The sequence below is a fragment of the Vagococcus vulneris genome (assembly GCF_003950515.1).
Lineage (GTDB): Bacteria > Bacillota > Bacilli > Lactobacillales > Vagococcaceae > Vagococcus > Vagococcus vulneris.
Genome location: NZ_NGJS01000005.1, coordinates 57,672 through 115,342 on the forward strand (window position 1 = coordinate 57,672; position 57,671 = coordinate 115,342).

Annotated in this window: 49 protein-coding genes and 1 riboswitch (1 of these 50 only partly in view); of the genes, 9 read left to right on the plus strand and 40 right to left on the minus strand. The window is 33.9% G+C overall.

Annotation, left to right across the window (positions count from 1 at the left end):
* The 6 genes from CBF37_RS04925 to CBF37_RS04950 all read right to left on the minus strand — a co-directional run.
* A protein-coding gene (locus tag CBF37_RS04925; RefSeq protein WP_125983634.1) for an ABC-F family ATP-binding cassette domain-containing protein crosses the window boundary here: on the minus strand, positions 1-727 show its 5' portion. It extends 1,163 nt beyond the left edge of the window; the window shows 727 of its 1,890 coding nt (coding positions 1-727); it begins with the start codon at positions 725-727; its stop codon lies beyond the left edge, outside the window.
* 138 nt (positions 728-865) lie between these two features.
* Complete coding sequence (locus tag CBF37_RS04930; RefSeq protein ID WP_125983635.1) at positions 866-1,324, minus strand: hypothetical protein; 459 nt, start codon at positions 1,322-1,324, stop codon at positions 866-868.
* Between the two features lie 100 nt (positions 1,325-1,424).
* Complete coding sequence (locus CBF37_RS04935; RefSeq protein WP_125983636.1) at positions 1,425-1,784, minus strand: thioesterase family protein; 360 nt, start codon at positions 1,782-1,784, stop codon at positions 1,425-1,427.
* The gene (locus CBF37_RS04940) at positions 1,777-2,988 is read right to left on the minus strand and encodes a CCA tRNA nucleotidyltransferase (RefSeq protein WP_420824164.1); all 1,212 of its coding nucleotides are present in this window, start codon (positions 2,986-2,988) and stop codon (positions 1,777-1,779) included. Before CBF37_RS04940 ends, CBF37_RS04935 begins: the two co-directional genes overlap by 8 nt.
* Entirely contained in the window at positions 2,988-3,788 is an 801-nt protein-coding gene (gene dapB / locus CBF37_RS04945) for a 4-hydroxy-tetrahydrodipicolinate reductase (protein ID WP_125983638.1), read from the minus strand. The genes CBF37_RS04940 and dapB overlap by 1 nt, the downstream gene beginning before the upstream one ends.
* Positions 3,781-4,131 (minus strand): nucleotide pyrophosphohydrolase, encoded by a 351-nt coding sequence (locus tag CBF37_RS04950; RefSeq protein ID WP_125983639.1) that lies wholly within the window; start codon positions 4,129-4,131, stop codon positions 3,781-3,783. Before CBF37_RS04950 ends, dapB begins: the two co-directional genes overlap by 8 nt.
* A 132-nt stretch (positions 4,132-4,263) precedes the next feature.
* On the opposite strand from CBF37_RS04950, the gene CBF37_RS04955 reads away from it, so the two are divergent.
* Positions 4,264-5,148, plus strand: coding sequence for a YitT family protein (locus CBF37_RS04955; RefSeq protein ID WP_125983640.1), 885 nt, complete (start codon positions 4,264-4,266; stop codon positions 5,146-5,148).
* 93 nt (positions 5,149-5,241) lie between these two features.
* Here CBF37_RS04955 and CBF37_RS04960 read toward each other — a convergent pair whose 3' ends face one another.
* From CBF37_RS04960 to CBF37_RS04995, 8 genes are all read right to left on the minus strand, one after another.
* Positions 5,242-5,784, minus strand: coding sequence for a YpiB family protein (locus CBF37_RS04960; RefSeq protein ID WP_165866637.1), 543 nt, complete (start codon positions 5,782-5,784; stop codon positions 5,242-5,244).
* A gap of 1 nt (position 5,785) precedes the next feature.
* On the minus strand, positions 5,786-7,045 hold the full coding sequence (locus CBF37_RS04965) for a tetratricopeptide repeat protein (RefSeq protein WP_125983642.1): 1,260 nt from the start codon (positions 7,043-7,045) through the stop codon (positions 5,786-5,788).
* A 5-nt stretch (positions 7,046-7,050) separates the two neighbouring features.
* Entirely contained in the window at positions 7,051-8,088 is a 1,038-nt protein-coding gene (locus CBF37_RS04970) for a hypothetical protein (RefSeq protein WP_125983643.1), read from the minus strand.
* A gap of 52 nt (positions 8,089-8,140) precedes the next feature.
* Complete coding sequence (locus tag CBF37_RS04975) at positions 8,141-8,383, minus strand: GlsB/YeaQ/YmgE family stress response membrane protein (RefSeq protein ID WP_125983644.1); 243 nt, start codon at positions 8,381-8,383, stop codon at positions 8,141-8,143.
* Between the two features lie 153 nt (positions 8,384-8,536).
* Positions 8,537-8,812: an HU family DNA-binding protein gene (locus CBF37_RS04980; protein WP_125983645.1), complete on the minus strand. Its 276-nt coding sequence runs from the start codon at positions 8,810-8,812 to the stop codon at positions 8,537-8,539.
* Positions 8,813-9,049: 237 nt separating this feature from the next.
* Positions 9,050-10,360, minus strand: a complete 1,311-nt coding sequence (der, locus tag CBF37_RS04985) for a ribosome biogenesis GTPase Der (RefSeq protein WP_125983646.1) — start codon at positions 10,358-10,360, stop codon at positions 9,050-9,052.
* 297 nt (positions 10,361-10,657) lie between these two features.
* Positions 10,658-11,620: an asparaginase gene (locus tag CBF37_RS04990; RefSeq protein ID WP_125983647.1), complete on the minus strand. Its 963-nt coding sequence runs from the start codon at positions 11,618-11,620 to the stop codon at positions 10,658-10,660.
* A gap of 102 nt (positions 11,621-11,722) precedes the next feature.
* The gene (locus CBF37_RS04995) at positions 11,723-13,255 is read right to left on the minus strand and encodes an AMP-binding protein (RefSeq protein ID WP_125983648.1); all 1,533 of its coding nucleotides are present in this window, start codon (positions 13,253-13,255) and stop codon (positions 11,723-11,725) included.
* A 191-nt stretch (positions 13,256-13,446) separates the two neighbouring features.
* On the opposite strand from CBF37_RS04995, the gene CBF37_RS05000 reads away from it, so the two are divergent.
* On the plus strand, positions 13,447-14,649 hold the full coding sequence (locus CBF37_RS05000; protein ID WP_165866638.1) for an FtsW/RodA/SpoVE family cell cycle protein: 1,203 nt from the start codon (positions 13,447-13,449) through the stop codon (positions 14,647-14,649).
* A 62-nt stretch (positions 14,650-14,711) separates the two neighbouring features.
* Positions 14,712-15,284, plus strand: coding sequence for a TVP38/TMEM64 family protein (locus CBF37_RS05005; protein WP_125983650.1), 573 nt, complete (start codon positions 14,712-14,714; stop codon positions 15,282-15,284).
* A 35-nt stretch (positions 15,285-15,319) separates the two neighbouring features.
* Here the strand turns inward: CBF37_RS05005 and CBF37_RS05010 are convergent, their stop codons facing one another.
* The 9 genes from CBF37_RS05010 to thrS form a co-directional block, all read right to left on the minus strand.
* Positions 15,320-15,721: a phosphate-starvation-inducible PsiE family protein gene (locus CBF37_RS05010; protein WP_125983651.1), complete on the minus strand. Its 402-nt coding sequence runs from the start codon at positions 15,719-15,721 to the stop codon at positions 15,320-15,322.
* Between the two features lie 85 nt (positions 15,722-15,806).
* Positions 15,807-16,148, minus strand: a complete 342-nt coding sequence (locus CBF37_RS05015) for a cysteine desulfurase (RefSeq protein ID WP_125983652.1) — start codon at positions 16,146-16,148, stop codon at positions 15,807-15,809.
* A 66-nt stretch (positions 16,149-16,214) separates the two neighbouring features.
* Positions 16,215-17,357, minus strand: coding sequence for a cysteine desulfurase family protein (locus tag CBF37_RS05020; RefSeq protein ID WP_125983705.1), 1,143 nt, complete (start codon positions 17,355-17,357; stop codon positions 16,215-16,217).
* Positions 17,358-18,661: 1,304 nt separating this feature from the next.
* Positions 18,662-19,519, minus strand: coding sequence for a MurR/RpiR family transcriptional regulator (locus CBF37_RS05025; protein WP_125983653.1), 858 nt, complete (start codon positions 19,517-19,519; stop codon positions 18,662-18,664).
* A 59-nt stretch (positions 19,520-19,578) separates the two neighbouring features.
* Complete coding sequence (locus CBF37_RS05030; protein ID WP_165866639.1) at positions 19,579-20,217, minus strand: HAD family hydrolase; 639 nt, start codon at positions 20,215-20,217, stop codon at positions 19,579-19,581.
* Positions 20,217-21,650: a PTS transporter subunit EIIC gene (locus CBF37_RS05035; RefSeq protein WP_125983655.1), complete on the minus strand. Its 1,434-nt coding sequence runs from the start codon at positions 21,648-21,650 to the stop codon at positions 20,217-20,219. Before CBF37_RS05035 ends, CBF37_RS05030 begins: the two co-directional genes overlap by 1 nt.
* Position 21,651: 1 nt before the next feature.
* Positions 21,652-22,551, minus strand: a complete 900-nt coding sequence (gene murQ / locus CBF37_RS05040; RefSeq protein ID WP_206168038.1) for an N-acetylmuramic acid 6-phosphate etherase — start codon at positions 22,549-22,551, stop codon at positions 21,652-21,654.
* A 5-nt stretch (positions 22,552-22,556) separates the two neighbouring features.
* On the minus strand, positions 22,557-23,618 hold the full coding sequence (locus tag CBF37_RS05045) for a MupG family TIM beta-alpha barrel fold protein (protein WP_165866640.1): 1,062 nt from the start codon (positions 23,616-23,618) through the stop codon (positions 22,557-22,559).
* 478 nt (positions 23,619-24,096) lie between these two features.
* Positions 24,097-26,040: a threonine--tRNA ligase gene (gene thrS / locus CBF37_RS05050; protein WP_125983658.1), complete on the minus strand. Its 1,944-nt coding sequence runs from the start codon at positions 26,038-26,040 to the stop codon at positions 24,097-24,099.
* A gap of 464 nt (positions 26,041-26,504) precedes the next feature.
* Between thrS and proC the strand changes: the two genes are divergently transcribed.
* The gene (gene proC, locus CBF37_RS05055) at positions 26,505-27,290 is read left to right on the plus strand and encodes a pyrroline-5-carboxylate reductase (protein ID WP_125983659.1); all 786 of its coding nucleotides are present in this window, start codon (positions 26,505-26,507) and stop codon (positions 27,288-27,290) included.
* Between the two features lie 62 nt (positions 27,291-27,352).
* Here the strand turns inward: proC and CBF37_RS05060 are convergent, their stop codons facing one another.
* Positions 27,353-28,519, minus strand: a complete 1,167-nt coding sequence (locus CBF37_RS05060) for a cation:proton antiporter (protein ID WP_125983660.1) — start codon at positions 28,517-28,519, stop codon at positions 27,353-27,355.
* 451 nt (positions 28,520-28,970) lie between these two features.
* On the opposite strand from CBF37_RS05060, the gene CBF37_RS05065 reads away from it, so the two are divergent.
* Positions 28,971-31,088 (plus strand): cation:proton antiporter, encoded by a 2,118-nt coding sequence (locus tag CBF37_RS05065; protein ID WP_165866641.1) that lies wholly within the window; start codon positions 28,971-28,973, stop codon positions 31,086-31,088.
* 35 nt (positions 31,089-31,123) lie between these two features.
* On the opposite strand, the gene CBF37_RS05070 is transcribed toward CBF37_RS05065, so the two are convergent.
* The 10 genes from CBF37_RS05070 to CBF37_RS05110 form a co-directional block, all read right to left on the minus strand.
* Positions 31,124-33,448, minus strand: a complete 2,325-nt coding sequence (locus CBF37_RS05070) for a DNA translocase FtsK (RefSeq protein ID WP_125983662.1) — start codon at positions 33,446-33,448, stop codon at positions 31,124-31,126.
* Positions 33,449-33,499: 51 nt separating this feature from the next.
* Positions 33,500-34,876, minus strand: a complete 1,377-nt coding sequence (locus CBF37_RS05075) for an aldehyde dehydrogenase family protein (protein WP_125983663.1) — start codon at positions 34,874-34,876, stop codon at positions 33,500-33,502.
* A 67-nt stretch (positions 34,877-34,943) separates the two neighbouring features.
* Positions 34,944-37,031, minus strand: coding sequence for a DNA topoisomerase 3 (locus CBF37_RS05080; protein ID WP_125983664.1), 2,088 nt, complete (start codon positions 37,029-37,031; stop codon positions 34,944-34,946).
* The gene (locus CBF37_RS05085; RefSeq protein ID WP_125983665.1) at positions 36,979-37,338 is read right to left on the minus strand and encodes a DUF1033 family protein; all 360 of its coding nucleotides are present in this window, start codon (positions 37,336-37,338) and stop codon (positions 36,979-36,981) included. Before CBF37_RS05085 ends, CBF37_RS05080 begins: the two co-directional genes overlap by 53 nt.
* 128 nt (positions 37,339-37,466) lie before the next feature.
* Positions 37,467-40,106: a magnesium-translocating P-type ATPase gene (gene mgtA / locus CBF37_RS05090; RefSeq protein WP_125983666.1), complete on the minus strand. Its 2,640-nt coding sequence runs from the start codon at positions 40,104-40,106 to the stop codon at positions 37,467-37,469.
* A 264-nt stretch (positions 40,107-40,370) separates the two neighbouring features.
* Positions 40,371-40,540: riboswitch (M-box (ykoK) riboswitch) on the minus strand.
* A 52-nt stretch (positions 40,541-40,592) separates the two neighbouring features.
* A complete protein-coding gene (mnmA, locus tag CBF37_RS05095) occupies positions 40,593-41,717 on the minus strand; it encodes a tRNA 2-thiouridine(34) synthase MnmA (protein WP_125983667.1) in 1,125 nt (374 codons plus the stop codon).
* A 566-nt stretch (positions 41,718-42,283) separates the two neighbouring features.
* Entirely contained in the window at positions 42,284-43,570 is a 1,287-nt protein-coding gene (hisS, locus tag CBF37_RS05100; RefSeq protein ID WP_125983668.1) for a histidine--tRNA ligase, read from the minus strand.
* A gap of 74 nt (positions 43,571-43,644) precedes the next feature.
* Positions 43,645-43,770, minus strand: coding sequence for a formate--tetrahydrofolate ligase (locus CBF37_RS11850; RefSeq protein ID WP_165866642.1), 126 nt, complete (start codon positions 43,768-43,770; stop codon positions 43,645-43,647).
* Positions 43,771-45,099 (minus strand): APC family permease, encoded by a 1,329-nt coding sequence (locus CBF37_RS05105; RefSeq protein WP_165866643.1) that lies wholly within the window; start codon positions 45,097-45,099, stop codon positions 43,771-43,773.
* A gap of 231 nt (positions 45,100-45,330) precedes the next feature.
* Positions 45,331-48,021 carry a GH25 family lysozyme gene (locus CBF37_RS05110; protein WP_125983669.1) on the minus strand — a complete coding sequence of 897 codons (2,691 nt, stop codon included), beginning with the start codon at positions 48,019-48,021 and terminating at the stop codon, positions 45,331-45,333.
* A 225-nt stretch (positions 48,022-48,246) separates the two neighbouring features.
* Here CBF37_RS05110 and CBF37_RS05115 point away from each other — a divergent pair, with 225 nt between their 5' ends.
* A complete protein-coding gene (locus CBF37_RS05115) occupies positions 48,247-48,510 on the plus strand; it encodes a hypothetical protein (RefSeq protein ID WP_125983670.1) in 264 nt (87 codons plus the stop codon).
* A 28-nt stretch (positions 48,511-48,538) separates the two neighbouring features.
* Here the strand turns inward: CBF37_RS05115 and CBF37_RS05120 are convergent, their stop codons facing one another.
* Positions 48,539-49,426 carry a LysR family transcriptional regulator gene (locus CBF37_RS05120; protein WP_125983671.1) on the minus strand — a complete coding sequence of 296 codons (888 nt, stop codon included), beginning with the start codon at positions 49,424-49,426 and terminating at the stop codon, positions 48,539-48,541.
* A 119-nt stretch (positions 49,427-49,545) separates the two neighbouring features.
* On the opposite strand from CBF37_RS05120, the gene CBF37_RS05125 reads away from it, so the two are divergent.
* Positions 49,546-50,931, plus strand: coding sequence for a pyridoxal phosphate-dependent decarboxylase family protein (locus tag CBF37_RS05125; protein ID WP_165866644.1), 1,386 nt, complete (start codon positions 49,546-49,548; stop codon positions 50,929-50,931).
* A gap of 99 nt (positions 50,932-51,030) precedes the next feature.
* Here CBF37_RS05125 and CBF37_RS05130 read toward each other — a convergent pair whose 3' ends face one another.
* Entirely contained in the window at positions 51,031-53,139 is a 2,109-nt protein-coding gene (locus tag CBF37_RS05130; protein WP_125983673.1) for a heavy metal translocating P-type ATPase, read from the minus strand.
* A gap of 190 nt (positions 53,140-53,329) precedes the next feature.
* Here CBF37_RS05130 and CBF37_RS05135 point away from each other — a divergent pair, with 190 nt between their 5' ends.
* Positions 53,330-54,031: a DsbA family oxidoreductase gene (locus tag CBF37_RS05135; protein WP_125983674.1), complete on the plus strand. Its 702-nt coding sequence runs from the start codon at positions 53,330-53,332 to the stop codon at positions 54,029-54,031.
* A gap of 37 nt (positions 54,032-54,068) precedes the next feature.
* Here CBF37_RS05135 and CBF37_RS05140 read toward each other — a convergent pair whose 3' ends face one another.
* From CBF37_RS05140 to CBF37_RS05155, 4 genes are all read right to left on the minus strand, one after another.
* Positions 54,069-54,785: a YebC/PmpR family DNA-binding transcriptional regulator gene (locus CBF37_RS05140; RefSeq protein ID WP_125983675.1), complete on the minus strand. Its 717-nt coding sequence runs from the start codon at positions 54,783-54,785 to the stop codon at positions 54,069-54,071.
* 166 nt (positions 54,786-54,951) lie between these two features.
* A complete protein-coding gene (locus CBF37_RS05145; RefSeq protein WP_125983676.1) occupies positions 54,952-55,278 on the minus strand; it encodes a hypothetical protein in 327 nt (108 codons plus the stop codon).
* A 607-nt stretch (positions 55,279-55,885) separates the two neighbouring features.
* On the minus strand, positions 55,886-56,239 hold the full coding sequence (locus CBF37_RS05150) for a hypothetical protein (RefSeq protein ID WP_125983677.1): 354 nt from the start codon (positions 56,237-56,239) through the stop codon (positions 55,886-55,888).
* A 219-nt stretch (positions 56,240-56,458) separates the two neighbouring features.
* Positions 56,459-57,109, minus strand: coding sequence for a hypothetical protein (locus tag CBF37_RS05155; protein WP_125983678.1), 651 nt, complete (start codon positions 57,107-57,109; stop codon positions 56,459-56,461).
* Between the two features lie 391 nt (positions 57,110-57,500).
* Between CBF37_RS05155 and CBF37_RS05160 the strand changes: the two genes are divergently transcribed.
* Positions 57,501-57,668, plus strand: a complete 168-nt coding sequence (locus tag CBF37_RS05160; RefSeq protein WP_125983679.1) for a TM2 domain-containing protein — start codon at positions 57,501-57,503, stop codon at positions 57,666-57,668.
* Positions 57,669-57,671 lie beyond the last annotated feature (3 nt).

Genomic DNA, 57,671 nt, shown 5'->3' on the forward strand with positions numbered 1-57,671 from the left:
AAACTTCATAATTCCCTTGGTATTCGTATAAATTACCATGTGAAAGTTCAAGTATGCGATTAGTCACACGGTCTAAAAAGTAACGATCATGTGTTGTTACTACTAAAGCTCCTTTATATTGTTTCAGATAATTCTCTAACCACGCAATACTTTGATAATCTAAATGGTTAGTTGGTTCATCTAAAAGTAGCAAATCAGGCTCCTGTATTAAAACTTGTGCTAAACCTAAACGTTTTTTTTGCCCACCAGACAACTCAGAAACTCGCTTATCTAGAAAAAGAATGCCCAACTTGCTTAGAATAGTTTTTGCATTAGTATCCGCTATCCAAGCATCCTCTTGATTCATTCGTTCTTCAGCCTTAGTATAAGCTGCTTGAAATTGTGGATTTGCTCCATCCGATGCTAAATCAGCTAGTGCTTTTTCATATGATTTAACAGCTCGCATAATCGGTGACTGGCTGTCAAACACAACATCTATCACCGTAGCATCGTTATCTAATTCTGTTTGCTGTGACAAATAACCAATCTGATAATCATGCGGATGATCGATTTCACCGTTCTCAGCATTGTCTTTTTCAGCTAAAATAGACATAAGTGTCGACTTTCCGGTACCATTAATGCCGATTAAACCAATTCTATCTTTTTCTTTAATTAAAAAAGAAACATTATTTAACAGAATCTTTTCACCGTAAGATTTTGATAAATTATCAGCTCTCAATATTTTCATGATTTCACCTAATTTCAACTTAATCTTTTATATTCTAACAGATTTAGACCAACGCTTCAAACTGCAAAAAAAAAGCTGGCAATTAACCCACATTAAAAGTTAACTGCCAGCTTGTTAAATTATGATTGTAATTTATAATTAAAATTTATCTCCATAAAAATCAGTCACTGTTTTATTTTCATCAATGACAATGTATAACTTATTATCTCCAGAGATTTGAGTTGTTTGATAAGAATTATCCAATCCTTCTTGACCTGGTGTCCCTTTATCTTTATATGGGAAGTAAATCAAATCACTTGTACCATCATTAAAATGAATACCCATTTTTTCAATATCCTGATATTTTAAAGCACGACCAAACATGCCTGACTCTAACCCACCTTGATTAATATCATCAGTTTGTACATGATCTGCTTCTTCAAAAATTTCAATTTTAATTCCTTCGCATGGATTAATCTTTTGGAATTCACTACCGTTAATGCGTCCATAACTTGTCGTCACGTGACGAATCCATAAATCTCCAATATAATCACGGTCTATTGTCCATGTTTCACCGTTTCTAAAATAGAATTTAAAAAAAGTCATTTCTTTTGACATGCTAATCTCCTCTTTCTAAATAAGTTATCTTTATTACACTGATAGTATAACATGAAACGAACCCAAATTAAACGACTTTATTAATTATTTCACAAATTTTCTAATTTTCTAAGTTCTTCATGAATCTTTGACGATTGACGATTACTCTGATGTGCGTGCCTTCAGCGATTTTCGTTCTTTTATCTGCCACTTCAAAAATATATTCACTCTTTCTTTTTTCAAATTTTTTTTCAATAATTTTAACTACAAAAGATTGACCAATACCAGTTGGATGCAAATGCTGACAAGAAATGGATACACCAACTGATGTCTGTTCTTGAGATAATCGTTGTTTCATGAAGTCGCGACAGGTTTCTTCAACTGCTGCTATTAAACTTGGAGTCGCTAAAACAGGTAAATCACCAGATCCCATAACCTTCGCAGTCATAGTATCCATCACTAAAAATTCTTTCTCATACATTTTTTAACAACTCCTCTTTACAATGATTTAATAAGCATTTTTTTTCATTTGGTAGCTGATTAAATAAAACAGCATCTGCTAATTTACTTAATATATCACCTAACCACTTACCAGGTTTTAAATCAAATTCAATCAATAGATCATTACCAGAAATTGCTAAATCTTGCAAAGAATGGATTGGCAAATCCTGATAAGCATACTGATATTTACTGCAGTCTCCGGACTCACCTGTGTACTCTAATAATTGTTCGACGAGTGTCACGGTCTCAAAGCCTGCTTGGTAAAGTGCTTTAACCGACCAACTTTTACATTCTCTGCGCTTCTTAATGAACAACATAGCTGAAGAAACAGACTGGATTAATTTATTAGGTAGTTTCCAACTTTTCATCCACTTCGCAGTATTGGCTACATTGAGAGAATCCATCAACAAAGCCCAAGCCAACTCTTCAGTCTTGATTTGTCTGTGAATGCGATTTTGAAAGAGGTTGAGACCAAAAAGTTGTTCAGACATTCCCGGACAAAAATTATTGCATCCCGAAGCAATAAAAAGACCGACTCCGGTTGCAGCATCTCTCCCCAACATTAATTTTACCCACTCAATACAAATACGTTCGATTGATATTTTTTCCAATAAATAACTATTTTCGACAATTGCCGCAAAAGTTTCTTCTTCTATTATAAATCCCAATTGTGACGCAAAACGTAGCCCACGCATCATTCTTAAAGCATCTTCGCTGAAACGTTCATGAGGATTACCAACAGCTTTAATTTGTTTTTTCTCAATCGCCTCAATTCCATTAAACAAATCAATTATTTCTCCAGTCTCAGTCATTGCGAGTGCATTCATCGTAAAATCTCGACGTTTTAAATCTTCGATTAATGATCTGACAAACGTTACTTTATCCGGTCGTCTAAAATCTTGATACGTTGATTCTGTACGGAAAGTAGTCACTTCATATTGATTATCTTGCCACAACACAAGTACTGTCCCGTGCTCGATTCCGACATCAATGGTTCGATTGAAAATTGCTTTAATTTCTTGTGGATATGCACTGGTAGCAATATCAACATCATGAATTTTTTGACCTAAAATAATATCACGAACACTGCCACCAACAAAATAGGCTTCATAACCAGCATCTTTAATTTTTTGAATTATCGGAGCAGCTGCTTTAAATTCTTCGGGGAAATCATTCTTTTCTATCATAGTAAATGTTCCAATCCATAATATAATTTATTTACTTCCATAACTTGCTCACAAGCAAGCGCAACACCAGACATAAAAGATGAACGATTATAGCTGTCATGACGAATAATTAAACCTTCACCTTCACCACCAAATTGCACCTCTTGATGGGCAACTAAACCAGGTAATCTGATGCTATGAATCCTCATCCCATCATAATCTGCGCCTCTTGCTCCCTTAATCTGCTCCAATTCTTCCGGAGCTCCTTGTTTCACTGTAGAGCGAACTTCTGAAATTAGTTCAGCCGTTTTTATGGCAGTCCCACTAGGTGCATCTTTCTTTTCATCATGATGCAATTCAATAATTTCAATATTTGGAAAGTACTTTGCGGCTTTTTGTGAAAACTCCATCATTAATATTGCTCCAATTGCGAAGTTTGGTGCAATAAGTCCGCCTAGTTGATACTGATCAGCTACGTCTGCCAACTGTTCGAACTCCTCAGTTGAAATACCAGTTGTTCCAACTACCGGCCTTACTCCGGCTTCAATTGCTGTTTTTACATTTTCGAAAACAACATCGGGTGATGTAAAATCAATCCAAACATCTGCATTTTTCACGCTAGACAAAGCTTTTTTTGGTGAATTAAAAACTGGTATAGTAGAAATAACCGTTGAGTATACTGGTATTTCATTTAAGAATGTGACCTTCGAATGACGATCTATTACACCAACTAAATTTAAATTTTTGTGGTTCAAAACCATCGACGTACAAGCAGTTCCCATTTTCCCACTATAGCCTGCTATAAGTACATTAATCATGTTCGCGTTCATCCTTTCTTTCAAATCGGAATTTGTCTCGCGTGTTAAATTTTTCCATATTTCGATGGAAGGCATCTGATAAATCAATACTTAAGGAATTTGCCATAATAATCAAAACAATCAATACATCACCGATTTCCTCTTGCATTTTTTTAATCGGTTCATCTTTTTTCTTTTTTTTATCGCCATAAATATGATTGACTTCTCGTGCCAATTCACCTACTTCTTCGGTCAATCTTGCTAACTGTGATAATGGCGGAAAATATCCAGTTTTAAACTGCTGAATATACTTATCAACTTCTTGCTGCATCTCGTACAACGTCTGTTTCTCATCTTTATCCATACCACCACTCCAAATCTCTTCATTAATATACTAATCATATTAAAAAAACTTTAGATAATCAATCAACTATTCCTTGTTGTGTAATAATGTCGGTGCTATGATTGATAAAGGGTAGAAAAGGAGTTGCATCAAATGAAATTATCTAAACAAATTTTTAAAGATGGTATCATGATTTTTATCGGTACAAGTATTTTTAGTTTTGGTCTGGTTAATTTTAACATGGCCAATAATTTAGCTGAAGGTGGGTTAACTGGTATTACGTTAATTATTTATAATTTGTTTCATGTTAAACCAGCTATATCAACGTTCATACTAAACATACCTTTAATTTTAATTGGTATAAAACTATTAGGATTTCGCCCAATCTTTTATACATTTATCGGCACAATCTCATTAACTGTAAATCTATGGTTTTGGCAAGATAATCCAATTAGTATTTCAGTACATCACGATATGCTGATTGCAGCCTTATTAGCAGGTATATGTGGCGGAATCGGCAGCGGTATTGTTTATCGAGCAGGCGGGACCACTGGAGGAACCGATATTATTGCACGAGTTATTGAAAAAAAAATGGGCTTTACGATGGGAAAATCATTACTTTTACTTGATGTCGTTGTTCTTTTGCTCTCATTAACTTATTTAGATTTAAGAGAAATGGTTTATACATTGATTACTGTCTTTGTCTTTAGTCGTGTTGTGGATATGGTTCAAGAAGGTTCATATAATGCTAAAGGTATTCTAATTATTTCTGACCATAATCGAGAAATAGCCGAAACAATTATTAATGAATTAGCACGAGGAGTCACTTTTCTTAAATCAGAGGGAGCTTTTACGAGTAAAGAGCGAGACGTTATTTACTGTGTAACTAGCTTATCAGAAATTACCAAAATTAAAGAGATTTGCGCTGAAAAAGATCCCAATGCATTTATCACAATTATGGATGTTAAAGATGTTTTAGGTGAAGGCTTTTCATACGATTCTCTCTCAGAGGATAAAAAAGTATCATTAAAAAAATAAATAAAAGTGTCGGCAAATAAAAACTGCCGACACTTTTTACTTATTACTTTAACTTATCAAGAATTCATCAATTAATTCTTACTAAATAAAGATCTACTTCCCGATAGTTTCCATCAAATCATTATACTCTTTACTAAACTTAATAAACTGATCGTGATCGTTATATTCAAGTGATTGATTTATCTTATGCTCAAGAAATTTTTTTCGAAATTGATTATTTTCTTGATCGAATTCTCGTTCAAAACGATCATAAAATTTAGTTGCATCTAATATTTCAATGGAATATGGATTGTCTTCAATAATAGACTGATACAACATTAAACTTTCAGAATCAACGAAATCAATCTCCATATACAACGTCTGACGCCAATTCATACGAATTTCATGAAAAATCTGTTCGGGATCAGTAAATGTTTTTTGATCTTTATACAAAACTATTCCTTGACGCGTCGAGTGATTATCAGAGATAACCAATCCTCTAGGTGTTATATCAGCTTGCTTAACAAAATTTGTTTTAGTCAAAATAATTTCATGATTTAAAATATAATTTAGAATCCAGTATGCTTCTCTTTGTTTTAGAGGAACTGACTGTACAAGCCAATTCACAAATTTTTTCTTATTTTCTACTTGTACCATTCTAATCACCATCCATCATTTGTAATAGCTCAGCGACCTCTATATCATCAGGAATCATCTCTAGATAATGATTTAACCATCTTTTTGCATCATTTATTTTTCCTTCTTCTCTTAAAAACAAGCCGTAATCTCTTGAAAAATCAGCTTCTTCGGTAAGTTCTGCTTGTGCAGAATCATAAGCTTTAGCTGCATTATCAAATTCTTCTATACCATTATAAGCTTGGGCAAGATACCACTGAGCATACCCCTGACCCTGATTATCCAGCTGACCTATCAATTCAATCACTTCATCAAACGATTCCTCTTTCAATAATAATTCTGCTAATTTTAATTTTGAAAAGTCACTATCTTCTTCTAAGGCTATTGCTTGATTCAAATAATTTTTCGACTGTACCACATCACCCAACTGATAAGAAATAAGCGAGGCAAGATGATATAAATTGATATCATACGGGTTTTTATCAATTCCTGCTATTACAACTTCCTCAGACTCCGCATAACGCCCTTCATCAACCAAGACTTGTGCTAACGGATAGTATGCTTGCATAAAGTCTTCATCAGACTCCTTGATCCCCTGTAACAATTCAATAGTTCGTTCTATTTCTTCCAATTGATAATATGTCAAAGCTAACTGAAACTGGTTCTCTGAAGTCTTTTGTTCTGCTACAGCTTCTTCCAAATAGGTAATAGCTTCTTCAAAATTTCCACTTCTTGATAGGCTCACCCCTAAACGCTCAGCGGGATTGATTGTTAAGGGTACATCAGATAAATCTGTTTGATACAGACGTTCATAGAATGTTATTGCCCGACTATAATCTTCAATTGAAAAATATAATTCTGCAAGTGCCGCATCAATAATCGGTTCTTCCGGTAAAATAGCTTTAGCTTCTGATAATTTTTGCTCACTCACTTCTGGAATTTCTAACTGCTGGTACAAATCTGCTTGAGTTAATAAACTCTGGACATATACATCGCTGGTAGAATCAATTTGACTTAACCAGTCACTTGCTTGGGCAGTTTCACCATTCTCTATAGCAATTTCTGCCAACGAAATTTTTATGCTATCCTCTTCTGGTTCCTTCGTCAGTAAATCTAAATATAGTTTTTCTGACTCATCTAAAAACCCAAGTTCAAATAAATAAGCTGCTAACTGATACTTTTCTTCTGGTAAATCATGAAGCAGTGCCATATCGAATTGCTCCTCTGCTGCAATTAAATTTCCCTCAGAAAGTGCTTCTAGCATTTTTTTTGAATATGACATATGAACTACCCCTCGATTTTTATTTGATAACGCAACTTCTCAACTACTCTTAACAACCCGTCTTCAGTCGGATGTCTTATCTGTTTACCTTCTGTTGTTTCTACTAATAATTGACTGATATCAGTATAGCGACGACTCTCTTTACAAATACTCTGACATAAATCAGTTGACAAAACATTCTCAGGAATTACCAATGACTCTTGACTCAGCCACTGAAACCAACGTATCAGTTCTTTATCCTTCATTTTAACACCTAACTGCTCATTACACCAAAAGAATTGCAATAATAGACCTAACCATTTTTTCTGCATAAAGTTCAAGTAATGTGATCCCTCAGCTTTACATATCCCCGTAGTGAAAACATTTCCAAAAACAAGCGATTTAATAGGGGTTTTTTCATAATCTATTAATAATCTATCACAATAGCTAGTAAAACGTGTTCTATCATAATAACTTACTTGATAGATTGTTTTCAACAATTGTCTATTATTGACAATGGCATGCTGAATCAAATAAAAAAAACTCAAAACCGCTTGATCTTTATGCTCAGTTTCAGCAGCATAGATCAACAGCTCCGCGTCATATTTTGTCTGAACAATAGAAACCAAGCGATCGTTTATTAATCTAAAGTTGCCTTGAAGTACCCTTATAAATCCAGAAAACTCAGTTGCAATAAAATATAATTCTTCTGTAAACTGATTCATTACTGTCACGTTTCCACATAAATCAGCAATTGCTGCATTACCGATGCCCAGTATACCCGTTTTTTTTGGAAGTGAGACTTCTTCTATAAAATCAAAGATACGATTCATTGTAGTAACATTTTCAATAATGTAATCATTCGTGCAGATAAACCATTGAAAGCTATCGGCTGATAAACAATGCTTGGTTATCCGATTATACCATCGCTCATAATCTTCTGCGGTGGATATAATGAGTAGCGAAGGCTTTTTTAAAATGCTGTTCAAATCTCCTGATTGAAGCAAACGATTCAAAGATTCTGCATAAATAACATTAGTTTTATCTCGTAATATTTTCCTCACAATCTGAACCTCCAAAAAAACTGTCAACAAATAAATCATTGACAGTAGTTCTCTATTTATTATTCATAAAAAGTGATACGACAGCCACAACAATAACGGCTCCTAAAATAGATGGAATAACTGCCATGCCACCTAAACGAAACCCCCAATCGCCAAAAAGTTTTTGACCGACAGTTGAACCTAATAAACCAGCAATAATATTAAAAATACATCCTTTAGAGTCTCCCTTATTAGCAATCGCACCCGCAACTGCGCCAATAACAGCTCCAACAATTAACACCCATAACCAATACATAATAACATTTCCTCCTCAAAATTAGTTCTTTTATATATTTTAAATTGAATTGACTAAAAATGCAATGAAACAAAAAAACTCAACCTAATTAAAGGTTGAGTTTTTAATCAGTGAAACCAACATACATTACTATATGATTACATCAAAATTCAATTATTTTACAGCATCTTTTAATGCTTTACCTGGTTTAAATGCAGGTACTTTGCTAGCTGCGATTTGGATTTCTTCTCCTGTTTGCGGGTTGCGACCTTTACGGGCAGCGCGTTCGCGAACTTCAAAGTTACCAAAACCGATTAATTGAACTTTTTCTCCTTCTGCTAAGAAGTCTTGAATAGAAGTAAATACTGCATCAACAGATGCAGTGGCATCTTTCTTAGTTAAACCAGTTGCTTCAGCAACTTTTTCGATTAATTCTGCTTTGTTAGCCATGTCTAGTTTCACCTCCTCAAAAGGAAATTGATGTACCCATTGAACATCATTTTTATAGGCGATCATTTTTGAGTGGTCCAAAAATGATAATTGGAAATATTGCCTTTCAATATTTCTGTAACCAAGATACCACATGAAACAAGTGATATCAAGGACTTTACAAGTTTTCACGCTTATTTTTTGATATATTTTAAACTCAATTGAATTTTCATTTTAACTATGGTAAAATGCACGTTTTTATTTTCGACGTCTTGCTATTATCCGAATTGGAGTGCCCTCAAACTCAAATGCACGACGAATTTGATTCTCTAAAAAACGTGCATATGAAAAGTGCATTAACTCTTCTTCATTAACAAAAATAACAAAGGTTGGTGGCTTTACCGCCACTTGAGTTGCATAGAAAATCTTCAAACGTTTTCCTTTATCCGTTGGTGTAGGATTAATGGCCACTGCATCCATAATTACATCATTCAAAACAGAAGACGGAATCCGTAAGGTTTGATTTTGACTTACCATTTCAATCATTTCCGGTAAAAGATGAAGTCTCTGTTTCGTTTTAGCAGATACGTAGACAATCGGTGCGTAATCTAAATAACGAAACTCAGAGCGGATATCTTCTTCAAATTCTTTCATTGTATGGTTATCTTTATCAAGTGTATCCCACTTGTTTACGACAATAATAATCCCTTTACCAGCTTCGTGTGCAAAACCGGCAATCCGCTTATCATACTCTCTAATTCCCTCTTCTGCATTTAAAACAACCAAGACCACATCTGAACGGTCAATTGCACGCATTGAACGCATGGCACTATACTTTTCAGTATTCTCGTAAACTTTACCCTTCTTGCGCATACCTGCCGTATCAATCATTAAAAATTCTTGTCCACTTCCTGATGTAAACGATGTATCGATTGCATCTCGTGTTGTTCCAGCAATATCAGAAACAATAACCCGGTTTTCGCCAAGCATAGCATTTATTAAGGATGATTTTCCTACATTTGGTCGTCCAATTAAACTAAATCGAATTATGTCATCGTCGTCGTCAACGGGTTCATCTGTGAAATATTTACATGCTTCATCTAGAACATCACCTAAACCAATCCCATGAGTTCCAGAAACCGGGAATGGATCGCCTAAACCTAAAGAATAAAATTCATATATATCACTTCGCATTTCAGGATTATCAACTTTATTTACGGTCAAAATAACCGGTTTATTACTTTTATACAATAAACGAGAAACATATTCATCAGCATCCGTAATACCTTCTCGCCCACTTACAATTAATAAAATGACATCTGCTTCTTCAATCGCTATTTCAGCTTGATGTTTAATTTGATGCATAAAGGGTTGATCGCTCATTTCAATACCACCAGTATCAATAATACTGAATTCATGGCCTAACCAATCACCATGAGCATAGATACGATCACGAGTGACACCTGGTTCATCTTCAACTATTGAAATTCTTTCTCCAGCAATACGATTGAATAAAGTCGATTTTCCTACATTTGGTCGTCCGACTATTGCTAATGTTGGTTTTGTCATTTTATCCACCTCCCAAATTTTTGACTGCTGTGTCTGCCCTTATGTAGTTTATAGTATGCTTTCCATTGTTGCAAGTAAAAGTATGCGAAAAGACTGGTTTGATTTAAAGATACACATTTATTTTTAGATAAGGAAAGAAATTTAAATTAATTAAGTAACACACATTAGAAACAAGCACTTTTTTTGTTCTTAAATATGCAGCATCATAGGAAATATTCTACTCCTATCAGTGGGGAACCAATTGTTTTAATAAGTAACATGTCACAATAAAAACATATATTTTCACAAAGGAGTAACTTAAATAGTTAAAAAGTCATTTAGTGCTGAACCCTTTAGACCTGCATTTAAACCCACTAGCAATCTTAAGCGTGCCTTAGGTCCAGATAATCCTTTGACAAAGTTGACTCCCATCTGTTTTAGTTGAACACCGCCACCAGGATAATCATATATGTCTTGTGCAATACCATTCGAACAGCGTGATACTAATGCAATAGGAATTTTTTTATCAATAATTTCTTTTAATTTCGGTAATACAAAAGGTGGTAAATTGCCTGCACCAAGTGCTTCAATAACAAGCCCATCAACATTTGAATCAATGACCATATCAAACAAACAGGTATCCATGCCTGCGTAGGCCTTCAATAACACAACCTTCCCATCAACTCGGTTAATATCTAAAATTCCATGTTCAACAACTTCTTTAATAAAATAAACTTCATGCTTTGAAAGAATACCTATCGGACCAAAAGTAGGTGTTCTAAACGTATCGACACTAGTTGTATGAGTTTTCGTCACAAATCGAGCCGCATGAATCTCATCATTCATGACAACTAATACACACTGTTCTTTAGACTTAGCATCAGCCGCAGTAATAATTGCTTGCATATAATTATATAATCCATCTGATCCGATTTCATTACTTGAACGCATAGCACCAGTCAGAACAATACCCATCCGTTCATTTACTGTTAAATCTAAAAAATAAGCAGTTTCTTCCAACGTATCCGTTCCATGTGTAATAACAACGCCATCATATCCTTCAGCAGCACCTTTTTGAATTCGTTCCTTTAAGAAAAGCATTTCTTTAGGAGTTATATGCGGTGAGGGTAAATTAAAAATTTCCTCCGTATGAATACTGATATCGTCGGGAATAATATTAACTGATTCAGATAAAGGGTGATGTTTGGTCAGCGTTACACCCGAATCTTCTTGAACCATCGATATTGTGCCACCTGTGTGTAAAACTAAAACTTTTTTCACAATTGCTCGCCTCGCTATTTTCGATTCTCTCTCAATTATAACTGAAAAATAAGAACAGTTAAATACCCCCAGAGGCTTCAACCTTCATAAGCTTAAATATATTTAAAATGTTCTATCGTTCAACTCACGTTCAATTTGTAGACGTTGCACTTTCATTGTTGCTGTATGAGGAATTTCATCAAATGCTTTTATGATCGGTTCGTTTAGATGAGGCAAGTCTTCAACTACCATCCACCAAGCATCCCAATCCATTTCTAATCCAGGTATTACGGCAGCAATCGGTTGTGGGTGGCCTTCACTATCTCTAACTATGACAACTTCCTCTAAAAATGGTAAATTATCAAGCAATACATCTTCAATAGCCAAGTTACTATCAATTTTATGTATCAAATCAACTTGTCGATCTTTCAAGTATAAATGTCTATTTTTATCCATACAGCCGTAATCACCGCTATCCCACCAAGAACCAAACACATTTTCTTGAAATCTTTCATCTTCACCATAATAAGTTAATGCTCTGCCTTTTGAAAGGAAATGAATATTCCCATTAGTTCCGACAGGAAGAATATTTCCTACCGCATCAACAATTCTTGCTTCCGTTAATCCCATTAAACCAACACCCATATCACGAGCATTTGACTGTCTTAGTGACTGCAGTGTATGACTTTTTAAAACCATTGGACCGCACTCGCTTTGACCATAAACTTGTAGAAAAATTGGCTGATTTTTTTCAGATGCCCTTAAAAAACGTGCCATTGTTTCGTTATTAATCGCATCAAAGGTTGAGTGGTAGTAGCTGATTGAAGCAAATACATCCGGTTGTTTTTGAGCTAGTGATGACCACTGCACAAAATTATTTGGATGTGTTTCCAAGGCTATCGGTTGGTATTTTGTCAGCATGCGACTAACAGTTTCTTTATCTGATTTAGCAATCGGCATCAGCGGAAATCCCATAGTCATTAATGAGGATACCCCGATATTGAATCTTGAGTGGACAGGTGAAATATGAAAACCCGCTAAGCCGCGTTCTTTCATCATTGATAAAATTGTTTTCTGCCATTTTGTCCGCCAGCCCATTGATTGTTGAGAATGACAAATTAATTTTGGTATTCCTGTTGTTCCAGAAGTGTGTGTCATATAAGCTATCTCATCTACTGATAAATACTGCTGTGACACAATCGTATAATTCTGCTCAAGTATTTTATCAACACTCAACTTATGATCTGTTGTACTATTAAAAACTTGCTTTACTCTTTCGGCGGTTTCATCATCATAGATAATAAACGGTTGTTTAAGACGATCAACGAAAACTTCAATAGTCTTACTGGGTAAATGATAAGATACCATAACAGGAATTGCACCTAAAAACGAAACTGCGACAGCTAATAAATATGTATCGAATTTAGGACTTTTATATAAAATTACCTTATCATTTTTTTGAATGCCTAATTCTGCGAGCTGGTAAGCTCTCTTTAAAATATTGTCATGTGTTTCACTATAAGTTGTTTCTAGGGGTAACTCAGGAAACGATGACATCTTTTCATCTAAAATTATTTCTTTATTTGGATACTGTTCAGATGCCTCTTTATAATTACTGTATAAATTAAGCGTTTGATAAGTTAATTCGTCCCTCATAAAAGTCCTCCATATTTGTGTTTTTATTAACAATAACCACTATAATATCGCATAATAAATTATTATACAGTTAAATGATAATAAAAATTAAAAAAATTTTAAATTATATTTTTTTCATATATTTAACGAAGTTTTTTTGTATGATAATTATAGTAACTAAATTATGTGTATTTCTTTGGAGGTTTATAAATTTGTTAAAAAAAATTAAATTTATCGATTTTAAAATATTGATCCCATATTTTATTTTAAGCAGTATCGGAATTATTATGATTTTAAGTGCGAGTTCCTATAATTTAGATCAATTAGGAAAGCGCTCTTCAGCAAATGGTCTAAAACAATTGATGTTTTTCTTGATATCCTTGGCCATAATTACTATTATCTATAAATCAAAAAACTCTCTTTATACATCTGTTCGCTTTCAAAAAATTATCATGACATGCTCTTTTATGCTACTTATTGCTACAACCATTTTAGGATTAGGGACTGTAACAGGAGGAGCACAACGATGGATACAAATCGGTCCTATCAGCTTACAACCTTCGGAGTTTATTATGCTGACTGTTATCCTCTATTCGTCATTTATTTTTTCTAAACGTGAGAAAACTATTCAAGGGCATTTTAAGGATACTATTTTAGGACCGACTCTCATTGTTTCTAGCTTAATTCTGCTGGTCTTTACTCAACCTAACGTCGGTGGTGCTGCTATTTTAACATTAATTTTTCTAGTTATTCTCTTTGCCAGCGGTATTCCGTATCCGTATATGATTGGCGGTTTTGGCATCATGTTTTTCTTCAGCTTTATTATGACACAACTAATTTTATTTCAAGGAGGACTATTACTGCCTCAAAAATATCACTACATTTATGATCGTTTTTCAGTCGTTAAAAATCCTTTTGACTACCAACTGGATAATGGATATCAGTTAGTCAATTCTTATTTTGCTATCTATAATGGTGGTTGGTTTGGCAAAGGTTTAGGTCAGAGTATACAAAAAAAAGGGTTCTTACCTGTTGCTGAAACAGACTTTATTTTTTCTATCATTACAGAAGAATTAGGTGTTGTTGCAGCAATTCTGATTCTAGCATTACTCCTTTTTCTGATTTTGCGGATTATCGCCATTGGCATGAAGGCAACCTCAACATTTAATTCACTAATCTGTATCGGTATTAGTGCTGCTTTGTTAATTCAAGTATTTGTTAATTTAGGCGGAATTTTAGGTTTTATTCCTCTAACTGGTGTCCCTTTTCCTTTTATGAGTTACGGCGGGTCAAATCTTTTGACCTTATCCATCATGATTGGGCTCATCTTAAATATCAGTGCGGATGAAAAGAAAAAAGCCCTAAATAAACAAATGAGAAGCACTCACACATTACAATTAGAAAACAGCTTTTAATCTTCTTACTTTGTGTCATAATATAATTAACGCTAATTAATCGTTGGAGGTTTTCTGTTATTATGACTAAACGAATAATGAATTTATTACTATTAATCGGAACAATTTTTACTATTCTATTTTTCATCTACGCTTTTAAACATCATGTTTTTCAAGATCCAAAAGTCTTTCGACAATTCATTAAAAGTTTTGGTCCATTCGGTGTGGTTGTATTTATTTTACTTCAAACCATCCAACCGATAATTCCAATCATTCCAGGCGGATTAAGTGATGTTTTTGGAATTATAATGTTTGGCAATATTCTTGGTTTATTTTATGTTTGCTTCGGACTTGTTATCGGTGAGAGTATAGTTTTTTTATTGATTCGAAAATATGGAAGGCCATTTATTCAAAAAATACTGTCTGATAATAATCAAAAAAAATTAGATAAACTGATTTTAAAGAGTAATAAGCATATTCAACGACTGATTATCATCGTTTTTTTAATGCCATTTGGCCCTGATGATTTGATTTGCTACGCAGCAGGGCTATCAAACTTATCGTTCAGACGATACTTTTGGACAATCGCCATCCTCAAACCCATTTCAGTCGGAGTCCATTGTTTTATCATGATTCATTTTTTTAAAATAATTTAAAAGAACTGCATGCCACTATACGACATGCAGTTCTTTTAGTCTTCGGATGTTCCTTTAAGTTGAATTAATTTTAAAATATATAAAACTCCTGTTAATATTAAAATACTCACAGTTAAAAGTAAAGTTTGCCAGCCATTATTATGGACAACCAACAACTGCCGTAAAATTGCCGTCATGCTGATTAGTATCAAATATTTTGTCGGTATATGATGTGAGTCTTCAATATATTTAATCAACATCATAATAAACTCAAATAACATAAAAAAAGCAAGAATATGCTCTGAAATAACTTCAATACTGTCGCGTTCCGCCGGTATTATAATCATTTTTGTTAACATCCATAGATCTTGTGCCATATAGATAATAATCAATACAGCCAGCAAGCCTAAAAATAACGCCATTAGTTTAGTTAGTAGGCTTTGAAATTTATCTAGCAATCAAACTATCTCCTTTAAATTTATTTAAAAAATACTCCCTGTTTTTCTAAAAATTGTTAACCTTAACAACAAAAAAAGCTTATGACTAAGCTTTTTCTAAACACCCATGTTCAATTAAATCCGCAATAATATTTGCAAATTGCTGTTGTTTTTCTTCTTGGTTATTCCCTTTAAAAATATTCATTGCCTTTAAACCGTTTGCTGTCGTAATCGACATTTTTAACGTCTTCAAATCTTGTGCAACCGTTATTTTTAGTTTTGGACTTTGCTTATTTTGGGGATTTAAATCCAACGGTCTAACTAATTGAAAGTTTCTGGTACTCGTTTCTTTAAACCCGTAATCCTTAAAACTATAGGGACGTGCATTAGTGCTGATTTTATAAAACTCTTGACTACCTTCGACTGTTGCCTTATCTAAAAATGACATATTTTCTACCTCCACTAATATTTTGCATTAATTATACGAAAATTATTAAAAAAATGCTATAAGCAATTAATGCAATTTACTAATAATTTCAGCTAATTCTTGCGAGAATGTCGCAACTTCTTCAGCTGTATTTCCATAACCGAAACTAATTCGAATTGATTCTCCGGCCGCAGCAGGTTCTTGCGGTCGTATTTGTTGAATAATACGCGAAGGTTTAACATTACCCGCGGTGCATGCAGAACCAGTTGAAATAGCAAATCCTTTTAAATCAAGATTTGACAGGATCAAGTTATTAGGTATTCCTTTAAGCCATATATTCAAAATATGCGGCAATGAATTTTCTAAATCACCATTAATCTCAAAATCAATCGAATTATCAAGCAGGTTATTCATAATAATTTGTTTAAACTCACGATATTGTTTGTTTTTTTGTTCTCGTGCTTCGTCAGTTATCAAAGTAACAGCTTTTGCCATACCAACAATCCCCAGAACATTTTCCGTTCCCGCACGCTTCTTTTCTTCTTGATCTCCGCCGTAAAGCATGACCGGCACAAATGCTCCCTCTTTAATATACAGAAAACCTGTTCCTTTCGGTCCATTAATCTTATGTCCTGAAACACTCAGGTAATCTACTTGCAGATCTTTCACATCAATCAATTGTGTACCAAATGCTTGGACAGCATCCGTATGAAACAATGCCTGATGCGTAGACAATAACTCACCAATTTCTTTAATTGGATTAATCGTGCCAATTTCATTATTTCCATACATAATACTAACTAATATCGTATCATCACGCAGTGCTGACGCAACTTGTTCCATTGATATCTTTCCAGTACTATCAACCGGAAGATAGGTTACTTGAAATCCATGTTCTTCTAAATAAGCCATTGATTTTGCCACTGCACTATGTTCAATAGATGTTGTGATTATGTGCTTCCCATTTTGTTGTCGATTTAAGGCTGTTTGTATAAGAACTGTATTATCAGCCTCTGTACCCCCACTATTAAATATTATTTCATCTGACTTAGCATTAATTGCTTCAGCAACTGTATCTCTAGCTAAGACCAATTCAAATTCAGCTTGACGCCCAAACTGATGAATACTTGAAGGATTCCCATAAATTGTTGTCATTATTCGTGTCATCTCGTCAATCACAGCAGGATGCATCGGTGTTGTTGCTGCATGATCTAAATAAACAGCTCCCATACCATCACTCTCTCTCATTCCATTTAATTATCATAATATATTCTACATAGTTTAACGCTTTTTTTAATATATGACAATTTTATCGTCTGTATTCCGACATTATTTTCTTATGATTTTAAAAATAATTAAAAGAAGACTAATGTCAATTCTCTTGATGTCTTGTTTATTCTTCACCTCTACTATCCAAAATTTATCTTAATAATCTTTATTCCAGCTAGATTATGTACACTGGTATGTTAAAAAGTGGCAAGTAAGACTTGTTTTGAAATAACAGATAAAAACATAGTGAAAACATTTAATGAACAAAAAGGCTTATATTCTTTAATTTTATTTTATGGAGCAAATCCATATGTCAAAAGGATAAATGGATAATACAAGATAATTCCGATACAAATAATAAAAATATTAACCAATATTTTTACTATAATCTTAGAAGTATTTTGGTTTAACTTCTGATTAACTATCAAAATAAAGGGAAGGCAACCTAATAGGTAGCATACTGTTAATCCGTATGCAAAAAAATCATAATTTGAATAACTCATATTTGCTAAACGAAATGCTGTAGAAAAATAAAATATTAAGAAAAGAGTTTGTAATATTATTGAATAATATCTTAATATATTTACATATTTATTATCTTTAGAAATTCTGTATATCAAAAAATAATATACTAATGATAAAATAGGCAAATACCACCTATTAATAATTATGAGCTTTATAAAATCCAAAGTACTCAACTCCTTTTACATCTATAATATATAATTTTCAAATTATTCACTACCTATATTAGTGATTAAATTAACAACGATTTTTGTGCAAATTTTTAAAGTTCTTTATTACTCTAAAAAAATTAATTTACCTTTTGTTAGATAGCTTGTTCTCTTTTCCCATTCAGGCAATAACCTACAAGAAATAAATAGCCGCAATCTCAGATTTGTTTTCTTTAAAATATTTTTCATCAGTAATTCTTTGTTTAACTTACGCCATACACGCAATTATCCTTTTAAAGAATTAATTAACTTATTTTTCTCTCTAAACGAAGCTAATTCATTGAAATACCACTATTTATTTCTTAAAAATTTACTTACTCGTGTGTTTTTTTGGCTATATTACTTTTTGTTCAGTATAACCATATTACTCTTTTGGTCATCTATATCTTATTATTTACCCTATAAAATACTTTAGAGACATCTACTTAGTAGTTAGTTTTCAAGATATAAAAAGCGACTATTTTCTCAATAAATTATTGAAAAAAATAATCGCTAAAATTAGTTTTATTAAAATATCAGAATTAGTTTTAAAATTTATTCTTTATAAAAATCACTAATCGCCTTTTTTGATATATTTAGATTATTAACAACACTTTCATAATGTTTAGATGCGTACGATGAAAATAAAGTATCGATAACAAACAATTGAACCATCAACGAATTTGTTGCTGAGCTCCGAATAGGTGCCTCAATACCACTTGCTGTTAACAAGATTATATCCGACAAATTAGCTACCGTTGATTTAACCTCACTCGTAACACATATAACACATACATTAAACTTTTTAGCTGCTTTTATTAAATCAATAACTTCCTTCTTTTCTCCGGAATTAGAAATTGCTACTAGGACTTTACTTTGTGTATTACTAGCAATTGCAGTCGTTAACAAATGGTTGTCTCTTGAATATAAAATTGATTTACCTACACGAGTCAATTTTTGATATAAATCTTCAGCTGCTAAACCTGAGGCTCCTATACCATAACTATAAATTGATTTTGATTTTGCTAATAAATCTACAGCTTTTTGCACCTCATTATCGTCTAACAGTGTAACAGTTTCTTCAAAAGCATTGTTCAGTGTATACTTTAACTTTCTCTGTACAATTGAAATAGCTTCATTAGGTACAATATCTGTATATAAAGCTTGATCCAATGTTTTATTATCTTCTTTTAAAACTCGTAATTTTAAATCTGTAAATCCCTCTAATCCCAGTGAATAGCATAACCTAACAACAGTTGCTGGACTAGTTAAACTTTCTTCAGATAATTCCTTAACTGTCATCTTCGGAACTTTTTTTGGATTACGGACTATCCATTTTGCTAATTTTTTTTCCGCTTTTGGCAACTCGTCAATTCGTTCTCTTATTTTATAAATAATACTTTGATTGTCCATTTAATTCACCTTCAAACATACCATTACTCTCAACATCATCATATCATACTTTTATTAAATTAATTCAACCAATCAAAAATATCATTAAGTGATAAAATAATCTCATCTGCTTCTGTTTGATTAATATTTAAAGCATCAGACTGTTGCAAAGCCAGACAGTCTATACCAGCTGTTTTTGCTGATTTTATACCATACTCCGAGTCCTCAACTACGATGCAATCATTAGCTAAACAATCCATTCTGTTTAATAATTCCAGATAAATATCAGGAGCTGGTTTCGTTTTTGCTACTTCTTCACCACTAATAAAGTAATCCACACTATCATAAAGTGATAATTCTTGCAATATATATATAATTTGTTGAAGTGTACCAGCTGAAGCAATTGCTATTCTCATACCATACTGATTTTTTAAACGGTCAATAACATGATAAATATCAGGATTGATGATTTTTTTATAATTTATATAATATGTTTTAATAAATCTTATATACTTAGTTAGCATGTCTGACTGCTTCTTTTCATCATTGGGAAATAGATTTTCCATCATTGCTTCTGGATTAGAACCAACAAGAGTGTTTTGAAAATTCTCAGTTATATTAACTCCATTCAGTTTAAAAAAGGTTTCCCGCCGTTCACGGTAAATAAACTCTGAGTTAATGATAACACCATCAATGTCAAAAATCACAGTATTCTTCACTATATTTGTCCTTTACGCATTGCTTCTGTCGTACCGAAAAAGTAAGTTATCACAAAACCACCTAAATAACCTGCCAACAACCCAATAACATATTGCAGCATATGTCCATTATTAATCAAAGGAATTAAAGCAACGCCACTTGGTCCTATGGATGTTGCTCCAACATGTCCAAATAATCCAATAACTGCACCGCCAATACCACCGCCAAGACAAGCAGTTACAAACGGACGGCCTAATGGTAAGGTAACGCCATAAATTAAAGGTTCTCCGATACCTAATACACCAACTGGCAAAGCTCCTTTGATTAATTCTGTCAATGTTTCATTTTTTCTACAGCGGACCCATAATGCAACAGCTGCTCCAACTTGTCCTGCTCCGGCCATTGCCAGAATCGGTAATAATTCTGTCACACCTGTATTTGTAATCATATCTAAATGAATAGGCGTTAAAATTTGATGCAAACCAAACATAACCATTGGTAAAAATAATGATCCAAGTAAGAAGCCTGAAAAAGCACCGCCGACATCTAAAATCCAATTGATGAAGCCCACTAAACCGCTAGATATTGCTCCAGCCACAGGCATGATTAGAAAAATCGTCAACAAACTCATTATTAATAAAGTCAATGTCGGAGTTACTATGATATCAATTGATTCAGGAGTTATTTTACGAAGTTTTTTTTCAATCAATGACATTAAAAACACTGCAAATATAACACCTATAATACCACCTTGATTGGCGCTCAAAGTTCCACCTGTAATAATATTAGGTAAAGGCGCTTCAGGTGTTACGCCTGTAAGCATAATTATTCCACCTATAACACCACCTAAGCTTGGAGAAGCTCCAAATTCATTTGCACTATTGATACCAACATAGATGTTTAGATACGCGAACACACCATTTTGAACGATTTTCATAACCATGATTATCGTTGCCCAGTGTTCGCCAGTTAATTGACCTGCCGTCATCATGTTCCCGAGAACTGAAGCTATCCCCCCAATAATACCTGCCCCAACAAAAGCTGGTATTAGTGGAACAAATATATTAGAAATTGATTTTAAAATCTTTGACCATGGTTTTTGATTTTTTTTCTTAACTGCTGCTTTCGTAGCGGCAGCTTTTTCATCAACCTTTGTCTTATTATTTTTATCAGATGTTTCTGGCATTGCGTCTCCTAATTTGACACCTGCCATTTCAACCATTTTTTGAGCTACTTTATTCACTGTCCCAGGACCAATGACTACTTGAAGAGTATCATCCTCCACAACACCCATTACACCTTTAACTTTTTTTAAATTATCAATATTAACTTTTGAATAATCTCTAATTTCCATGCGTACACGAGTCATACAGTGAACTATTTTTCCTACGTTATCCATGCCACCAACATTTTCATAGATGCCATTCGCAATTTCAGTAATTTTATCTGTCATTTTAGACTCCTCCATTTAATGTATTTCGTACAAACCCTTTATTTTTTGCCAATTTCCTTATCGCATCTTCTTTTGTTAATCCTGTCAACAACATTATAATTGCGGTTTTCACACTCCCATCGGCCTCAGATAACGCAGCCTCAGCCTCATGATATCCACAATCAGTTGCTTCCATGATAATTTTTTTTGAACGTTCTACAAGTTTTAAATTGGTGGCGAGAACATCGACCATCAAATTTTTATAGACCTTTCCAATGCCTATCATTGAAGCAGTAGAAATCATGTTTAGAACAAGCTTTTGGGCAGTTCCGGCTTTTAATCGTGTAGAACCAGTTAATACTTCAGGGCCTACTTCAATTTCAATTTTTACATCAGCCTCTTTACCAATCAATGAATTTTGATTGCAAGCGATGGCTACTGTACTGGCACCTATCTGGTTTGCAAACGACAAGGCGCTAATAACATAAGGTGTCCTTCCGCTAGCAGCAATACCAATTACAGTGTCCTTATCTGATAAGTGTATCTTTTTCAAATCAACTATTGCTAGTTCTTCTGAATCTTCTGCACCTTCAACGGCCTTAATAAAAGCTTGTTCACCGCCAGCTATTATACCCTGTACTTGTTCCGGAGGTGTTCCAAATGTTGGTACACATTCAACAGCGTCTAACACCCCCAGACGACCGCTTGTACCGGCTCCAATATAAATTAATCTGCCACCCTGATTAAAACTTGATATTACACTTGAAACGGCTTTTTCAATTACATCCAATTTCGCTGAAATTATTTCAGGAACTTTTGCATCCTCTTCATTCATTATTCTTAATATCTCTGTTATTGACATCTTATCTAAATTCATCGTTTTTTCACTACGTTTTTCAGTTGCTAATACTTCCAGATTCACTTCAATCATTTCCTTTCGATTAATTTATAATTTACTCCTGAGTCAATAAAACTGAGTAATGGAAGATCAGTACAACAAATTTTACCCATAACATTTACTCTAGGTGATGCTGTTAAATCCTTTTTAACTAATTGAAATTCACCCTGGTATCGACCATATAAATAATTATCTAATGTAACAGACCCAATCGAACGCTCAATATTATTTAATTGTGGAATATGTGGAATCTTTTTAAATCGAGCGGACTGACTTCTGATTACATCACGTGAGCTATCAAAACGATTCGTGTGAGAACCTAAAACTAAATCAGAGTAACTTGACGTTAACAAATCTACTTCTAGAAGAACTCGCTGATGATAGTAATAATCTTCAAATTGTTCTATTGTCTTACTTGATAATCCCGAATCACCAACGTACACCTTATCAACATGACACTCTTTTTGTAATTCCAGACAACTAGCTAAAGGATGATTGTTTCGATGTTTTTCTAAAGTGGGTAACCCTTCATATAATGGTCCGCGTCTATGATTATCGCCTGCAACAAAAGCTACTATTTCTCCATTTAAACTTTTTAGCCAAGTATTTTTTTTTATAAAATCATGCTTGCCTAAGCCTGTTTCTGGTCTCGGATAGTAATTATGCCAATATTCAATATTATCAAAATCAGCATTATTCTCTAATAAATATTTATAGTCAGCCTCAGTCATCGTACTTGCATTTAAACCAACTGTAAAAATATGGGATAATTCTGAGATTAAATTTGGTGCGATGCCATAATCTATACGCAACCCTGTTAAACCTAATTCTTGTAACGACTGATAATCTTCAATTGTTTTTAAGTTTAACAAATCAATAGTTGTACTTGAAATATCAGCCATAAGAGTTAAATTTTCTTTTTTAGTAATATTACCCAATTTTTTCAAACGACTTTTTAAAAATTGAGGGTTATCTTCGGGTATATGTAAAGACGTAAATACACCAGAAAAACCACTTTTTTTCATACGATGAATGTACTGTTCCACTGAAACATCAATATCGCTACTTAAAAATATAGAAAACCCGTTCAAAATTATCTACCTCCTAACAATGAATTCGATTTCATTATACAATAATTGAAATATATTTCAAGTTTTATTATTAAAAAATTAAAATAGGAAATTTATTTCAATGGAATTTAATTAATAAAATGAAGAAATTTTCAAACTTTCTTGCGTACTAAGTCGACTTTAAATATTGGACTATGAGGAAAAAATCCGATCAGAAGTATACCTTAAAAAAGGACATCTGCAGATAACGCTCGACTAGAATCATTTCACCCCAACATCTGAAACGTTCGCATCATATCCATCTAGAGCTTGACAGCTCAATTGAAACTGTCAAAATTTCATCAACACCTCAATTATTATAATAAAGAGATAATTCAACAAAAATACGATTACACATCTCCAATTGGCCATCAGAGATAAGTAATCGCATAGGTGTTTTTATATTTGTCTATTTAAAGGGTTCAATCTTAGTACTTCTTATCCTATTTTTTTTATAGTCTTATTGGCGGCTAAAATTAGCAACATCAGCAACAACTGCATCAACAAACATGTCGATGCCCATTGTTTCAGTCTCTTTACTACCGTAACGGCGGACATTTACTTCGCCGCTTTCCATTTCTTTGTCACCGACGACAACTTGATATGGAATTTTTTGAGTTTGAGATTCACGAATCTTGTAACCCATTTTTTCATTACGAACATCGACTTCAAAACGAAGTCCTTTCGCATCCAACTTTTCTTTCAATTCATACGCATAATCGCTATGTAAATCTAAATTAACCGGAATAATTGTTCCTTGAACAGGTGCCAACCAAGTTGGGAATGCACCCTTATGTACTTCTGTTAAGTAAGCAACAAAGCGTTCCATTGTTGAGACAATACCACGGTGAATAACAACTGGACGATGTGTATTTTCACCGTCTTCACCAACGTAAGTCAATTCAAAACGTTCTGGTAATAAGAAGTCTAATTGAATAGTTGAAAGTGTTTCTTCAAGTCCCATAGCAGTTTTTACTTGAACGTCTAATTTAGGTCCGTAAAAGGCTGCTTCACCTTCAGCTTCAAAGTAATCTAAGTCTAATTCATCCATTGCAGCTTTCAGCATCACTTGTGCTTTTTCCCACATTTCGTCATTATCAAAGTATTTCTTAGTATTGTTTGGGTCGCGATAGCTTAAACGGAAACGATAGTCTGTGACGTTAAAGTCTTTATAAACAGCCACCATTAATTCTAAAGTACGTTTAAATTCATCTTTAATTTGGTCAGGGCGAACAAATGTGTGACCATCATTTAATGTCATTTCACGGACACGTTGTAAGCCTGATAAAGCGCCGCTTTTTTCATAACGGTGCATCATACCTAATTCAGCAATCCGAATCGGTAATTCACGATAACTGTGAATATCATTTTTATAAACCATCATGTGATGCGGACAGTTCATCGGACGTAATACTAACATTTCACCGTCACCCATATCCATTGGCGGGAACATGTCATCATGGTAGTGATCCCAATGTCCAGAAGTCTTATACAATTCAACGTCTGCCATAATCGGTGTGTAAACGTGCAAGTAGCCTAAACTAATTTCCTTATCAACGATGTAACGCTCCACAATACGACGAATTGTCGCACCTTTTGGCAACCAGAAAGGCAAGCCTGACCCAACCTCTGGGCTGACCATGAATAAATCAAGTTCTTTACCTAATTTACGGTGATCACGTTCTTTGGCTTCTTCACGCATTTTCAAATAGTTTTTTAAATCTTTTTTATCAAAAAATGCTGTTCCATAAACACGCTGCATCATGTGATTATTTGAATCTCCGCGCCAGTATGCACCTGCAACAGATAAAAGTTTAAAAATTTGAATACGGCCTGTTGAAGGAACGTGAACACCGCGGCATAAATCAATAAAATCACCCTGATCATAAACTGTGATGACTTCACCTTCTGGTAATTCATTGATTAATTCAACTTTATAGGGATCTTCTTTAAATAATTCCAACGCTTCAGCACGTGATACTTCACGACGCACAATCGGATTATTTTCTTTAACAATTTTCATCATTTCCTCTTCAATTTTAGGAAGGTCTTCTTCAGTAATTGGGTGTTCACCATTATCAGTATCATAGTAAAAACCATTTTCAATTGCTGGACCGACACCAAAATGAATGTGTGGGTATAAGCGACGCATAGCATTAGCCATTAAATGTGCAGATGAGTGACGTAAAATTTGTAATGCATCTTCATGATCTGGTGTGACGATTTCTAAACTTCCATCTTCGACAATCGGTTGATTTAGATCAATTAATTCACCATTTAATTTACCTGCTAAAGCTTTTTTAGCTAGACTATTGCTGATACTTGCAGCAATTTCGTTTGTTGTCGTATTAGCAGAAAACTCCTTGACTGCGCCATCTGGAAAAGTAATTTTAATTTCTGACATGTTTCATATCCTCCTAAAATATTTTTAAGCAATAAAAAAAGCCTAGCAAGTCATTGACTTACTAGGACGAATTTATCGTGGTTCCACCTAATTTTTAAAGCCTGCGAACTCGCAAACTTTCTCTTGCGTTATAACGTGACGATCGGTTTAATTTCAATTAAACATTCAAAAGCGGTAACTGATTAGTCAAATATAAGAAACTCTCAATCTAGGTTTCTCTCCCTGTTAAATTGATTGTAATCAATCATGTCTTTTTCATAAATTTAATATATTATTCTATGCTATTATTTAATCACTATATCTTAAATAAATCAAGGTTATTTTACATTTTAATTTTTTAATAGATCAGTAAACTTCATAGATTCATGATCAAATCAGAAAAAAGATGTTCCCTCTCTCATGTGACTTTTACATTAAATAGCGATACAATCATAATAACTAAATTGAAAGCAGGGATATTAATTATGAAAATTGGTATTTTTGGTGCCGGTCACATGGGCGGCGCAATGATTAAAGGATGGATTAACTCAAAACAATTTGACCCAAGTGATATTGTCGTGAAAGGCGGCAGCCATAAAACGGCAAATGAACTTCAGAAAAAATTAGGATTTACATTGACGGATAGTATTAAAGACTTTTTGCGCTGCGATATTATTTATATTGCAGTCAACCCTTCAATTGTCATGACAGTTATTACCGATTTATTACCGATTGTTAAAGAAAAACAAATCCCAATAGTTTCGATATCTGCTGGTGTAACTCTTGCAGAAATGTCCGTTGTCCTCGGTCCAGATTATCCCTTGGCTCATGCAATACCGAATACACCAGTGCAAATCAACAAAGGAACAATCGGTATCTCTTATCAAAATCAACTAGTTGATAATGCAAGAAACCTTATCGATATGAGTTTTAATTATCTAGGAAAAACGATTGAAACTAACGAAGATCTACTGGGTATTTTTGGTACGTTAGCTGGCTGTGGACCCGCTTTTGTAGATGTTTTTATGGAAGCCCTCGCTGACGGTGCTGTTCTTCATGGAATGGATCGCAAGACGGCTTATGAAGTTACAGCAAGAATGGTCAGCAGTACCGCAGAATTAATGATAGCTACTAGTAAACATCCTGGTGAACTAAAAGATCAAGTCACTTCGCCTGGAGGAACTACAATTAAAGGTGTGACAGCTTTAGAAAAAAACGGCTTCCGTTTTGCAGCAATTGATGCTATCGATACTATAATGAAAACTGATTAAACAATTTTATACATAAATAGGCAGACAGCAAATAAATTGCTGCCTGCCTATATTATGAATGGTTATTCTTGTATACTATCTTTTTTTAATTGGTGTTTTGATATTGCATGTTTCAACAAAATCGGGGCAATAATAGTTGTAAGAATAATAACTAAAACTAACGCAGCATACATAGTTTGGTCAATAAATTTATCCTCCAAACCTAAAGCAATTAAAATCAGTGCCATTTCACCTCGAGAAACAAGACTAGCCCCAATAATCGAACTGCTGCTGTTATCAAAATCATCTAATTTTCCGCCAATAAACCCACCGATATACTTTGATAAAACGGCTAATATACTAAAGACAATAATCAGTAATATACTTGATTCAAGACCATCTAAGATTAAATTTAATCCAATGCTAACAAAAAAGACAGGCGCAAACATCGCTAATGTGATACTCGTCACCTTGCGTTCAACATACTCTGCAAAAGGTGTCTGTGATATTAAAATACCCGCAAAGAATGCACCTATAATATCAGACATACCAATAAACTGGGCAAAATAACTTAAGAAGAAAACAAGAATCAATGAAAATGCCACATTTTTTTCAGGTACACTTACATAATTTAAAAGTTTAACCAGTCTCGGCATAAGAAACTTACCGAATAAAATGATAAGTACGAAAAACACAACATTTTTAAGCAAGAACGGAATGATGTCGGCTGTTGTTGTTTCAGGATTAACCAAGTTTAAAATCATATTTAATAAGATGACAACAATGATGTCATCTAAAATAGCAGCACCTATAATTACCGATCCTTCTTTAGTCTGCATAAAATTTAATTCTTTTAATACTTGTATAGTGATACTTAATGACGTTGCCCCAAAAATCAGACCAATAAACAACGAGGTCTCCGTCGCGTAACCAAAGAAATGAGACGTAATAAAAAAAGTAATAAAGGGCACTAATACGCCCAATAATCCAGTAATCAAAGAAGGTTTAAAGTGTTTTTTTAAAATAGTTAGATCACTTTCGACACCGGCAATAAACATCAACAATATCACGCCCAAATGTGATAATAATTCAATTGAAAAATCATTTTGAATAATATTTAAAACAGAGGGACCGATAATAATACCCATAATCAAGCTACCGACAACTGATGGCAAACCCAATTTTAAAGCAACACTATCGGCGACCTTTGTAAATAAAATAATCAAAGCTAAAGTTAATAAAATATCCATAAAAACGTCCCTTCATATATTCGGTTATCTATAACTACATACAACATTTCGATTAGATAACGAAAACACCCCCCCTTACTTAGATTTCCTACACTTCTACCTTTTATTTTATATGATATTTATTATAATTACAATTTTCAATTAACCTATTTTTTTATATATAACAAACTATATAAGTAAAGGATTTTAAACATTATTTTAAATTTTTCAAAAAATAATAATCATTGTTATTTTTATGTTTTTAATGTTATTTAAAGTATATTTATAACTCATTTTTTATAAATAAGACTATCAAACTACAAAACACGTTTTTTTTTAATTATCTAAACTAGTCGAACATAGATAATTAAAAAACAAAAAAAAAAATTCAATTTTCACGAAAAATGAACTAATTTTATGAATTAAAACTGTTTTCACGTTATAATAAAGAAGAAAAGAAATGGAGGTATTTATGGCACTATTAGAATCTATAATCTTGCTAATTATTTTAGTCGTTGTCTCTAACATAATTAGTCACTATCTTGTCGTCATCCCAACAGCTATTATCCAAATTGCTTTAGGTATTGTAGCTGCTATTTTCCTAGATGTTAATATTCATTTAGAAACTGATTGGTTTATGTTGCTTTTTATCGCACCACTTTTATACAGTGATGCTAAACATTTCCCGAAAAAAGATTTATGGGAATTGCGAGCACCGATTTTTGCCAACGCTATTTGGCTAGTCCTGCTTACCACACTACTTGGAGGAGTGCTTATCCACTTATTAATCCCACCGGTTTCTTTATCACTGGCATTTGCCCTTGCAGCTGTTTTATCACCGACGGACCCTGTAGCTGTACAAGGGATAGCAGAACAAGTTAAATTACCAAAACGGTTGTTAAACTTAGTTAATGGTGAAAGTCTAATTAATGATGCCAGTGGTCTGATTGTTTTCAAATACGCATTAGCAGCATTTTTGACCGGTCAGTTTTCTTTACGAACTGCGACAACCGATTTTCTTTATCTTTGTATTGCTGCAGTTATTGTCGGTATAGTTGGCTCAAAAATAATGTACGTTATCGAAGGCACTCTACTACGTCAAGGAATTCAAGACACAATCCTGCACACGTCACTCCAAATTTTGACACCTTTTATCATTTTTATCGCGGCAGAATCAGTTCATGCTTCTGGTGTTATTGCTGTCGTTGTTTCAGGTGTGATGTCAATTCAACAAGAGCCACTTTATCGCAGCCAGTTATCTGAAATTCAACTAGTTACATCCAACTTGTGGGATATAATTATCTACTTATTAAATGGCGTCATTTTCTTAATTTTAGGATCAACATTACCCAAAGCCATGCACTCTGCAATTATTAATCCCGCTGTTAATAACTACAATTTAATTTTATACGTCATTATTATTTGGTTGATTTTACTGCTGATTCGGACTTTCTGGTCTTATGGATACATGTGGTACAACTATATTAAGGTCAGAAAACATGATTTATCAAAACCTAAATTTAAAACAGCTCTGTTAACTGGATTAACAGGTGTAAGAGGTGCTATCACTATGGTAATGGTCTTATCTATTCCATTTTATTTACCAAATGGCGACTTATTCAAAGAAAGATATTTAATTATCTTTCTCGCTGGAGGTGTTATTGTAACCAGTTTGTTAGGTGCAATGATTACCCTTCCTATTATGACAAAAGGAAAAAAACGCCTGATTCTAGCACATGTTGATAATAACTCTACTGATGATAATACCGTCCAATCTGTCCTGGATGTCGCTGAAAATCAATTAGAAAACTTAACTGAAATTGAAGCAAAAACACTCATGACTAAACGAGCTATCAAAGTTCTTGAAAGTGAAAGAAATGATGACAATCATTTTGTGGTAACCGAACTTTTAGATGATTTAGATAAACAATTAAAATATCTCTATTTAACGAATGAGAAAACATCGAATGACTATTATCATGATATTGAAGTAAATTATTTAAAAATTGCTGTTAACGCCGAATTTCAAGCTGTTCTTGAGTTAGACAAGATGAACGCTGTCAGTAATCAACTAATTAAAAATTACTTAAAAATGCTGACATATAAGAAAAAATCCCATTCTACAAATATAAGAATTGTTTTCAAGCAAGCTGTATATAGGACAAAACGAATTACTAAACGTATTATTTTCCACAACATTCTTAAACAAAAATTTTCTGAAAAGGACCGAAAACAGGAAATTTTTCTATTAGAAAAAACAAGCGCTGAACGGGCTGTAGCAGCATTACAGGATGAGTGCGATAATATTCCGCTTAGTGACGAAAACTACCAATTGAAGATGAGTATTATTAATCAAATCTCATTAGAGTATCAATATAAAATTGAACGAATTAACTATGTTCAAAGTGACAATCACAGTGATTATCAGCTGCTCCATCGTGAATTTTATCTAAAAACATTAGATGCAGAACGAGCAGTTATTCAAAAATTACTAGAAAAAGGACGTATTTCTACCGTTTTAGCTAGCCAATTACGACAAACAGTTAATTATAATGAAACAACATTTTTACAAGGAAACTTGGAAGACTAAAAAAAAAGATATTCCCAAAACGGAATATCTCTTTTTTAGTCTTCCTGATTTTCATCATAGGCAGGAATTAATTCTTCTTGAGATTGAACAAGTACTTTCCTTGGCTTACTTCCTTCTGATGGCCCTACAATACCATTCGCCTCAAGTTCGTCAACTAGACGAGCGGCTCGATTGTAACCTATCTTAAATCGACGCTGTAACAATGAGACACTAGCTGTTTGCATATCAATGACTAATGCCTTAGCATCCTTGTAGTAATCATCTTCAGATTCACTACCCTTAGTCCCAGAAGTACTTTCTTCTGACGGCATCATGCTCTCGACATAGTTAGCACCTTGTTGTGTTTGAACAAAATCCACGATATTCTCAACTTCACCATCTGAGATAAACGCACCTTGAACACGAATTGGTTTATTTTCACCCATCGGTACAAACAACATATCTCCGCGACCTAAAAGCTTCTCTGCACCATTACTATCAATAATCGTTCTTGAATCTGTTCCGCTGGATACCGCAAAAGCAATTCTCGACGGAACATTAGCTTTGATAATTCCAGTAATAACATCCACACTTGGGCGTTGTGTTGCGAGTATCATATGAATGCCCGCTGCTCGAGCCATTTGTGCCAAACGAATAATAGCATCTTCTACTTCATTGCTGGCAACCATCATTAAATCAGCTAATTCATCGACAATTACGACGATATATGGCAGGAAAGTTTTGATTTCACCAGTTTCTTGATTATGCTTTTGAACCATTTCGTTATATCCATTAATATTTCGAACACCGTAACCAGCAAACAGCTCATACCTCTTCTCCATCTCTTCAACAACCTTCTGCAGTGCTTGAGCTGCTTTCCTTGGATTAGTAACTACGGGTGTTAATAAATGCGGAATCCCATTATACACATTCAATTCAACCATCTTTGGGTCAATCATCATTAATTTAACTTGATTTGGTTTTGCTTTCATTAAAATACTGGAAATAATTCCATTAATACAAACTGACTTTCCACTACCAGTCGATCCGGCAATTAACAAATGAGGCATTTTCGTCAAATCAGCAGAAACGATATCGCCCGAGATACTTCTTCCGAGCGGGACTTCTAATAGTTTATCCGGATGTAATGGAGAAGACTCCATCACTTCTCTGAAAGAAACCATACTGGTTGTTTGATTTGGCACTTCAATACCAATAACTGATTTACCAGGAATTGGTGCTTCCATTCGAATATCTTTAGCAGCTAAAGCTAACGCAATATCATCAGTTAAACCAACAATCTTGCTTACTTTGACGCCAATAGCAGGTTGTACCTCAAACTTCGTCACTGAGGGACCCAAGCTGTAATTAGTCACTTTTGCATCAACTCCAAAACTGTCAAAAGTTCGCTCTAAGACTTGTGTGTTATGCTTCACGACTTGTAACTCATGACTCTGGTCCGTTGCTGCAACTTTTGTCAACAGCGAGATAGTCGGTAAACGGTAGTCCGGGTTGTCACCTTCGGCTAATGGCACATCCCAATCTAAGGGACTACTATCATCTGGTTCTTCTTTGGATTGTACAGGTGCTGGCGTCGGTTTCGCAAACAACTCGGTTTGCTCCGGCTGTACTAGAATATCAGATTTTTCTTGTATCGTTTGAGCTTCTGGTTTTTTATCAACGACACTATTTTTTGATTTCTCTAAAAGTTTCCTTTTTTTTTTCTCTTCACTCAGTTTTTTTTTTTCTTCCACAAATTTGTCTGACTTTTCTTTGATATTCCCTGCTGATTTTCCACCAAATTCACGAACTTTATTTGCCACATCGTTGATTCCGATATTTAAAAATAAGAGTACCCCTATTATCATCGCCCCGATGGAAATAATATATGAACCCAATTTTGAAACTAAAAAATATGTGACAGAGTAAATACCCGCACCAATTACTCCGCCGCCGACTGATTGCGTAATATCGTTAACACGTAAATCAGCATAAATCTTACTCCATGTTTGTGTAAAAATTGGTGTGTCATGATTTATTTGTTTAAACAAACCGATTTCTAAAAACAATAATATACCTAAATAAAAAATCAGGCCTCCTATCCAGACAGATGCTCGCTTAAACTTAGGGTCTTTCCCCAAAAACATCAGCAATGCTCCATAAAAGATTAGAAATATAGCCATAACCATGTAACTATTACCAACTAATAAGCGAAAAACATTAGCCATTAAGACACCCAAAAATCCTAATTTGAATGAACCGAGAAGTCCAAACAAGATAAAAACAATGCCAATAATAAAATATGTGGTCCGATCTTTTTGTGCTTTTTGTTTTGCTGTTGGTTTTTTAACAGTTTTCTTTGTTTGCTTTTTTTTAACCATTTCATTACTCCTTGACGTGATTTGCTATCATTATACAATAAAAAGGATCCATCATCGTAAAAATAAACGAATTAATTTATTTTTACTTTCTGTATAGGGTGGAAAATTAAGTGGCAGATTAACTAGCTGCGACCGACGCAATACAGATTTTTTATGACTAAATGCTTCGACGCTGTCATAACCGTGATATGTTCCCATACCAGAATGACCAATACCTCCAAAAGGCAAATTGTCATTCGCTAGATGCAGGATTGTGTCATTGACAGTAATTCCTCCACAACTTATCTGTTTTATCAACCAGTTGATTTCTTTTTTATTATTAGAAAACGGATAAAAAGCTAGAGGCTGCGGTTTTTTTCGCACAAAATTGACTGCCTCTGCTAATTTATCATATCCTAGCACAGGTAATATCGGGCCGAACAATTCCTCACTCATACATTGCAGCTCATCAGCACTATCGCCAATAATAACAGTGGGTTCTAGAAATCGGTCAGCCAAGCCGTATTGCCCACCCAACCATATATAATCTTGATCTGCCTCCAATATTTTCACTAACCTTTTAAGGGACGCTTCTGATACTAATCGACCAAAATCCCGACTACTCTCAGGAGTCTCACCAAATTGTTTTACAATTACGTTTCTAATTTCTTCTAAAAACTGACCTTTGACTTGATTATCTACTAAACAATAATCCGGAGCAACACACGTTTGTCCGGCATTTAAAAATTTACCCCATACTAATCGTTGTGCAGCAAGTTCAATATCTGAATATTTTGTTACAATTGCCGGACTTTTTCCACCTAGTTCCAACGTAATTGGAGTCATGTTCTCCGCTGCCTGTTTAGCAAATATTTTGCCTACTTTTTCACTCCCTGTAAAAAATATTTTATCAAAAACTTCATTCAATATTTGTTCATTAGATACTTTATCAGAAATATAGGAAACAACATATTTCTTTTCAAATGTCTCACCCAACATTTCTTGAATCACACGATTTGTATGAGGAACCGATGACGACAAGCCAATAACTGCAGTGTTACCAGTTGCAATTGCCCCAATCAGAGGATCAAAAACAAGTAAAACCGGATAATTAAACGGACCGATAATTAAGCTGACTCCGTATGGCTCCCGCAGTATTTCACTTTTAGCAGGTTGTAAAAAAAAGGGAGTACCTACTTTTTTAGGAGATGTCCATTTTTTAAGGTTTTTAATCATTTGATCCAAATGCCTATACAAAATTCCAATTTCACTTAAATATGCTTCTGTTTCAGATTTATGCAGATCTTTTTTTAAGGCAATTAACAACTCAGCCTCATAATTTTGAAGCTGTCTCTTCAATTTTATTAATTGATTTTTTCGAAAAACCAATGACAATGTTTGTCCCGTTCGAAAATAATCTCTCTGATGTCTAACGATTGATTTGTACATATCACTTAATTCCTCCCGAGCAACATAACAAGAGCTATGAATTTTATTTCATAGCTCTAGTTTACCATTATTTTTCTTTCATCGCTTGTTTTAGTGCCAAAGCTAATGGGCTTTCAATCGCAGATTCAGCATCTTGATTATATTTCTTCATTAATTTTCTTTCTTCATGTTTTGTCATTTTCTTATTTTTTCCAGATGTACGCGTCATTTTTTCAGTAATATTGCACGATTTGCACTTAAAGTATGAGCCATTTTTATTTTCTAATATTTCCATTTTTTTCTTACACTGTGGACAGCGATGGTTAGATACTTTAGGATCTTTGCGTCGTTTATAGTGACACGTTTCATTTGAACAAACATAAATTTTTCCGTCCCTAGTATTTTTTTCCTTTAAGAAACTACCACATTCGGGACATTTTTTAGCAGTTATAGCGTGATCCACATATTTCGTATCACTTCGTTTAATTTCTTTAACCAGTCGATCTGCCTCTTGCTCGATACTTCTTATAAAAGTCTGTTCTGTTAATTTGCCGTCTGCGATTTTTTCAAGCGATTTTTCCCATTCAGCTGTCAATTTAGGTGTCACCAATGACGGGTTAACTAATTGAAGTAGCTGCTTGCCTTTAGGGGTGACACTTAAACTATTTTTTGAGCGCTCCATCAAACCGGAATTTATCAACTTCTCAATCATCTCTGCACGGGTTGCCGGTGTACCCAATCCATGCTTCTCCATACCGCCTAAAAGCGACGCTTCATTTAAAGGACTCGGTGGTGTTGTCATTTCTTGATTAATCAGAAACTGCCCTTTTATTGTTTGTCCAATTTTAAAAACTACTGATTCAGCTGATTCAGCTTGATTTTTTTTCCAACCAGTTTGCAAGATTTTTACTTGTTTAAAAATAAACTCGCTCTTTTGTTTTTCAGCTATTACTTTTATCATTTGATTACTTGAAATAAACGGCTTCTCAAATAATCCTAAAAAACGTTCAACAATTAAACGATAAATTTTTACCTCATCATTATCCAATTTTTCTAATTTTGGTGTTTGTTCAGTTGGAATCAACCCATGATGATCAGTTACTTTAGTATTCTGAAAGACTTTGGTCTGTAAAACATGTCCACCATCTTTTAAAATGGCTTTCACTCTAGCATTATCCATTCCGACTACAGCATGTAGCCTATCTTTCATGGTCGCTTTCATATCAGTTGTTAAATATTTTGAATCCGTTCGTGGATAAGTAACAATTTTATGATACTCATAGAGACGTTGGATAATTGATAATGTTTTTTTTGCTGAAAATTGATACCGTTGATTTGCTTCCCGTTGCATCTCAGTCAAATCGTAAGGTAGTGGAGCAAACTCTTTTTTTTCTTTAACATGTACGCCGCTTACCCTTAAAATATCATCAGATAACTGACCCACTAATTTTTCTAATACATCTCGCTGTTTAAACTCGCGTGGGTTTTTTAAATTTAACCGTGCCTTTAATTGATGATACATTAAATCTAATGTGTAATATTTTTCTGGTTTAAAAGTTTCTATTTTTTTTTCTTGTTCTCTAACCATTGCCAAAGTTGGAGTTTGTACCCGACCAGCTGATAAATTATCTTGATATTTAACCGTTAACGCACGGGTAACATTTAGACCAATTAACCAATCAGCCTCTGCTCTTGCTAATGCCGAATAGTATAAATCATCATATTCTTTACTGGACTTTAAGGAATTAAAGCCCTGCTTAATAGCCTTGTTTGTTTGAGAAGATATCCATAATCTCTTAACGGGTTTCCTGAACTTGACGTATTCTAAAATCCACCGAGCGACCAATTCACCTTCTCGTCCAGCATCAGTAGCAATGACAGCCTCTTTAATATCTTTGCGGTTCGCAAGTTGACTAATTGCTTTCAATTGATGTCTTGTCTTAGGCAATGGTTTGATGCCAACACGTTTAGGGATCATCGGTAATGTTTTATCGGACCATTCTGCCCAATCTTTATTGTAATCTTCGGGCATTTTCAACGTCAATAAATGTCCCAATGCCCACGTCACAATGACATCTTTTCCTTCAATGTAACTTTTTGTAGATTTATTAGCGCCTAAAACTTTAGCTATGTCTTTGGCAACACTTGGCTTTTCTGCGATAATTAGCTGTTTCATTCTCTTTATTTTCTCCAGTACTAATTTTTTGGTAGTTTTCAACGAGCATTACTCCATGAAATGCCTGCAAATCTTCATCGCAGTCCTCACAATAAATGAGTTCGTTTTCGTTCCAATACGCCATCAGATAATCAGTTTTCCCACGATAATGAGAGTACTTCTGAGTATAGACTTCGCAAACTTCATCAAAATATGCATAGGCTTCTGATAATGTATCAAATGTCTGTTCACTTTTTATATCTTGTTGCCAATCTTCAAAAAACCACCATGGCTCATTTTCACTAAAAGTAGTTAATACTTGATACATAAAAAAACATCCTTTTCATATTCATTTAATGCTTATAGCGTATTAAAATAGTTGCCTTCTGACAACTATTTTGTCTCATCTATCTTAAAACATAAAAAAGAAACAAGCAAATGCCTGTTTCTGTATTTTTATAATAATTCACCAAATTTACGGACGTAAATCTTTTTAACAAACATAACTAGTATTAAATAAGCCACGATTGTAACAGCTAGCCAAATCCAATAATCACTAGGCAGCCCGACTAAATCTAAGTCACGTCCAAACTGTGTGAACGGCAGAACGGTTCCAACGGCAATTCCTAAAGATGTAATTGTAGCTAAAATAAATGACGGATTACTTTGAATAAACGGCAATTTAGGTGTTCGCAATGCATAAATTACAATAGTCTGCGTCCACAATGATTCTACAAACCAGCCTGCATGAAATACCGCTATAAATAAAATCTGCTGTTCTGCATTAAGTGTATGGTACGCTCCACCTGCTACGGCTGGACAAATGATAAAATACATCACTGCGTATGTGGTAATATCGAATACCGAGCTTGTTGGACCAAACCACTTCATGAAAGAACCAATGCTGGAAGCTTTCCATTCTTTTGGTGTTTTCAAATACTCTTCGTCCATCTTATCCCAAGGAATCGACATACAAGAAATATCATATATCAGATTCAGAAAGAGCAATTGTATAGGGAACATTGGAATAAATGGTAAGAATATACTCGCAATTACAACAGAGAACATATTACCGAAGTTTGAACTTGCAGTCATTTTAACATATTTCATGATATTTCCAAATGTTGTCCGTCCGGCTAAAATTCCTCGTTCTAAAATCATCAAATCTTTATCCAATAAGATAACATCAGCCGATTCTTTTGCAATATCAACAGCCGTATCTACTGAAATACCAACATCAGCTTCTTTCATTGCTGGTGCATCATTAATGCCATCACCTAGAAATCCAACTGTATGTCCTGCCTCACGCAACACCCTAACTAAACGAGTTTTTTGTGATGGGTTAAGCTTTACAAACACATTATGTTCTTTAGCAATTAGCTGCAATTCAGCATCGGTGATATGATCAAGTGTACTTCCAACGATCAAGTCTTCATTTTCTAAACCGACTTGTTTGCAGACCGATTTTGTAACAAGCGCATTGTCACCAGTCAAAACTTTTACACTCACACCATGCTGTTTAAGTGCTTCAAGTGCTTCCTTGGTTGTTTCTTTTGGTGGATCTAAAAATGCCAAATACCCAATCAACACCATATTACTCTCATCTTTAGTCGAAAACTCATCAACAACGGATGGATTTGTCTTTTGAGAAACTGCAATAACTCGTAAACCATCTTCATTTAGATCATCAACTGTTTTTAAAATCATTTGGCGTAATTTTTCAGTTAATTCAATTACTTCACCTTGGTAATCAACATAAGTTGATATTTCCAACATTTCTTCAACTGCACCCTTAGTTATCATTTGACGTTTGCCTGTTCTATCTTCGATAACAACACTCATCCGACGTCTTTGAAAATCAAAAGGTATTTCATCAACCTTAGTATAATCTTCAGAATTAATATTTAGTTCTTTTTCAGCAGCATCAATAATTGCCACGTCCATCAGATTTTTTAGACCTGTTTGAAAATAACTATTAAAGAAAGCATGTCGAAGAACACGAGTATCCTCCTTACCATTAACATCTAAATGATATTCCAAAATAATCTTATCTTGTGTCAGCGTGCCTGTTTTATCAGTACAAAGAATGTCAATTGCACCAAAATTTTGAATGGAATTTAAATTTTTAATAATTGTTCCTTTTTTAGCCATCGCTGAAGCACCTTTGACTAAATTGGTGGTTACTATCATTGGCAGCATTTCTGGTGTCAAACCTACTGCAACTGACAACCCAAAGAGGAACGCTTCTAACCAATCGCCCTTTGTTAAACCATTGATTAGAAAAACAGTTGGAGCCATAACCAACATAAAACGAATCAACAACCAAGAAGTTTTGCTGATGCCAATATCAAAACTCGTAATAGTCTTTTTTTCTGATACATCTTTAGCAATTTGACCGAATAATGTTTTATTGCCCGTTGCAATAATGACACCTTCAGCACTACCACTGATAACGTTGCTTCCCATATAAGCAATATTTTCCAAATCAGTATCTGCTGTATTCGGTTCTACTTGATAATTCGCCTTTTTCTCAACCGGATAGCTTTCGCCAGTCATCGCAGCTTGGGAAATAAATAAATCTTTTGTTTGATATAAACGTATATCGGCAGGAATCATGTCCCCAGCGGCTAATTTAATAACATCTCCGCAAACCAGATTTTCAATTGGCATTTCTTGTGCTTTTCCATTTCTAAGTACATTAGCTGTAATTTTCACTAGATTTTCAAGCTTTTCTGTTGCTTTATTGGAACGAACTGATTGAATCAATGTCATTGTTCCACTAAGCACAACCATCGTAACAATAATAATAACACCTGTTAAATCACGATCTGCAACAGGAACCAATAAATAATCCGTAAAAAACGAAATAATAGCAAGTGTAATCAAAACAACCGTAAATGGTGTAAAATATGCTTTTAATACTTCAACAATTAAAGGAGTCCTCTTTCCATGTGAAATGCGGTTATCTCCAAATTTTTCACGAAGTGTTTCTGCTTCTTCTGTTGTTAAACCTTGATTAGAGCTTGAATAATTTTCAAATATTTCTTGAGTACCAGCTGATGCAAAATACTCGTACGTTTTTTTGTTATTAGTCATTTCTGTTTTCTCCTATTTACCTTTTTTTTATGGATGAAACAGTCAATAAAACAGAATGAGCGATAGCTTTTTATATGAGCTAAATAGTTAGATATCTGCATACCACACATAACGTTATTGACTTACATATCTGCGGTTCACTATCTTCCATCAAATCGCCTCCCATGACTTTTCTTCGTTTTAAATCGTTAAAAATGCGAAAAACCCTCCGCCATAAAACTCGACGAAGGGTTAAAAACATGACTAAATAAGTACATACGGTTATGTTTTGATTTATTCGTTGAGTTTTAGCACTATACAACGTAAAAGCTGATGCTTTAGCTACCTTATGAAAAGCCTTATTCCGACAATTCCTGTTATACCCATTGGCGTCTCTCGACATTTTTGGGCAGTAGCCTATGTTTGTATAGGAGCCTCACCTAACAATCTATTTAATTACATATTTAACTATAACGTAGTTTTAAAAAAAGTCAACCTTTTTAAAAATTATACATATTGTAGTTCCTCAGCATGTTTAAACGCGCGATCAATCATTCCACCGCCAAGACACTCTTCACCATTGTAAAAGACAACAGCTTGACCTGGTGTAATTGCACGTACTGGTTCATCAAAAATAACTTGTGCTTGATTTTGACCAATCAATTTTACAGTAACACCCGTGTCCTTTTGACGATATCTAAATTTTGCTGTACACTTGAACTCTTTCGGCATTTCTTGATGAGTTGTAAAATGAATGTCGCTTGCTTCCAAGTAGTCAGAGTATAAATGTTCATGGTGAAATCCTTGACCGACGTAAAGAGTGTTTGTTACTAAATCTTTACCAACAACAAACCAAGGCAAAGCCTCTTCACCCTTTCCACCACCGATACCTAATCCTTGACGTTGTCCAATAGTATAATACATTAATCCGCTGTGTTCACCTTTAACAACCCCATCTAAAGTAACCATTTTGCCTGGTTGGGCTGGCAAATACTTACCTAAGAACTCTTTAAAATTTTTTTCACCGATAAAGCAGACACCTGTTGAATCTTTTTTCTTTGCTGTTGCTAAACCGGCACGTTCAGCAATCGCACGTACTTCTTTCTTTTCTAAATGTCCCAAAGGAAACATCGTTTTTGCAAGCTGTTCTTGCGATAATTGGCTTAAAAAATACGTTTGGTCTTTATTATTATCAAAACCTCTAAGCATATGTGACACACCATTTTCATCTCTAGTTACACGAGCATAATGGCCAGTGGCAACGTAATTCGCACCTAATTGCAGTGCATAATCCAAAAAGGCTTTAAATTTAATTTCTTTATTACACATCACATCAGGATTAGGTGTACGTCCTCTAGTATATTCATCTAAAAAATATTGAAATACTCTATCCCAATACTCCTTTTCAAAATTCACTGAATAATACGGTATTCCAATTTGATTGGCGACCTTTGCTACATCTTTGTAATCTTCAGTCGCTGTACAAACACCGTTTTCATCTGTGTCATCCCAATTCTTCATAAAAACACCAACAACATCATATCCCTGTTCTTTTAAAAGCAAGGCCGTTACAGAAGAATCTACACCGCCGCTCATTCCGACAACAACACGAGTTTTACTATTGTTTGTCATTTACTTCACCATCATTTCTTATAGATTTTGACATATCTTTTACGATTTGAAGGTCGTAATTTTTCAGTCTCGCATATTATAGTATGTTTAAACAAAAAATGCATGCTTTTTAACTAAGAAAAATAAATTTAACAAAAGATTCCAAATGACATTTTTGAAAGAAAGCAATTGTTGATATCAAAATATTAATTATCAATTTCACATAGTTTTAAATTTAAAACATATACTTTGAATTTTAAAGAGATTGTTTATATAAAAATTCTTTTGAACGTTTTCAATAAAAACACTTAAATACGTAATCAGAAAACTGATTATATCGACACTTATTTAATAAATACATAAAAAGTGTTGTATAATTGCAGAGAGATTGTTATAATATCTTTAGACGAACTACAAATGTAGTGGGCATCCCCTTCCCCAAAAAGCCCCTTATTTCTAGTTCGTTCTTTTATTTTATGAACAGTAAACAACAACACTGTAATAGTAAAAATATTTTTCTTATTTAAAAGAATGCAACTAATAAAAACAGTAGCAACTACCAAGATAGTTACTACTGTTTTTTTATATTATTTATTTAATTCTTTATTGAAATCTTGATATATATCCGTCAATGGAACTAATCGTTCGACGCCGGTCGCCATTGTTTTAATTTTAACTGATTTTTCGGCAAGTTCATTGTCACCCATAATTAAAACCCATTTTGCATTCAACTTATCTGCTGTTTTAAATTGAGTTTTAACTTTACGATTCATATAGTCTCGTTCTGATACAAAGCCAGCCGCTCTAGCTGCTTGAACCAGTTTTAATGATTCTGCTGACACTTCATCACCTAAACCAACCACATAAACATCTACAGAAGGAGTTGTATCAATTGTGATTCCCTCAGCCTCCATAGTAATCAGCGCTCGTTCAAGCCCTAATGCAAATCCAAAGCCAGCATCATGGCTATCAGGACCATTAAATTCTTTGACCAGTCCATCATATCGTCCGCCGGCACAAATAGTTGTAATTGCACCATTAAATCCTGGTGCTTCACTCATAATTTCAAAAACTGTATGATTATAATAGTCTAAACCACGAACCATACGATGATCAATAACATAATCAACGTTTGTATCGTCTAATAATTTTTTGACAGAATTAAAAAATTGTGCAGAATCTTCATCAAGAAAATCTAATATAGAGGGTGCTTTTGCTACAATTTCTTTATCCTTTTCATCCTTACTGTCTAAGACACGCAATGGATTATTATGTAAACGATTTTTAGAGTCTTCACTTAATTGGTCGCTTAATGGTTCAAGATAATCAATTAACGCTTGACGATATACCATGCGCGATTCGCGATTGCCCAAGGAATTTATTACTAACTTGGTATGAGTGACACCTAATCTTTTATAGAAATCTAATGCCAAAAGAATACACTCAACATCAGTTGCTGGATTTCGACTACCTAAAACTTCCATACCGATTTGATGAAACTGACGCATTCTTCCCGACTGAGGACGTTCATATCTAAACATTGGGCCTATATAAAACGCCTTAAATGGATTTTGATGTTCCGGACCAAATAGTTTATTTTCCACATATGAACGTACTAAAGGTGCTGTTCCCTCAGGTCGTAACGTGATATGACGATCTCCTTTATCATGAAAATCATACATTTCCTTAGTAACGATGTCTGTAGTGTCGCCCACTGCCCTAGAAATAACTTCAATGTGTTCAAACATCGGAGTTCTTAATTCATGAAAATCATACAACCTGAATACCTCACGTGCTGTATTTTCAACATACTGCCATTTTTCTACATTACCTGGTAGTATGTCATTTGTTCCTTTTGGCTTTTGATATTTCATTTTCCACACTCCTTAAAATTGCATTCTTTTTCTAATTATATCACACTATATTAGCAATCAGATGATACAAATAATTAAAATAATTTTTGAATGCTACCAGTAACATCAATATCAATTTTTTCTTTATACCTACCGTATGGAATAATAGCTTTATTTAACAAATTACTATATTCTGTACTAATAAAAAAAGAGAACGACACTTAGTCGCTCCCTTTTGAAAAATATGTTGTTAAATAAAAAATTGGGATACCGATTAATGTTAGAATTATTCCAGTAATCGCTAAAGAAAATTGGGTTAAAACAGTCGTTACTAAGATAAACAAACCGCCCAAAATAGCAATTAATGGAATCCAAGGATATAAGGGTACACGGTACGGTCTCTTCAACTCAGGCTCACGCTTTCTCAAGACGAAAACAGCAACAAAAATCAAAATACTAAAAAGCCACATAACAAATACCAACATATCAGTTAGTAAATCAAACGTACCTAAAAACATCATTAAAATTGAAATAACTAATTGTAGCAATGCTGAGACATAGGGTATCTTAGCATTTTTAGATAATCTTTTTAAATATTTGCTGCCAGGCAGTTGTCCTTCCTCAGCTAAAGCGAACGGAACTCTGATACCAGTCATCGTATAACCATTTAGTGCTCCGTACACAGAAATAAGAATACCGATTGTTACAAGTTTACCACCAACACCACCAAACAAAACTTTAGCAACATCAGAGGCAGCATTTTTATTACCAACAATTGCTTCAAAAGGTAGCACATGTAAAAATGCTGCGTTTATCAATACGTACACAAGAGTAATAAAACTCAAGCCTAAAAAAATAGCTTTTGGTAGCATTTTATCAGGTCGTTGCATTTCACCTGCCATGGCACCAACACCTAACCAACCATCATAAGCAAAAAGTGTCGCAAAAAGTGCCGGTGCTAAAAGTGACAAAAAATTAGATGAATCATTTCTAACAGAATGTGACACTGACAAAATATCATTTGTTCCATTGACAAGTCCAAAAATAATGATAAGACCGATTGGCACCAACTTCATGACTAAAGAAATAGACTGAAATTTTGATGCCACTTTTGCACCAAGTAAATTAATCACAGTCACTGATGTTCCAACCAAAACAGCAATTGGAATCAATAAATTTTCATCTAATTGAAATAAATGAATAAATTGTAAACTAAAAATAATAGATAAAGCTGCAATATTTGCCGGAAAATAAATAACTGTTTGTGCCCAACCGAGTAAAAATCCTGGTAACTTCCCATAAGTGTACTCAATATATTTAATTGCTCCACCTGTTTTAGGGATTGCCGTCGCTAATTCTGCACTTGTTAATCCTGCACAAATGGTTAGTATACCGCCAATTAGCCATGCTAAAAGTGAAATTTTCGGAGAACCTGCAACTTCAGTTACAGTCGCTGCCTTAAAAAATACGCCTGCTCCGATGACAGTACCCATTACTGTTGAAAAAGCGCCAAACATTGTAATATCCCTTTTCAATTGTTTTTCTTCCAATATATCTCCACCTTTTTAGTTCAGTATACTTTATCTTTCAGAAAATAAAAATACTTTTGAAAATACATACAAACTTAAATTTCTTATTAAACGAAATCACGGTAATAACAATATTTTCAAAAACCAAATAAATTATTTACAAGAAATTAATCAAAAGATAAATCTGTACTTGTTCATAACTCTTCTAAAATGTATGTTAATAATGAATCAGAAAAAAATATAATTCTTTTATCAACTTAGTCTGAGATCAACTGACTTAATCCATAGATTTTGCATTTTATCAGAATTACCTAATCTACCTTCAAAACGGTACCATGTACCATAAGCAGTCGTAACTTGTTCCAGCAGAGTAATTTCTTCTTTGTAAAAAGGTTTCGTACGACCTATTTGTTTCGTTTGACGTGGTCCTACATATGCATCGTTATAAAGAATCCCATATTCTTGTGTTACTTGGGCTTTTTGATTTAAAGTTCTTTGATTTGTTTTTTCATCTATTAAATCTATCGACTTCACCCAACCGATAGTCCGTTTGCTATTATTATTAATTATCGCACGATACCAAGTTCCGTATGATGTTTCTGCTGAAGCATCAATGTCGATTATATGATCTTTCTTACCATTTAAATTATTAATTAACTGCGTTTGATCACCGTCATACGGACGATCATAAACAGCTCCATAATTTTTGTTAATAGCACGTTTAGTTTCTAAAGACTGATAATTATAAAAATGAGACACATCATTAGCACTAGCCCAAACCTTTTTTTCAACACCGTTAATAGCTATACGGGTATGATACCATAATCCAGCTGGTGTTTTAGCCTCTTCAGTAACTGTAATCGTATTACCTTGGCGACCATTTAATCTGCCAACTTCTTTTGTTTTGCTGTCATTTACATAAGGCGAATCGTAAACAATACCGTAATTTTTATTAAACGATGCCTTGAAATTATTTTTTCTAATAGTAAGATTTTTATTAAGATCAACTGATTTTATCCAGCCTATTACATCTTGATTTGCAGCATTTTTAAATGATATCTTATACCATTCACCATAATCTGTGGTCACTTTAACAGTTGCTTGGAAAAATTGGTTCAGTTTGCCATTTAAATTACCGATAGCTTGAACTTTATTGCTTGTATATGGCGACTCATAAATTAAACCATAATCTTTATTAACATAAAATTCTTCATTTACTTTTTGGTAACCGCGGTAGTCATCAGTATCTGTTGATTTAATCCAACCAGATACTTGACGCCCGTTTTGTGTAAACGATGTCTTATACCATAAACCATAGCTTGTTTGTTGCTCTTCCGTTACTTTAATTTCTTTGCCAAGCATACCTGATGTATTACCGACAATACGAGTTAAATCTCCACGATATGCTTCATTATAGATTAATCCATTATTACGATTAACTGTAATATTCTTATTAATAGGTTTTGCAGGTAATGTGTCAGTAAAATCAGTTGACTTCATCCAACCTGACTGATTCATCCCATTTAGTGTATAAGAAACTTTATACCATTCACCGTAACCAGTCCTTGCTTTTTCGGAGATTGATACTTGCATACCCCGTTGATTTCTTATGTCCAACAAGCTTTTAACTCCAGGATAGTAAGGCTGATCATAGAGAACAGCAAAATTTTTATCTAAAACTTTTCGATTGTTGTATTTTTCTTTTTTTAAAATATCTTTAAACTCACGAGCTTGTATCCAGCCAGTGCGATTTTGACCATTTTTTGTATAAGTAAATTGCTGCCATGTTCCATGACCATTTACAACTTCCTTTGTCACTGTTACGTCTGTATTCAGCAAACCAGATGTGTAATCAACAGCTCCGTCACCTTTTTGATATGGTCGTGAATAAATAGCGCCACCGTTAGTATTTACGTATCTAATTTGGCTCATATTTCTTTGACTGATGACATTATCCTTATAATCCATTTCCTGTCCGTTTCCATTGCTAGGATTACTATAAGTACCAGTATAATCACTTGACATATCAAATGTACCACTAATTCCTGGGAAGGTCATTGACGATGTCCATTGCCAAGCTCCATATTGTGTATACATTTGGCCTGAAGGGTTATACGGATATGCCGCAACCCAGATATTCTTATTTTGTAAAGCGCTTGTATTAATTCGACCTTCATTAATCCAATGTAATCCGACATAATGAGTCACATTGCGATAACCCCGCTGATTTAATTCTTGTGTAAAGGCTTGTGAATTTTGAGTATGATATTTACTATCTTTAATTTGCTGTTCTTCAATATCATTAACCATAACCGTATCTTTAGATAAACCTAATTTTTCAACAAATGATGCGAAGTATCTAGCTTCCTCTCTTGCTTGCGCTGCTGTCGTAAACCAGCTATAGTGATATGCCGACACTTTCATGCCCGCTGCCTTAGCGTTGTTAATTTGGTTTGCAGCATACGGATTTGTATAATTTGTCGCTTCAGATATTTTAACTACGACACCTGTTACGCCATAACTACTCATTTTTTGATAATCGGCAACACTTATATTTCCATTATGAGAAGAAATATCAATGAAGTTGGCGGCAGGATGGTTTTTATCATTAATTGAAATTCGTGATAATCCTCGTGTATCTGAAAATAGCATTGCTCCAGAAACCAGATTGCTTCTGCCAGATGGCAAGCCAAAATCATATTCTGGTTCTTTAGTTTCCTCAGTTGACTCCGATGTATCTGTTTCACTATTTGATGTTTGCAAATTGTCTTGTAAATCAGTGGCGTTGGATGAATCTTGAATTCGTATATCAGCAGATGTCGTTGTCATCGTATTTTTTTCTGAAATACCTTGTTCAGATCCTTCAGCAAATGCAGACTGTCCAACTAAAAGCACTCCTAAAATAGCACTATATAGATACAATTTTTTCCCATTACTTTTCACTCAATCAAACTCTCCTTACTTTAATTTATTAATTTCATAACAACCGTTTAAAATATTAGTGTTTATTAAACATAACTAATATTTTATCATATTTATTAATCATAATATAGTTTTTTTATTGTTATTGTCTCAATTGATAATATTTTGTTTTAATATCAAAAAAAAGCTTAACTTATTACAGTAAAAAAATAATATGGTAAACTAAATATATAAGGAGATGATATAATGGCAAAAAAAAGCTTAACTGTAAAAGATATTACTGGAAATTTACTAACCACTAATCTGTATATAGAAAACGGAACGTTAATCGTAGTTTACAATAATACTGAACGGAAAATTTATACAGATATTGCATTTTTTGAGATAGTTACAGACGGCGAAACGCTGTTATTAAACTTTTCAATAAACGGCACAGACCATAACTACAATGAAAGTATAGACTTATCTACCGTTCATAATATAAATGGTGTACTTGTCAGACCTGTATAGTAATTACAGAAAAAATGGACTCTTCTATTTAGAGTCCATTTTTTTCTTTAATTAATTCAAAAAAAACTTTCATTACTTGTGAGACTTGTTTGTTCAAATGATAAAACAATTGCATTTGAATCAAACTATCCGGTACTGGATAATCAATTATCTGAATAGTGTCTTGTTTTAAATGATCCTGAATGATAAATTCCGGTAAAAATGATAAGCCATAACCACGAGTTAACAGATTTAAAATAATCTCCGTGTTAGCAATTTCTAATTTAGGTTGAAGCGTTAACTTTTCACTTGATAGCATCGACTCCAGTTCACGACGATAGCTAGCACCACGCTGTGTCAAAATAAAAGGTTGCTCAATAAGTTCTTTTAATGTAACTTCATTGTTTAACGTGTGGGCGATTTCTTTTGAACCGACAAAAACACTCCGTTCATGCTTTTCAAATACCTTAATCCACTCCTCACCATACACAGGAAAATCTAAAGTATAAATACAATCAATTTCATGGTTTTTTAACCGTTGAATCAATTCCTCTGTCGTACCAGTTATAACAAGAACAGTTATACTTGGATATCTTCTAGATAATTCGAGTAAAATATTAGGTAAAATTACTACTGATAGTGACTCAATTGTCCCTAAACGCAGCTCTCCTTTTGGTTCGGAAATTAGTTCGACACTTTGTTTAGCAATATCAACTTGAGTCAAAATTGCAAATGCATTCGGCAAGAAAATATTCCCTGCTTCGGATAAATACACTTTGCGGCCAATACGTTCAAACAACTTAACATCCATTTCCTTCTCAAGCTGTTGGATATGGACGGTCACAGCTGACTGTGAATACCCCAAAAATTCTGCTGCCTGTGAGAAACTCAATAACTGTGCTACTTTTATAAAAGATTCAAGTTGTGTTAATTCCATAAAGTTCACCTATTTTTTTATTAATTTTTTTAATCGATTGTATAAATAAATTGATTTTTTTTAATTCATAACTAATGCTACAATATTTTATGGCAAGAAACAATATGGAGGAAAACGTAATGAAGACAAAAAATTACATGAAACAATTTATTGACACTTATTATGATAGACACCAAAATTTAGATAAACAGCCTGTTATTGAGTTAATTAATGACCAAACATTTAATGAATTATCTGATACAGTAATTTTAGAAGAAGGACGATCACTACCTGAGTTACTTTCAATCATTGAAGAAAAGGTATATGCGAACCGCTTAATTTTAGAACATCCGCGCAACTTTGCGTTTATACCTGCACCTGTTGAAGACGTTTCTCGATTAGGTGATATGATCAATACTTTTTATAACCCAAATGCATGCGGCTGGTACGCAAGCTCCGGAACAGCCTGTATCGAACATGCTTTAATTAACTGGTTATGCGAACAAGCAGGTTACACCAAAAATGCTAGCGGAATTATTGTTTCAGGCGGATCGATGGCAAACTTAACAGCTGCAATTACTGCCAGAGATACTAAAATACAACCAGATCAAATTGCCAAAGGTGTTGTTTATATATCCAATCAGGCTCACCACAGTATTAACAAATCCTTACATATTATCGGAATTCCTGATGATCGTATTCGTTATATTAATACAGACGACAACCTAAAGATAATTCCTGATGACTTAGACAAAAAAATAATTAACGATAAACGTGACGGGCTGATCCCCTTTTTAGTTATTGCGACTGCCGGTTCGACCAATGCAGGTGTGATTGATCCGCTTCACGAAATTGCACTAATTGCTGATAAACACGATTTGTGGTTCCATATTGATGGGGCGTTTGGCGCATCTTTATTATTGTCTGGTGAACATAAACATCTCGTCAACAGGATTAATTCCGCTGACAGCATTACGTGGGATGCTCATAAATGGCTTTTTCAAACATACTCCTGTGCCATGCTTTTAGTCAAAAATCGCTCAACTCTTCTACACAGTTTTAGCGACAATGCAGAATATTTAGCTGATGCTCAAAAAGCAGACCACACCGACTTTTGGGATTTAGGTATTGAGCTGTCTCATCCAGCTAGAGGCATGAAACTATGGCTGACTTTACAGAATTTAGGTACAAAACAAATTGCCCAAAAAATTGATTTTGGTGTTTATACTGCTGAATATACACAGCAAGTTATCTGCAACTTTAATCATTGGCAAATCGTTACACCAGCACAAACAGCAATTATAAATTTTAGATATTATCATAAAGATTTGTCTGCTGAAATTCTGAACGACATAAACAGTTTATTATCCGAAAAAATAGTTGCAAGTGGTTATGCTCAAATAATGACAACAAAGATCAACGGTGCGACAACATTGCGCATGTGTACGACATCTCCAAAAACAACACACCAAGATATTGATCAAACCATCAGTAAATTGAATGACTTTCTTAATGAAGTCCTATAGCAAATTGTACCTACTTATGAAAAACCAGTCATAAATAATTAATAAAAAACCGAAGAGCATCCACAGCACTTCGGTTTTTAAACTAATTTAATTAAATGACTATTTCATTTTTAAACTCATCGCATTGAAAGCTACAATTACTGTACTTAGAGACATTAACACAGCACCAACTGCTGGGCTCAAAACAATCCCAATAGGCGCCAAAATTCCAGCAGCAAGCGGAATTGCTATGATATTATAACCTGCTCCCCACCATAAATTTTGTACCATTTTACTATGAGTTTCTTTAGCTAAAGTCACAAAACTTAAAATATCTAATGGATTGCTGTTGGTTAAAATGATATCAGCTGATTCCAGTGCGATATCTGTTCCAGCTCCGATGGCTATACCAACAGTCGCTCTGGCTAAACTGGGAGCATCATTGATACCATCCCCGACCATTGCTACCTTTTTGCCCTCACCAACTAATTTGGCCACTAATTTTTCTTTATCAGTCGGTAACATCTCACTATAAAAGTGTTTAATTCCTAAGTAAGACGCGACTTTCTCAGCGGCTTGTTTATTATCACCAGTTGCCATAATCGCCTCAATGCCTAATTCATGCAATGACCGAATAAATTGTTTAGCTTCAGATTTAATTGTATCGCCCAATGCAATTGCTCCGACTAATTCTTGATTAATTACTAAAAAGCTTAACGTACTCCCTTGCTCAGTGTATTTATTTGTCAGACTACTATCATAAGATAGACCTAAATCAGTAATACCCTTTGCATTTAGCAGTTGGACATCTTTACCGTTAACTTTTCCATCTAATCCAGAACCAGCGACATTTTTCAAATCCACAACAGTATAAATAGAAATGTTTTTATCTTTAACATATGACATAATTCCTTTGGCTATTGGATGATTAGCATTTGTTTCTAGTGCACCGATATATTTCAATAATTCGTCTTCATCATACATTTTATCAAATGATACCAAACCATTGACACTAAAATTACCCTCCGTTAAAGTTCCAGTTTTGTCCAGTACAATTGTTGTTAAATCATATGCATGATCCATAGCATTACGATTTTTTAATAGCAATCCATGCTTGGCAGCAATTGATGTCGAGCGCGCAATGACAAGAGGAATTGCAAGTCCTAATGCATGAGGACAAGCAATAATCAAAACCGTTACCATACGTTCTAATGCCATAGAAAAATTATCTACAAAAAGCCAGACAATAAAAGATAGTACACCAGCTCCCAAAGCAACATAGAATAAATGCTTCGCCACTTTATCAGAAAGGGCCTCTAGCTTAGATTTATCATTTTGCGCATCACTGACCATCTTCATTACTTGAGCAAGATAACCATTCTCACCCGTTCCGGTAACTCGAACCTGAATTGTTCCATCACCATTCACTGATCCGCCAATAACTTTATCACCGACCTTTTTATTGACCGTTCGTGATTCACCTGTAATTGCTGATTCATCAATATAGCTTGTTCCAAACTCAATCGTTCCGTCAGTCGGAACTTTATCACCAGCCTTAACCACAATCAAATCTCCTTCTTTAACATCTTGTAAAGAGACAACTGACTCAATTCCATGAGATTTAATAACAGTCACTTCATTAGGTAAAAGCTCCGCCAATTTTTGTAACGCGTTACCTGCATTAGATACAGCATTCATTTCAATCCAATGTCCCAACAGCATAATAACAATTAAAGACGCGAATTCCCAAAAGAAATCCATGACATGTTGATTTAAAAAATGATTCGCAATAAAAGCATAGATACTATACACATAAGAAACTGATATCCCTAATGATATTAGAGTCATCATACCTGGACTTTTTTGTTTGATTTCCATTTTTGCGCCCGCTAAAAATGGCTGTCCTCCATAAAAAAATAGAATCGTAGCCAGTATCGCAACAACTAGTTCAGATCCTTGAAATTGAAATTGAAAAGGCAGTTTCATGCCCATCATTGGTGAAAGTAAAATAATCGGAATAGCCAAAACAAACGATGACCAAAACTTTTCTTTGAAATTCCCCATATGCATGGAGTGATTGCTCGTATTCATGTGACCCATATCGTGACCTTGCATATCCATATGATTCATATCATGATGATGCATATGATTCATTTCATTCATAGTATCATGATGATTTTTATTCTTTATATCAGGCATATCTTTCATGTTGCTATCTTTATCACTCATTACAATCACTCCTATTTTGTTTTTTATTATGATGATTTATATATTTATCATACCAAACACAGGAAATCAGTCAATCAATTTACAATAGCGCATTGTTAATTCGGTTTTTAATCTTATATTGAGCAGATAATTATTGAATACAAACAAACTACTATATAATAGTAAGCAGAAATCAATAGGAGGAATAGTTGTGAAAATTGAAATATGGTCAGATTTTGTATGTCCTTTTTGCTACATCGGTGAAAAGAAATTGGAAGAAGCTTTATCACAGATGCCCTTTATCAAAAATATCGAAATCCTTTTTAAAAGCTTTGAATTAGATCCTCAGGCACCTCTATATAATGGGTCATCTATCGATGAAGCGATTGCAAAGAAATACGGTCTCTCTGTCGAACAAGCCCGTCAAAATAACGAAGGAATTAAACAGCATGCTGCTGATGTCGGTTTAACTTTTGATTTTGACATTATGAAACCGACAAACACACTCGACGCCCATCGATTAACCAAGCTGGCTTCATCAAAAGGATTAGAAAAGAATATGGTAAATCTGCTTTTTAAAGCTTACTTTGAAAATGGGGCTTTAATCAGTGACCATGAGATACTAGCAAAACTTGGCACAGAGGCTGGATTAGATGAGGATGATGTTAAATCAGTTTTAAACGATCCTAATTGCTTCCTGTCTGATGTCCGACAAGACGAAAATCAAGCACAGCAATACGGTGTTTCAGCAGCTCCTTATTTTGTTATAGATAATACCTATGCTATCAGAGGCGCACAACCAGTAGAATTATTTATTCGCGCTTTAACAGATGCTTGGTCAAAGAAGCAAGAATCTAATAATAGTAATAACGGAATGATTTGTGACGAAAACGGCTGTGAACTACCTAAATAAAAAGATGAAGCCAATCAATACCGGCTTCATCTTTTTATTAATCTACGTCAACATTATGAAAAACATTTTGAACGTCATCCAACTCTTCTAAAGCATCAATCATTTTCTCAAACGTCGCTAAATCTTCACCAGTCAAAGTCACATCATTTTGAGGAACCATTTGAATTTCAGCTACCGAAAATTCTTCAACTCCTTTTTCTTTAAGAGCCTCTTGAATTATTTGAAAATCAGTTATTTCACCATACACGATTACTTGTCCCTCTTCTTCGATAACATCTCTCACATCAATATCTTTTTCCATCAGATATTCAAGAATATCATCCGCATCCTCTCCAGGAACACCAATGATAGCAGTATTATCAAACATGTATGCAACCGCACCAGAAACACCCATGTTTCCGCCGTTTTTACTAAAAGCTGCACGTACATCAGCAGCAGTTCGATTGACGTTATCTGTTAAGGTATCAACAATAACCATCGAACCGTTTGGACCAAATCCCTCATATCGTAATTCTGAATAAGTTTCATGCCCTGAGCCCTTAGCCTTTTCGATAGCGCGATCAATGATATGTTTTGGGACATTATATGTTTTAGCTCGCTCTATAACAAAACGTAATTTTTGATTTGAATGCGGGTCAGGCTCACCTGATTTTGCTGCTGCATAAATTTCAATACCAAATTTTGCATAGATTCGACTATTGTTAGCATCTTTCGCACTTTTTTTTGCGACAATATTTGCCCATTTACGTCCCATAATTTCACTTCGCTTTCTTTTAGTTAGGTCAATATAAAACTTCCTATATTATTATACTTATCTCAAGTGATTATGCAAGATTTTTTTACAAAACAACTATATCATCTTAGAATTCCAACTTATTTATACATACTAAAGAATTAAACATAGCTGCTACCTTCAGATTTTAGGGGAAAATATGAATAACAAAAATATCAGATAAATGATATCCCTTTAACAAATCACTATTGCGGATAATAATTTTACCAGTCCCATTAAATGTCCCAGGTGCAATAATTTTTGTCGGTACATTTCCGTCAAGTAACGACAATGGAACCTGTCCAATCAATTTACCGTCTTTGGTTTGAATACTCACCTTAAAAACAACTTGCGCTTCTGTTGGTATAAATTTTTTCACCCGAAGTTTTACTGATACCAGATACTCTTTTCCTCCTGGAATTTTTTTTTCCTCTAAAAAGTTATATTCTCCAACAACATTTCCATTTAAATCCATAATCTCACCTCAAAAAACAACGATTTATATTATGATAAAAAGCACACCTCATATCATTCATTCTATCATATCACATAGGAGAACTTTAAGATGAAATTTATTAAACCAACTCATTGTACAATATGTCTGCTTTCATCACTTTTTATCTTGTTTCTAGTAATATCTAGTGGTTTAATTAAATATATTGGTCAGTTTGAAGATATCAAAAATTTAAGTCACTTACTTTTAGCAATTATCTTTCTGTCGTCAGGTATTATGATTTAAAAAAAACGACTTTCTCACCAGGCTTATTCTTAGTTGGTGGCGGCATTATTAGTATATCGAGCAGCCTCCATTTATCTCAAATTGACTATTTGGGATTTTTATCATTAACAATTGAAAACAAAGAAAAAAATTAAAAATCATTAGTATAGTTCGTAAGAAATTATTTTGCTAACTCAGAAACAATGAAAAAATAATTATAAAGAAGGGAATTAATATTAACAATGCACACCCGCAACTGTATATTGTTTTCATAATTTCATAAAACAACTCAATATATATCATCTTGTCTCATTACTCTCTTCAATAGATTTTATAAAATATTATTATAACAGCATTTTTTCTATTATTCTTCAGTTTGTGTATATTCAGGCAGCACTTTGTTTAAAACCATCGCCACAGTAGAAACTGTTGCGCTGAGTGAACTAAATAGATATTGAATAAATACCGGTAATGCTTTTATAAAGTCTTGCAGAATAAGAATTAAACCTAATGTGACAACAAATGCACCGTCAATTACAGCTGAAGAAATTGATGATATCAGCATCGCCAATTTTCCAGAAAATCCAACAACTATTACGATAATAAACGGTACCATATAAACATCCATTGCTAAGACATGTTGAATCTTAAATAATAATGTTTGAGGCAGTGAGAACGGTTCAGCGACACTGATGATTAAACGACCTTTATAACTCATTTTTTAAAAGACTCCTCTTTTGTAATTTTAATGAGAACTAACATATTGCAGATAAAATGCGAACATTAAACCAATTATCATCTTAATAATACGATGATTTTAACATAACGATATCTCGTTTCATAAATATAATTTAAATAAAAAGATACATCAGATCATTTATCAAGTTATGTACGTATTAATTGAACAAAAAAGGCTTCTCATCCTTTTCAAAGTTATTTATTTATCTGTAGCTGCCTGCAGATTAAAATATTCTATCGTTAAAGTAGGATCTGGAATAATCGCCCCTATACTTTTATCATAAAAATTTTTATTTTTTTGATAGGTTTCAAACAATTTAACTTTTGAATTCCCTACAGCTTCAATCGTTTCAATTTTCTTAGTTGTCCCATTTACCAAAAGTTCATAACCTAATTCAGGTGTTATGTCACTCTCACTAAAGCCTATTTTATAGAGTAAAGTCGCGTCCTCACCGCTTTTATTAAGCGCCGTAAACATCAAGTTGTCTACAAAATTGTATTTAACTGTCATTTCTAGTTGGTCTAAAGAAGACGTCGTATCTTTTAACCACGGACTATCGACGGTGGATAACGCAAGTAAAATTTTTAATTCTGTCGTTAATGCGTTATAGTTCTTAATAATTTCCGTGTCATTTTTGTCACTCGTTATCGAAATATCTGCTTTGTCACTCGTTATCGAAATATCTGCATTTTTTTCACTAGAGGAACTATTTTTTTCAATTGTGTGATCTGTTATTTTAGCCAATTTTTCAGAATCAATCAGCTTGACATGACTAGTCTCTGCTTTTTTACTAGATGTACAACCGGTTAAAACTATTACTGCGACTAACAACCATCCTATTTTTCTCATGTATCTCCCCAACCTTTGATTATCGTTAGTTGAAGTATATCAAAATTTGAAAACAAGGTCATTAATAAAAAAGAATTTATTGTCTTATTTCAGAAATTCCTTTACTTACATCTGTTATATAAAAAAAAAGATATATGATATAATTAACGAGATATTCAAATTAAATTTAATACATTTTAGAAATTAATTTCAGGAGAATTTATGATTTATGAGTGATAAAAAGCATAATTAAAGACTTCATCAACGTAAATGAAGATCCTTTTCAAATGCGTATATAACCGCAAATTCCAGTTATTTTAATTTAGAACAAATTGCGATAATTAAAGACAAGTTAAATTATCTACCCATCAAATGTCAAACTGCTGTTCAATCAATTTCACTTAAAAGTCCAATGATAGCATTGATCCTCTCATTATTTACTGGTACTTTAAATTTTGATTGGTTTTACCTTGGCCAAATCGGATTAGGTATTGGCAAACTCCTAACTGTTGGCAGTTTTGATCTTTGGGCACTTATCGATTGGTTTTTAATTATGAAAGCTGCTAAGAATATTAACTAACAC

Excerpts from the sequence above, each read along its gene's own strand:
- CBF37_RS04995 (WP_125983648.1), bottom strand. The coding sequence starts at position 13,255 with ATGAGGGACGAATTAACTTATCAAACGCTTAATTTATACAGTAATTAT.
- CBF37_RS05115 (WP_125983670.1), top strand. The coding sequence starts at position 48,247 with ATGGCAAAAAAAAGCTTAACTGTAAAAGATATTACTGGAAATTTACTA.
- CBF37_RS05035 (WP_125983655.1), bottom strand. The coding sequence starts at position 21,650 with ATGACAGATAAAATTACTGAAATTGCGAATGGCATCTATGAAAATGTT.
- CBF37_RS04930 (WP_125983635.1), bottom strand. The coding sequence starts at position 1,324 with ATGTCAAAAGAAATGACTTTTTTTAAATTCTATTTTAGAAACGGTGAA.
- CBF37_RS04955 (WP_125983640.1), top strand. The coding sequence starts at position 4,264 with ATGAAATTATCTAAACAAATTTTTAAAGATGGTATCATGATTTTTATC.
- mgtA (WP_125983666.1), bottom strand. The coding sequence starts at position 40,106 with ATGACTAATAACAAAAAAACGTACGAGTATTTTGCATCAGCTGGTACT.
- CBF37_RS05140 (WP_125983675.1), bottom strand. The coding sequence starts at position 54,785 with ATGGGACGTAAATGGGCAAATATTGTCGCAAAAAAAAGTGCGAAAGAT.
- CBF37_RS04935 (WP_125983636.1), bottom strand. The coding sequence starts at position 1,784 with ATGTATGAGAAAGAATTTTTAGTGATGGATACTATGACTGCGAAGGTT.
- CBF37_RS04965 (WP_125983642.1), bottom strand. The coding sequence starts at position 7,045 with ATGTCATATTCAAAAAAAATGCTAGAAGCACTTTCTGAGGGAAATTTA.
- mnmA (WP_125983667.1), bottom strand. The coding sequence starts at position 41,717 with ATGACAAACAATAGTAAAACTCGTGTTGTTGTCGGAATGAGCGGCGGT.
- CBF37_RS05080 (WP_125983664.1), bottom strand. The coding sequence starts at position 37,031 with ATGAAACAGCTAATTATCGCAGAAAAGCCAAGTGTTGCCAAAGACATA.
- CBF37_RS05060 (WP_125983660.1), bottom strand. The coding sequence starts at position 28,519 with ATGGATATTTTATTAACTTTAGCTTTGATTATTTTATTTACAAAGGTC.
- CBF37_RS05025 (WP_125983653.1), bottom strand. The coding sequence starts at position 19,519 with ATGGACAATCAAAGTATTATTTATAAAATAAGAGAACGAATTGACGAG.
- CBF37_RS05015 (WP_125983652.1), bottom strand. The coding sequence starts at position 16,148 with ATGTCATTTTTAGATAAGGCAACAGTCGAAGGTAGTCAAGAGTTTTAT.
- CBF37_RS05075 (WP_125983663.1), bottom strand. The coding sequence starts at position 34,876 with ATGTACAAATCAATCGTTAGACATCAGAGAGATTATTTTCGAACGGGA.
- CBF37_RS05020 (WP_125983705.1), bottom strand. The coding sequence starts at position 17,357 with ATGGGAGCTGTTTATTTAGATCATGCAGCAACAACACCGATGCATCCT.
- CBF37_RS05150 (WP_125983677.1), bottom strand. The coding sequence starts at position 56,239 with ATGAGTTATAAAGGTCGTTTAATCATCAGTGTCGCTGAACCGTTCTCA.
- CBF37_RS04980 (WP_125983645.1), bottom strand. The coding sequence starts at position 8,812 with ATGGCTAACAAAGCAGAATTAATCGAAAAAGTTGCTGAAGCAACTGGT.
- der (WP_125983646.1), bottom strand. The coding sequence starts at position 10,360 with ATGACAAAACCAACATTAGCAATAGTCGGACGACCAAATGTAGGAAAA.
- CBF37_RS05125 (WP_165866644.1), top strand. The coding sequence starts at position 49,546 with ATGAAGACAAAAAATTACATGAAACAATTTATTGACACTTATTATGAT.
- hisS (WP_125983668.1), bottom strand. The coding sequence starts at position 43,570 with ATGAAATATCAAAAGCCAAAAGGAACAAATGACATACTACCAGGTAAT.
- CBF37_RS05120 (WP_125983671.1), bottom strand. The coding sequence starts at position 49,426 with ATGGAATTAACACAACTTGAATCTTTTATAAAAGTAGCACAGTTATTG.
- CBF37_RS05085 (WP_125983665.1), bottom strand. The coding sequence starts at position 37,338 with ATGTATCAAGTATTAACTACTTTTAGTGAAAATGAGCCATGGTGGTTT.
- thrS (WP_125983658.1), bottom strand. The coding sequence starts at position 26,040 with ATGTCAGAAATTAAAATTACTTTTCCAGATGGCGCAGTCAAGGAGTTT.
- CBF37_RS05145 (WP_125983676.1), bottom strand. The coding sequence starts at position 55,278 with ATGGATTTAAATGGAAATGTTGTTGGAGAATATAACTTTTTAGAGGAA.
- CBF37_RS05065 (WP_165866641.1), top strand. The coding sequence starts at position 28,971 with ATGGCACTATTAGAATCTATAATCTTGCTAATTATTTTAGTCGTTGTC.
- CBF37_RS05155 (WP_125983678.1), bottom strand. The coding sequence starts at position 57,109 with ATGAGAAAAATAGGATGGTTGTTAGTCGCAGTAATAGTTTTAACCGGT.
- CBF37_RS05005 (WP_125983650.1), top strand. The coding sequence starts at position 14,712 with ATGACTAAACGAATAATGAATTTATTACTATTAATCGGAACAATTTTT.
- CBF37_RS04975 (WP_125983644.1), bottom strand. The coding sequence starts at position 8,383 with ATGTATTGGTTATGGGTGTTAATTGTTGGAGCTGTTATTGGCGCAGTT.
- dapB (WP_125983638.1), bottom strand. The coding sequence starts at position 3,788 with ATGATTAATGTACTTATAGCAGGCTATAGTGGGAAAATGGGAACTGCT.
- CBF37_RS05070 (WP_125983662.1), bottom strand. The coding sequence starts at position 33,448 with ATGGTTAAAAAAAAGCAAACAAAGAAAACTGTTAAAAAACCAACAGCA.
- proC (WP_125983659.1), top strand. The coding sequence starts at position 26,505 with ATGAAAATTGGTATTTTTGGTGCCGGTCACATGGGCGGCGCAATGATT.
- CBF37_RS04960 (WP_165866637.1), bottom strand. The coding sequence starts at position 5,784 with ATGGTACAAGTAGAAAATAAGAAAAAATTTGTGAATTGGCTTGTACAG.
- CBF37_RS04950 (WP_125983639.1), bottom strand. The coding sequence starts at position 4,131 with ATGGATAAAGATGAGAAACAGACGTTGTACGAGATGCAGCAAGAAGTT.
- CBF37_RS05160 (WP_125983679.1), top strand. The coding sequence starts at position 57,501 with ATGATAGCATTGATCCTCTCATTATTTACTGGTACTTTAAATTTTGAT.
- CBF37_RS05130 (WP_125983673.1), bottom strand. The coding sequence starts at position 53,139 with ATGAGTGATAAAGATAGCAACATGAAAGATATGCCTGATATAAAGAAT.